Origin of the sequence: Pseudomonas sp. BCRC 81390 (assembly GCF_030341915.1) — a bacterium.
Taxonomy (GTDB): domain Bacteria; phylum Pseudomonadota; class Gammaproteobacteria; order Pseudomonadales; family Pseudomonadaceae; genus Aquipseudomonas.
On record NZ_JATAAG010000034.1, the window covers coordinates 151,429 to 208,161 of the forward strand.

Annotated in this window: 50 protein-coding genes and 1 pseudogene (2 of these 51 cut by a window edge); 26 read left to right on the forward strand and 25 right to left on the reverse strand. The window is 64.6% G+C overall.

The features are described 5' to 3' along the window. Together QSV36_RS13645 and QSV36_RS13650 are read left to right on the forward strand one after the other, a co-directional pair. Positions 1-843, forward strand: partial view of an ABC transporter substrate-binding protein gene (locus QSV36_RS13645; protein ID WP_289132334.1) — the 3' portion only. The gene continues 363 nt to the left of window position 1, outside the view; only the last 843 of its 1,206 coding nucleotides appear in the window; the start codon falls outside the window, past its left edge; it ends in the stop codon at positions 841-843. After that, complete coding sequence (locus QSV36_RS13650; protein WP_289132336.1) at positions 843-1,598, forward strand: ABC transporter permease; 756 nt, start codon at positions 843-845, stop codon at positions 1,596-1,598. Before QSV36_RS13645 ends, QSV36_RS13650 begins: the two co-directional genes overlap by 1 nt. Before the next feature lie 49 nt (positions 1,599-1,647). Here the strand turns inward: QSV36_RS13650 and QSV36_RS13655 are convergent, their stop codons facing one another. Next, positions 1,648-2,334 carry a GNAT family N-acetyltransferase gene (locus tag QSV36_RS13655; protein WP_289132338.1) on the reverse strand — a complete coding sequence of 229 codons (687 nt, stop codon included), beginning with the start codon at positions 2,332-2,334 and terminating at the stop codon, positions 1,648-1,650. Positions 2,335-2,412: 78 nt separating this feature from the next. Then, positions 2,413-3,354, reverse strand: a complete 942-nt coding sequence (gene argC, locus QSV36_RS13660) for an N-acetyl-gamma-glutamyl-phosphate reductase (protein ID WP_289132340.1) — start codon at positions 3,352-3,354, stop codon at positions 2,413-2,415. Positions 3,355-3,466: 112 nt separating this feature from the next. On the opposite strand from argC, the gene QSV36_RS13665 reads away from it, so the two are divergent. Then, positions 3,467-4,348, forward strand: a complete 882-nt coding sequence (locus tag QSV36_RS13665; protein ID WP_289132341.1) for a LysR family transcriptional regulator — start codon at positions 3,467-3,469, stop codon at positions 4,346-4,348. A 25-nt stretch (positions 4,349-4,373) separates the two neighbouring features. Here the strand turns inward: QSV36_RS13665 and QSV36_RS13670 are convergent, their stop codons facing one another. Together QSV36_RS13670 and QSV36_RS13675 are read right to left on the reverse strand one after the other, a co-directional pair. Next, a complete protein-coding gene (locus QSV36_RS13670; protein ID WP_061551649.1) occupies positions 4,374-4,580 on the reverse strand; it encodes a tautomerase family protein in 207 nt (68 codons plus the stop codon). Positions 4,581-4,598: 18 nt separating this feature from the next. Then, positions 4,599-5,333 carry an SDR family NAD(P)-dependent oxidoreductase gene (locus tag QSV36_RS13675; RefSeq protein WP_289132345.1) on the reverse strand — a complete coding sequence of 245 codons (735 nt, stop codon included), beginning with the start codon at positions 5,331-5,333 and terminating at the stop codon, positions 4,599-4,601. A gap of 124 nt (positions 5,334-5,457) precedes the next feature. Here QSV36_RS13675 and QSV36_RS13680 point away from each other — a divergent pair, with 124 nt between their 5' ends. Both QSV36_RS13680 and QSV36_RS13685 read left to right on the forward strand, forming a co-directional pair. Continuing rightward, complete coding sequence (locus QSV36_RS13680; RefSeq protein WP_289132347.1) at positions 5,458-6,378, forward strand: LysR family transcriptional regulator; 921 nt, start codon at positions 5,458-5,460, stop codon at positions 6,376-6,378. Positions 6,379-6,471: 93 nt separating this feature from the next. Further along, positions 6,472-6,744: a PA2433 domain-containing protein gene (locus QSV36_RS13685; protein ID WP_289132349.1), complete on the forward strand. Its 273-nt coding sequence runs from the start codon at positions 6,472-6,474 to the stop codon at positions 6,742-6,744. A 127-nt stretch (positions 6,745-6,871) separates the two neighbouring features. On the opposite strand, the gene QSV36_RS13690 is transcribed toward QSV36_RS13685, so the two are convergent. Continuing rightward, entirely contained in the window at positions 6,872-7,522 is a 651-nt protein-coding gene (locus QSV36_RS13690) for a TIGR04211 family SH3 domain-containing protein (protein WP_289132351.1), read from the reverse strand. A 225-nt stretch (positions 7,523-7,747) separates the two neighbouring features. Here QSV36_RS13690 and QSV36_RS13695 point away from each other — a divergent pair, with 225 nt between their 5' ends. Continuing rightward, complete coding sequence (locus tag QSV36_RS13695; RefSeq protein ID WP_289132353.1) at positions 7,748-8,227, forward strand: VOC family protein; 480 nt, start codon at positions 7,748-7,750, stop codon at positions 8,225-8,227. A gap of 109 nt (positions 8,228-8,336) precedes the next feature. Here QSV36_RS13695 and QSV36_RS13700 read toward each other — a convergent pair whose 3' ends face one another. Next, the gene (locus QSV36_RS13700) at positions 8,337-10,085 is read right to left on the reverse strand and encodes a BCCT family transporter (RefSeq protein ID WP_289132354.1); all 1,749 of its coding nucleotides are present in this window, start codon (positions 10,083-10,085) and stop codon (positions 8,337-8,339) included. A 313-nt stretch (positions 10,086-10,398) separates the two neighbouring features. Here QSV36_RS13700 and QSV36_RS13705 point away from each other — a divergent pair, with 313 nt between their 5' ends. From QSV36_RS13705 to QSV36_RS13720, 4 genes are all read left to right on the forward strand, one after another. Then, a complete protein-coding gene (locus tag QSV36_RS13705) occupies positions 10,399-10,716 on the forward strand; it encodes a hypothetical protein (RefSeq protein WP_289132357.1) in 318 nt (105 codons plus the stop codon). A gap of 7 nt (positions 10,717-10,723) precedes the next feature. Beyond that, entirely contained in the window at positions 10,724-10,924 is a 201-nt protein-coding gene (locus tag QSV36_RS13710) for a DUF1289 domain-containing protein (protein WP_289132359.1), read from the forward strand. Positions 10,925-10,977: 53 nt separating this feature from the next. Then, positions 10,978-11,619 (forward strand): LysE family translocator, encoded by a 642-nt coding sequence (locus QSV36_RS13715; RefSeq protein ID WP_289132360.1) that lies wholly within the window; start codon positions 10,978-10,980, stop codon positions 11,617-11,619. 171 nt (positions 11,620-11,790) lie between these two features. After that, a complete protein-coding gene (locus QSV36_RS13720) occupies positions 11,791-12,582 on the forward strand; it encodes a substrate-binding periplasmic protein (RefSeq protein ID WP_289132361.1) in 792 nt (263 codons plus the stop codon). A gap of 16 nt (positions 12,583-12,598) precedes the next feature. On the opposite strand, the gene QSV36_RS13725 is transcribed toward QSV36_RS13720, so the two are convergent. Genes QSV36_RS13725 through QSV36_RS13740 form a run of 4 tightly spaced genes read right to left on the reverse strand, consistent with a single transcriptional unit; the run spans position 12,599 to position 17,732 of the window. Next, a complete protein-coding gene (locus QSV36_RS13725) occupies positions 12,599-13,618 on the reverse strand; it encodes an XdhC family protein (protein WP_289132362.1) in 1,020 nt (339 codons plus the stop codon). A 45-nt stretch (positions 13,619-13,663) separates the two neighbouring features. Beyond that, a complete protein-coding gene (locus QSV36_RS13730) occupies positions 13,664-15,007 on the reverse strand; it encodes a cytochrome c (RefSeq protein ID WP_289132363.1) in 1,344 nt (447 codons plus the stop codon). 17 nt (positions 15,008-15,024) lie between these two features. Further along, on the reverse strand, positions 15,025-17,277 hold the full coding sequence (locus QSV36_RS13735; protein ID WP_289132364.1) for a xanthine dehydrogenase family protein molybdopterin-binding subunit: 2,253 nt from the start codon (positions 17,275-17,277) through the stop codon (positions 15,025-15,027). Beyond that, a complete protein-coding gene (locus tag QSV36_RS13740) occupies positions 17,277-17,732 on the reverse strand; it encodes a (2Fe-2S)-binding protein (protein ID WP_225777472.1) in 456 nt (151 codons plus the stop codon). The genes QSV36_RS13735 and QSV36_RS13740 overlap by 1 nt, the downstream gene beginning before the upstream one ends. 247 nt (positions 17,733-17,979) lie before the next feature. Between QSV36_RS13740 and QSV36_RS13745 the strand changes: the two genes are divergently transcribed. Together QSV36_RS13745 and QSV36_RS13750 are read left to right on the forward strand one after the other, a co-directional pair. Then, positions 17,980-20,166 carry an OsmC domain/YcaO domain-containing protein gene (locus tag QSV36_RS13745; protein WP_289132365.1) on the forward strand — a complete coding sequence of 729 codons (2,187 nt, stop codon included), beginning with the start codon at positions 17,980-17,982 and terminating at the stop codon, positions 20,164-20,166. Positions 20,167-20,391: 225 nt separating this feature from the next. Then, positions 20,392-21,197, forward strand: a pseudogene (locus QSV36_RS13750) (class I SAM-dependent methyltransferase). A gap of 112 nt (positions 21,198-21,309) precedes the next feature. On the opposite strand, the gene QSV36_RS13755 reads toward QSV36_RS13750, so the two are convergent. Further along, positions 21,310-21,609: a hypothetical protein gene (locus tag QSV36_RS13755; protein WP_289132368.1), complete on the reverse strand. Its 300-nt coding sequence runs from the start codon at positions 21,607-21,609 to the stop codon at positions 21,310-21,312. A 155-nt stretch (positions 21,610-21,764) separates the two neighbouring features. On the opposite strand from QSV36_RS13755, the gene QSV36_RS13760 reads away from it, so the two are divergent. Together QSV36_RS13760 and QSV36_RS13765 are read left to right on the forward strand one after the other, a co-directional pair. Then, positions 21,765-22,193 carry a DUF2231 domain-containing protein gene (locus QSV36_RS13760; protein WP_289132369.1) on the forward strand — a complete coding sequence of 143 codons (429 nt, stop codon included), beginning with the start codon at positions 21,765-21,767 and terminating at the stop codon, positions 22,191-22,193. Next, positions 22,190-23,482 carry a PQQ-dependent sugar dehydrogenase gene (locus QSV36_RS13765; RefSeq protein WP_289132371.1) on the forward strand — a complete coding sequence of 431 codons (1,293 nt, stop codon included), beginning with the start codon at positions 22,190-22,192 and terminating at the stop codon, positions 23,480-23,482. Before QSV36_RS13760 ends, QSV36_RS13765 begins: the two co-directional genes overlap by 4 nt. A 76-nt stretch (positions 23,483-23,558) precedes the next feature. Here the strand turns inward: QSV36_RS13765 and QSV36_RS13770 are convergent, their stop codons facing one another. Continuing rightward, positions 23,559-25,691, reverse strand: coding sequence for a TonB-dependent receptor (locus tag QSV36_RS13770; protein ID WP_289132373.1), 2,133 nt, complete (start codon positions 25,689-25,691; stop codon positions 23,559-23,561). 223 nt (positions 25,692-25,914) lie between these two features. Here QSV36_RS13770 and QSV36_RS13775 point away from each other — a divergent pair, with 223 nt between their 5' ends. Both QSV36_RS13775 and QSV36_RS13780 read left to right on the forward strand, forming a co-directional pair. Beyond that, positions 25,915-26,496 (forward strand): hypothetical protein, encoded by a 582-nt coding sequence (locus tag QSV36_RS13775; RefSeq protein ID WP_289132375.1) that lies wholly within the window; start codon positions 25,915-25,917, stop codon positions 26,494-26,496. Positions 26,497-26,778: 282 nt separating this feature from the next. Further along, positions 26,779-27,297 (forward strand): DMT family transporter, encoded by a 519-nt coding sequence (locus QSV36_RS13780; protein WP_289132377.1) that lies wholly within the window; start codon positions 26,779-26,781, stop codon positions 27,295-27,297. On the opposite strand, the gene QSV36_RS13785 is transcribed toward QSV36_RS13780, so the two are convergent. Beyond that, on the reverse strand, positions 27,298-28,206 hold the full coding sequence (locus tag QSV36_RS13785; protein WP_289132379.1) for a LysR family transcriptional regulator: 909 nt from the start codon (positions 28,204-28,206) through the stop codon (positions 27,298-27,300). It abuts the gene before it with no gap. A 200-nt stretch (positions 28,207-28,406) separates the two neighbouring features. Between QSV36_RS13785 and QSV36_RS13790 the strand changes: the two genes are divergently transcribed. Both QSV36_RS13790 and QSV36_RS13795 read left to right on the forward strand, forming a co-directional pair. After that, on the forward strand, positions 28,407-29,381 hold the full coding sequence (locus QSV36_RS13790) for a quinone oxidoreductase family protein (protein WP_289132381.1): 975 nt from the start codon (positions 28,407-28,409) through the stop codon (positions 29,379-29,381). Positions 29,382-29,414: 33 nt separating this feature from the next. Next, a complete protein-coding gene (locus tag QSV36_RS13795) occupies positions 29,415-30,335 on the forward strand; it encodes a LysR family transcriptional regulator (RefSeq protein ID WP_289132382.1) in 921 nt (306 codons plus the stop codon). Between the two features lie 53 nt (positions 30,336-30,388). On the opposite strand, the gene QSV36_RS13800 is transcribed toward QSV36_RS13795, so the two are convergent. After that, complete coding sequence (locus QSV36_RS13800; RefSeq protein WP_289132383.1) at positions 30,389-30,718, reverse strand: hypothetical protein; 330 nt, start codon at positions 30,716-30,718, stop codon at positions 30,389-30,391. Between the two features lie 195 nt (positions 30,719-30,913). Here QSV36_RS13800 and QSV36_RS13805 point away from each other — a divergent pair, with 195 nt between their 5' ends. Beyond that, positions 30,914-31,663 (forward strand): FadR/GntR family transcriptional regulator, encoded by a 750-nt coding sequence (locus QSV36_RS13805; protein ID WP_289132384.1) that lies wholly within the window; start codon positions 30,914-30,916, stop codon positions 31,661-31,663. A gap of 89 nt (positions 31,664-31,752) precedes the next feature. Here QSV36_RS13805 and QSV36_RS13810 read toward each other — a convergent pair whose 3' ends face one another. The 11 genes from QSV36_RS13810 to QSV36_RS13860 form a co-directional block, all read right to left on the reverse strand. Further along, on the reverse strand, positions 31,753-33,333 hold the full coding sequence (locus QSV36_RS13810) for an aldehyde dehydrogenase (NADP(+)) (RefSeq protein WP_289132385.1): 1,581 nt from the start codon (positions 33,331-33,333) through the stop codon (positions 31,753-31,755). A 181-nt stretch (positions 33,334-33,514) separates the two neighbouring features. Then, positions 33,515-35,068, reverse strand: coding sequence for a galactarate dehydratase (garD, locus tag QSV36_RS13815; RefSeq protein ID WP_289132387.1), 1,554 nt, complete (start codon positions 35,066-35,068; stop codon positions 33,515-33,517). A gap of 77 nt (positions 35,069-35,145) precedes the next feature. After that, positions 35,146-36,507, reverse strand: a complete 1,362-nt coding sequence (locus tag QSV36_RS13820; protein WP_289132389.1) for an MFS transporter — start codon at positions 36,505-36,507, stop codon at positions 35,146-35,148. Positions 36,508-36,608: 101 nt separating this feature from the next. Then, positions 36,609-37,520: a 5-dehydro-4-deoxyglucarate dehydratase gene (kdgD, locus tag QSV36_RS13825; RefSeq protein WP_289132391.1), complete on the reverse strand. Its 912-nt coding sequence runs from the start codon at positions 37,518-37,520 to the stop codon at positions 36,609-36,611. Positions 37,521-37,889: 369 nt separating this feature from the next. Further along, complete coding sequence (locus QSV36_RS13830; RefSeq protein ID WP_289132394.1) at positions 37,890-38,699, reverse strand: gamma-glutamyl-gamma-aminobutyrate hydrolase family protein; 810 nt, start codon at positions 38,697-38,699, stop codon at positions 37,890-37,892. Positions 38,700-39,119: 420 nt separating this feature from the next. After that, a complete protein-coding gene (locus tag QSV36_RS13835; RefSeq protein WP_289132396.1) occupies positions 39,120-39,902 on the reverse strand; it encodes an amino acid ABC transporter ATP-binding protein in 783 nt (260 codons plus the stop codon). 23 nt (positions 39,903-39,925) lie between these two features. Continuing rightward, positions 39,926-41,170, reverse strand: coding sequence for an NAD(P)/FAD-dependent oxidoreductase (locus tag QSV36_RS13840; protein ID WP_289132399.1), 1,245 nt, complete (start codon positions 41,168-41,170; stop codon positions 39,926-39,928). Between the two features lie 17 nt (positions 41,171-41,187). Then, positions 41,188-41,898: an ABC transporter permease gene (locus QSV36_RS13845; RefSeq protein ID WP_289132402.1), complete on the reverse strand. Its 711-nt coding sequence runs from the start codon at positions 41,896-41,898 to the stop codon at positions 41,188-41,190. Further along, positions 41,895-42,614 carry an ABC transporter permease gene (locus tag QSV36_RS13850; RefSeq protein ID WP_170030245.1) on the reverse strand — a complete coding sequence of 240 codons (720 nt, stop codon included), beginning with the start codon at positions 42,612-42,614 and terminating at the stop codon, positions 41,895-41,897. The genes QSV36_RS13845 and QSV36_RS13850 overlap by 4 nt, the downstream gene beginning before the upstream one ends. Positions 42,615-42,787: 173 nt before the next feature. Further along, positions 42,788-43,540, reverse strand: coding sequence for a transporter substrate-binding domain-containing protein (locus QSV36_RS13855; protein WP_170030244.1), 753 nt, complete (start codon positions 43,538-43,540; stop codon positions 42,788-42,790). A gap of 21 nt (positions 43,541-43,561) precedes the next feature. Then, the gene (locus QSV36_RS13860) at positions 43,562-44,434 is read right to left on the reverse strand and encodes a MurR/RpiR family transcriptional regulator (protein WP_289132409.1); all 873 of its coding nucleotides are present in this window, start codon (positions 44,432-44,434) and stop codon (positions 43,562-43,564) included. Positions 44,435-44,576: 142 nt separating this feature from the next. Between QSV36_RS13860 and QSV36_RS13865 the strand changes: the two genes are divergently transcribed. From QSV36_RS13865 to QSV36_RS13895, 7 genes are all read left to right on the forward strand, one after another. Further along, entirely contained in the window at positions 44,577-45,602 is a 1,026-nt protein-coding gene (locus QSV36_RS13865) for an Ldh family oxidoreductase (RefSeq protein WP_289132411.1), read from the forward strand. Between the two features lie 163 nt (positions 45,603-45,765). Then, the gene (locus QSV36_RS13870) at positions 45,766-46,962 is read left to right on the forward strand and encodes an amino acid aminotransferase (RefSeq protein WP_289132413.1); all 1,197 of its coding nucleotides are present in this window, start codon (positions 45,766-45,768) and stop codon (positions 46,960-46,962) included. A 523-nt stretch (positions 46,963-47,485) separates the two neighbouring features. Beyond that, positions 47,486-48,766: a serine/threonine transporter gene (locus tag QSV36_RS13875; protein ID WP_289132415.1), complete on the forward strand. Its 1,281-nt coding sequence runs from the start codon at positions 47,486-47,488 to the stop codon at positions 48,764-48,766. A 167-nt stretch (positions 48,767-48,933) separates the two neighbouring features. Continuing rightward, the gene (gene tpx, locus QSV36_RS13880) at positions 48,934-49,434 is read left to right on the forward strand and encodes a thiol peroxidase (protein ID WP_289132418.1); all 501 of its coding nucleotides are present in this window, start codon (positions 48,934-48,936) and stop codon (positions 49,432-49,434) included. Positions 49,435-49,884: 450 nt separating this feature from the next. Continuing rightward, a complete protein-coding gene (locus QSV36_RS13885; protein ID WP_289132421.1) occupies positions 49,885-51,198 on the forward strand; it encodes an MdtA/MuxA family multidrug efflux RND transporter periplasmic adaptor subunit in 1,314 nt (437 codons plus the stop codon). Then, positions 51,195-54,293: an MdtB/MuxB family multidrug efflux RND transporter permease subunit gene (locus QSV36_RS13890; protein WP_289132423.1), complete on the forward strand. Its 3,099-nt coding sequence runs from the start codon at positions 51,195-51,197 to the stop codon at positions 54,291-54,293. The genes QSV36_RS13885 and QSV36_RS13890 overlap by 4 nt, the downstream gene beginning before the upstream one ends. Continuing rightward, on the forward strand, positions 54,290-56,733 hold the 5' portion of the coding sequence (locus QSV36_RS13895) for an efflux RND transporter permease subunit (RefSeq protein WP_289132425.1). The gene runs 664 nt beyond the window's last position; the window shows 2,444 of its 3,108 coding nt (coding positions 1-2,444); the start codon lies at positions 54,290-54,292; its stop codon lies beyond the right edge, outside the window. The genes QSV36_RS13890 and QSV36_RS13895 overlap by 4 nt, the downstream gene beginning before the upstream one ends.

Consider the following 56,733-nt stretch of genomic DNA (forward strand, 5'->3'; position numbering starts at 1 on the left):
TGGAACCATGTGGGGGGCTCGGGCCTTACCGTGGCGCCGGACATCACCGACATCAAGCAACTGGGCGGCAAGACCGTAGCCATCCCGTTCTGGTATTCGATCCACAATGTGGTGCTGCAGCAGATGCTCGGCGACAACGGCCTGACACCGGTGTCGAAGCCCGCCAACAGCCAACTTGCGGCCAACGAGGTCAACCTGCTGGTGCTGCCGCCCTCGGACATGCCGCCGGCCCTGGCCAGCAAGCGCATCGCCGGCTATATCGTCGCCGAACCGTTCAACGCCCTGGCCGAGAACCTCAAGGTCGGCCGCGTGCAGCGCTTCACCGGCGATGTGTGGCGCAACCACGCCTGCTGCGTGGTGTTCATGCATGAATATGACCTGAACAGCCGCCCGGAGTGGGCGCAGAAGGTGGTCAATGCCATCGTCAAGGCCCAGCAATGGACCCGCGACCACCGCGCCGAAGCCGCGGCGCTGTTGTCCAAGGCCGGCCCGAACAAGTACACGCCGCATGAACCGGCGGTGCTGACCAAGGTGCTGGCCCCGGCTGCCGAAGACCGCGCCGGCTACATTGCCAGTGGGGCGATTCAGCATCAGCAGTGGGATGAAAAGCGCATCGACTTCCAGCCCTACCCGTACCCCAGCTATACCGAAGAGCTGGTCACACGCCTCAAGCACACCCTGATCGAGGGCGAGCACAGTTTCCTTGCCGGCCTGGACCCGGCGCAAACCGCCCGCGACCTGGTTGACGATCGCTTCGTGCGCAACGCCATCGCCGCCGTCGGTGGCCCCTCGGTGTTCGGCATTGCCGAGAACTACCAGCGTAGCGAGGAGTTCGCGGTCTGATGCGCAAGCATGTCGTACATGCCGGCCTCGGCCTGGCCGGTCTGCTGGGGTTGCTGTTGTTGTGGTGGGCGGGCGTGCAGCTATTCGGCGAGGCCGATGGCCTGTCGGCACGCTTCTCGCCCCAGGCGACCCTGGCCAGCCTGGTCGAGCTGCTGGGGCAGGGCGAGGTCTACGGGCATGTCTGGGTCAGCCTCAAGCGCATCCTGGTCGGCTTGTTGCTGGCGTTGCTGATCGGTGTGCCGCTGGGCTTGCTGGTGGGCAGCTATCGGCACCTGGAGGCCGCGACCACGCCGGCCTTCCAGTTCTTGCGCATGATCTCGCCGTTGTCGTGGATGCCGGTGGTGGTGATGCTGATGGGCGTGGGTGACCAGCCGATCTACTTCCTGCTGGCGTTTGCCGCGTTGTGGCCGATCCTGCTGAATACTGCCGCCGGGGTCCGGCAGCTGGACCCGCGCTGGTTGCAGTTGACCCGCAGTCTGAGTGCCACGCGCTGGGAAACCTTGTGCAAGGTGATCGTGCCGGGGGTGATCGGTCATGTGCTCACCGGCGTACGCCTGGCCATCGGTATTCTGTGGATCGTGCTGGTGCCGTGCGAAATGCTCGGGGTGAGCGCCGGGCTGGGCTACTTCATTCTCGATACCCGCGACCGCCTGGCGTATTCCGAGCTGATGGCGATGGTGCTGCTGATCGGCGTGCTGGGGTTCGTGCTGGATGCCCTGGCGCGTGGGCTGCATCGGCGCTGGGTGCATGGCTGAAGGGCCAACGGGGCTTCTTCGCGAGTAGACCCGCGCAGAAGCCCGTGGGTCAGTGCACGGTATTGCGCTGGCGCACACACGCCTGGGCCTGAGCGGTCAGCTCATCCAGCCGCTCATCCCGCTGCTGTTCCGCTTCGAGCATCGCTTGCTCACCGTGCTGGTTGAGCAGGTAGGTATGAATCTGCATCACTTCGGCGGTCTGGTAGATCGGCGCGATATCCAGCCGCCCGATCAATGCGCCGCTGGCCCGTCCGGTGCTGCTCATCAGCACTTGCGGGCCATTGGCGGCCACCACCTGCATGCCCATGGCCTCGAACCACGGCACCTGGCTGGCAAAGGCATTCAGCTCGACGCAGGCGTGGCGCGCCTGCAGGTCGGCCAACAAGGCGCGGGCAATGCCCTGGCGACGATGGCTGGGGCGCACGGCCAGAAACGCCAGCGCACACACCTGCTCGTCGTCCTCGGCAGGCAGCGACAGGGCAAAGCCCAGCAGCTGGTCCGGTGCTTCGGCATCCAGCGCCAGGGTCAGCGCCACGGCCAGGCCGCGGGTGCCGTCCAGCGCCTGCAGGTACTGGTGCACCTCCATGCCAACGCCGTATTGGTATAGCGGATACAGCGGGTTGTCGGCGCTGATGGCAACGCTGCTCAATTGGCCGACATGGTGGATCACCAGTTCGCGGATCTGGTTCTGGAAGGCTTCAGGCGGCACGCTGTCGAGGCGGCTCAGGATGAACATCGGGGGGCGGGCTCCGGCGGTTGGGTAGACGGCTCGCGCCATGTCGGCGCGGGCCCTTAGTCTAACCGGTTTTGCCCATCAGCCTTGTAGCTGCAAGGCACCGAGCATCAAATCGAGGTTCTGCACTGCTGCGCCAGCGGCGCCTTTGCCGAGGTTGTCGAACACGGCGGTCAACAATACCTGGCCATGTTCAGGGTTGGCGAACAGGGCCAGGCGCAGGTCATTGCTGCCGTTCAACGCCTCCGGGTCCAGGTTCGGCGCCGCGCCGTGCTGATGCAGGGGCATGACCTGGACGTGGCGGGCACCTTGGTAGTGCTGCTCCAGGCAAGCCTGCAACTGCGCGGCGCTGACCTGGCCGGGCAGCAGGCGCAACTGCAGCGGGATGCTCAGCACGATGCCCTGGCGGTAGGCCGCGTAACCGGGCAGGAACATCGGCCGTGCCGACAGCCCGGCATGCCGCTGGATCTCCGGCACGTGCTTGTGCGCCAGCTCCAGGCCATACAGTTGCAGGGTCGGGGGCTTGTCGCTGCCGGGTTGTTCATGCCGTTCGACCGCAGTGCGACCACCACCGGAATAGCCGGAAATGGCATGGATGTTCAGTGGGTAATCCGCTGGCAGCAGGCCAGCCTTGACCAGTGGCCGCAGCAAGGCGATGGCGCCGGTGGGGTAGCAGCCGGGGTTGCTGACGCGCTTGCTGTGGGCGATGCGTTCGGCTTGCTGTTCGTCGAGTTCCGGCAGGCCGTAGACCCAGCCAGGGGCCGTGCGGTGCGCCGAGCTTGCGTCGATCACCCGCACCTGCGGGTTGTCGATCGTCGCCACCGCTTCGCGCGCGGCATCGTCGGGCAGGCACAACAGGGCGATGTCGGCGCTGTTGATCGCCTCGCGGCGACGTTGCGGGTCTTTGCGTTCGGCGTCCGGCAGGGTCAGCAGGCTCAGGTCGCGGCGGCCTTGCAGGCGCGCGTGGATCTGCAGGCCGGTGGTGCCTTGGTCACCGTCAATGAAGACAACAGGTGTTTGCATGGTCAGCGTCCGGTCGGGAGGGGATGGCCTATGCTCGCTTGTGGTGTAGATAAAGGAAATTTGAATATCATGACGGCAATCTTCAGTTTTCCTGAACGTGACGGCTCTTGATATGCGCGAAATCAGCCTCGACCGCCTGCGCACGCTGGTGGTGATCGTCGACCTCGGCTCGTTTGCCGAGGCCGCCCGCCAGCTCAACCTGGCGCCGCCGACCATCAGCCTGCACGTGGCCGAGCTGGAGGCGCGCATCGGCGCGCCATTGCTCACCCGCGCCCGCGCTCAGGTACGCCCGACCGCCATCGGCGAAACCCTGCTGGCCCGCGCGCGACGCCTGCTGGCCGATGCCGACCAGGCGCTGGATGAAGTGCGCCGGCAGGTCGAAGGGCTGACCGGCAGGGTGCGCCTGGGGGCTTCGACCGGCGCCATTGCCCACCTGCTGCCGCAGGCGCTGGAGCATTTGCGTGCCGCGCACCCGGGGATCGATGTGCAAGTACAGGTGCTGACGTCCCAGGCATCGCTGGCCCGCTTGCGCGAGGGCACCCTGGATATCGGCCTAGTCGCCTTGCCGCAGGTGGCTGGCAAAGGGCTTGAGGTCACCCCTTGGCGGCGCGACCCGATCCTCGCCTATGTGCCGGCCGACTGGCAGCCGCCGGCCAAGGTCACCCCGGCCTGGCTGGCGCAGCGGGCGTTGATTCTCAACGACAGCAGTACCCAGTTGTCGCGGGTAACCGGCGAGTGGTTCGCGGCGGCAGGGTTTTACCCCGAAGCACGGATCGAGCTGAACTATAACGATGCCATCAAGAGCCTGGTCGGGGCCGGATACGGGGCGACCCTGCTGCCGCAGGAGGGGGAGGTGGCCGAACTGGATCGGCGCATCGTCCGCCGACCGCTGCGCCCGGGGCTGTGGCGGCAATTGGGCATCGCCTGCCGTGAAGGGCAGGTGGAGCAAGCCACCGGGCATGTGCTGCAGGCATTGCAGCGGTTGCGGCAGTAGCGGGCTGCACGGCAGCCCGCCGGCTTCACCCGCGTTCTCGCGCACGTACCGCGGTCACTGTCTCGCCACCGACCCCCCAGTTATCGGTCGGTACTTCCTCGATGACCACGAAAGTACTGGCCGGCGGCTTGCCCAGCACCTGCTGCAGCATGCGCGTGGTCTGTTCGATCAACTGGCGCTTGTGTTCGGCGCTCACCCCTTCATCGGTCACGCGAATATGGACATACGGCATGGTTGTTCGCGCCTCCGTTCAGTGCCAGGTGCCAGCGGTGCTACCGCCGTCCACCGGCAGGATGACACCGCTGACGAAGCGTGAATCCGCCAGGTACAGCACGGCGTCCACGACATCCTGCGGCGAGCCGGTGCGGCCACTGGGTGACAGCGCGCCCATCCCCTGCAGGTTGCCGCCATGCAGCGGCGTGTCGATGATCCCGGGCGCCACGGCATTGACCTGCACACCGCTGGCCGCCAGCTCCAGTGCCAGGCCCTTCACCGCCTGGTTCAGGCCGCCCTTGACCAGCACCGGCAACAGGGCCGGCACCCGGGTGTCCGGTTGCAGGGCGATGGAGGCGGTGATGGCGATGATCTGGCCATGCCCCTGGCGGGTCATGATGCGTGCTGCTTCCTGGGCCGGGTAGAAGAACCCCTTGAGGTTGGTGCCGACCAGCGCGTCGACATCCGCTGCGCTGTACGCCGTGGCCGGTTTGGCAATGAAGATGCCAGCGTTGTTGATCAGCAGGTCGACACCGCCGAAGGCTTGCTCGGCGCAGGCGAACAGGCGTTGTGCGGTGTCTGGCTCGGCGATGTCGCCGGCTACGCCGATGAAGCGCGAAGGATGGCCGAGACGGGCAGCAGCCTGCTCCAGGCGGGCCTGGCTGCGAGCGTTGCCGATCACGTTGTCGCCGCGTTCGAGGAAGGCCTCGGCGAGGGCGAAGCCCAGGCCGCTGGAGGCCCCGGTGATGATGACGGTGCGTGCGGTGTGCATGTTGCGGATCTCCAGTGAAGTGAGCCATGAGCTCGGTGTGGAGCCACTCTAGGTCGTTACCTCTACTTGAAAAATGAGGCGCAAGGCATTTCAATCGATACACCATGTAATCAATCGAGCCGCCATGAGCCGCCATTTCGATGACCTTCAACTGGGCAGCCTGGAGCTGTTCTGCCTGGCTGCCGACCGGGGCAGCTTCAGCGCGGCGGCCACCGAGGCTGGCGTCACGCCGGCGGCAGTCAGCCGCAGCGTGGCACGCCTGGAGGAACGCCTGGGTGTGCGCCTGTTTGTCCGCACCACCCGGCAGATGCGCCTGTCCGCTGCGGGCCAGGCCTATTACCAGCACTGTCGGCAGGCGCTGGGGCAACTGGTCGAGGCCGAGCGTCAGGCCACCGGCGGGCAGGCCGAGCCGAGCGGCCGCTTGCGCATCAGCGCGCCTACGCCTTATGCCCATCACCGCTTGCTGCCGCTGCTGCCGCGGTTCCACCTGCGCTACCCACGCGTGCAGGTGGACGTGCATGTCAGTAACCGCAACGTCGACTTTGCCGAGGAACCGTTCGACCTGGCCATTCGTGGCCGTGAGCCGGCCGATTCACGCCTGGTGGCGCGCCGCCTGGAGGACGCCGAGCTGGTGGTGGTGGGCACGCCGGGCTACCTCGCCCGTGCCGGCACGCCGCAGACGCCGCAAGACCTGCTGCAGCACGACTGCATCCAGTTCGAGATGCCCAGCAGCGGCCGTCGCCCGCCCTGGACCTTTCGCCAGGCGGGGGGCCTGGTCGAAATCGACACCCAGGGCGCGTTCACCTGCCTTGGTGACTTCCTCGCCACCGCCACGCTGGTGCGCCATGGCGGCGGGTTGATGCAGGCATACCGGTTTACCGTGCAGGATGCCCTGGCCAGTGGCGAGCTGGTGGAGGTGCTGAGCGAGTATGGCGGGACCTCCCGGCCGTTCATGTTGCTCTACCCTCAGGCCCGGTACATGCCGTTGCGGGTACGGGTGTTCATCGACTTCCTGTTCGCTGAAGCAGGCTCGCCGGCAGGCTGAAACGCTGCAGCGCCGGCGAGGGCGATCTATGCTTTTCGCTGCGTCGGGTTGAGTGAAACCCGACGGACCTATGGTTTCTCAGGAGAAAGCTCCATGAACCCCACGAAATGCATCCCTCTGCTGGTGATTGCCTCCGTCCTCAGTTTTGCCGCTCACGCAGACCCGGCGAGCAACTGCGCGGCCAAGATCAAGGAACTTGAAGACATCAACAAGTCCGATGGTCAGGCACTGCACGGAGGCATGGCGCATGACTATCACGAGTTGATGAAACAGGCCAAGGAGGGGCAGGCTGCAGGCGACATGACCAAGTGCCAGGCCTCGGCTGACCGCGCCAAGACCATCTACAACAAGGCGCGCAACAAGTAGCGGTTGCCGATGGCAGCCTGTTCGCCGGTAACCCCGCGTCCACAGGAGTGCCGCCCGATACAGGGCCGCTGCAATAGGTGTGGCAGCGGGGCTACCCGCGAAGAGGCCGGCGCAGGATGGCGCCTGCTCAGAACCAGCGGTCGTTCTTCTTGCGCCCGCGGGTCAGCGCCGGCAGGATCAGCCCCGCCAGCAGGCCCGCGCCGGCAATGCTGCCGCCATACACCATGTAGCGCATCATCACCTGCTTGTTCTCATCACCCAGGCGCGCCTTGGTATCGCGCAGGTCCGACTGGCTCTGGTCGAGCTGTTCGTTCAGCGCCTGGTTGCGCGCCTGCAATTCGTCGATCAGCTTTTTCCGCGAATCGAGCGTTTCCTGCATGCCCTGTACGCGATTCTTCCAGCTGTCGTCGATAGTTTTCAGTTGCCCGGTCAGCTCCGCGACCTGGGCGTCGAGCTGTGGCAGGCGCTCGCCCTGGCCTGGTACCGTTTGCAGGTCGCTGCTGAGAATCCACACCACGTCGCCATTCTGCCCCCGCACCTGGCTGTAGTTGCCCTGGGTGCCGATCAGGGACAGTTTCTGCCCGGACTTGAGGGTGCCGACGATGCGGTGGCCGTCGGTCGGGCCGCTGCGCACGTAGGTGCTCAGGCTGTCGCTGACCCAGCGTGCATCGCTGGCGGGCTCTTCGGCATGCACCGGTGCGGCAAGGGCCACAAGGGTGGCAATCAGGCCGCTGCGCAGGGCAGCGAGGGCGGAAGCAGTCGGGCGGGAATCGGGCATGTTGGTCTTCGCTGAAACAGGACAAAGGTAGGCCCGGTGACTGGGCCGATCAACCGGTCGGTGAGTTGACCGCCAGCGAAAGACCGCTTTTTTGTCAGCAGGTTCACCACCTGATGTCGGAAATGTCTGCAGAATATTGCAAGAGCAGCCACTTGGCCGGGCTCACGCCGGTGTTTGATGCGCCGCGCTAGACTCCAGTGTTCAACTCTTTCATGGAGCAAGACCATGACTGCCAAGAACACCATTTGCCTCTGGTACGACAACGATGCCGAGGCGGCGGCGACCTTCTACGCCAGCGTTTTCCCCGATACCCGGGTGACGGCGGTGCACAAGGCACCGGGCGACTACCCGTCGGGCAAGCAGGACGATGTGATCACTGTCGAATTCACCGTCATGGGCATACCTTGCGTGGGGCTCAATGGCGGCAAGGCCTTCAGCCATTGCGAGGCGTTTTCGTTCAAGGTCAGTACCGAGGACCAGGCCGAGACCGACCGTTATTGGAATGCCATTGTCGATAATGGTGGCGAAGCCAGCGTCTGCGGCTGGTGCAAGGACCGATGGGGGATTTCCTGGCAGATCACCCCACGCGTCCTGATCGAAGCCATCGGCCACCCGGATCGCGCGGCTGCCAAGCGCGCGTTCGAGGCCATGATGCAGATGGGCAAGATCGATGTGGCCAGGATCGAGGCCGCCCTGAAGGGCTGAGCCGAGGGGTAGGTAGCCGCGCGCGGTGGCGCATGTTTAGCCGCGAACACCGGCGAAGCCGGTGCCAGTGGTAGGATGATGCGCGGCTATCGGCCCCACAAAGGCCGCGTCAGGTTTCGGACACTTCGCTTGCCGCTGGCGTGGCTTTGCTGGATGCCTTCTTCTCCTGCACCACGATGTAGAACTCCTCGCCGTGCTTGACCGCACCATACAGCACGGCCTTTTCGATCAGTTCGTTACCGCGCAGGTGGCGCAGCATCATCGGGTCCTTGCGCAGGTCGCGGTACAGCGCCAGGCACAGCAGCACCATCACCACCACGAACGGCAGGGCCACGACAATGGTCAGGTTCTGCAGCCCAGTGAGGGCCTCGCCGGGGTCGCGTGGGTCGCCGATGGCCAGCATGATCGCCGCCACCGTGCCGGTCAGCGCGCCCCAGAAGATCACCGTGCGGCGCGATGGCGTGGTGGTGCCGTGTTCCGACAGTGTGCCCATGACCAGCGAGGCGGCGTCGGCCCCCGAGACGAAGAAGATGCCCACCAGGATCATTACCAGCACCGAAGTCGCCGAGGCCAGTGGATAGCTGTCCAGCAGCTGGTACAGCGCATGGTTACTGTTGACTGCGCCATTGGCCAGTTGGAAGGCGCCTTCGCGCAGGGCCTCGATGCTCGCGCCGCCGAAGATGGTGAACCACACCAGGCTGACCAGGCTTGGTACCAGCAGTACGCCGGTGACGAACTGGCGGATGGTGCGGCCACGGCTGATGCGGGCGATGAACATGCCCACGAATGGCGTCCAGGAGATCCACCAGGCCCAGTAGAACACGGTCCAGCCGGCCAGCCAGCTATTCATCTGCTCGCCACCGCTGGCATTGGTGCGGGCCATCATTTCCGGAAGCATCTTGATGTAGATACCGATCGAGGTCGGCAGCAGGTTGAGCATCAGCAGGGTCGGGCCCACCATGAACACGAATGCCGCCAGTACCAGGGCCAGCACCATGTTGGTGTTGGACAGCCACTGGATACCCTTGCCGATGCCGGAAACCGCCGAGGTGACAAAGGCGATGGTCAGCAGGGTGATGACCGAGATGTAGAACAGCTTGCCGGGGTTGTCGATCCAGCCGTTGTATTCCAGGCCTCCGGCGATCTGCAGGGCGCCCAGGCCAAGTGAGGCGGCCGAACCGAACAGCGTGGCGAAGATCGCCATCATGTCGATCATGCGGCCCAGTGGGCCATTGGCATGCTTGCCGATCAAGGGCCGGAAGGCGGCGGAAATCAGCTGCGAGCGGCCACGGCGGAAGGTGCCGTAGGCAATCACCAGGCCGACGATGGCGTACATCGCCCATGGGTGCAGGGTCCAGTGGAACAGCGTGGTGGCCATGGCCACCTGCATCGCTTCACTGGTCTGCCCGGTGGCCGCGCCTGGTGGAGGTGATACATAGTGCGAAAGGGGTTCGGCAACGCCGAAGAACATCAGGCCGATGCCCATGCCGGCGCTGAACATCATCGCCACCCAGGACACCGTGCGGAACTCAGGCTGTTCGCCATCCCGCCCCAGCGGTACCCGGCCGTAGCGGCTGGCGGCCAGCCACAGCACGAACACCACGAACAGGGTGGAGGTCAGTACGAAGAACCAGCCGAAGTTGAGAATGACCCAGGACTGCGCGCTGGACGCGTTGCTGGCGAGGCTGGCCTGGTTGAGGAAGCCCCAGAGGACGAAAGCGATTGCCAGGAGGCTGGTGAAGCCAAAGACGATCCAGTCGAGCTTGCCCTCGAAATGCCGGTCCTGACGCGCTTCTGCGGTTTTCGAGGGGTCCGTCACGCCAAGGTCGAGCGTTTCGGTGATGTGTTCCTTTGCCATGTATGTTGGGGCCCTTTTCTGGCTTACCTGTCGGCGCAGGCTTGTTGTGTGTGGGCTACCGAGTTGGAGCACTGCCTCGGCGGGAAACTGCTGGCGCGATTATCCTGCGCAGGAAATGCCGGCACCTGTCCCGATAGCGCCGTGGGGCGTCCATTACGCGACCTGGCAAATACTTTTAGTTCTGGGGGTGATGGCCCTTTCTGTCTCGCGTTCTGGTACCCTGAAGGGCATCACCCGGGCCCGCACATACGAGCACCGTAGAAGCGCTGCTGCTTGCGGGCCTGGCCGTACCAGGAAACGGAGATTCGTCAACATGGCCACTGACCGTGTGAGCCTGATTCATTTCGATAAATTGAGCATGAGCCCTGCCGCTGCCGATCGGTTCCAGAAAGCCCTCGACGCGCTGGAAGCGCTCAAGCTGCAGGACCGTTACGTGTACCTCATCGCTCCTTATCTGGGTGATATCGCTGACGCCTCCGACCCCGAGCAACTGGCCACCGCCCTGGAGCAGGGCTTGCGCGTAGTCGACGAGCTGCTGGCGGCCAGGTCGGTCAGCAAGGTCAAGGCCGAGGACGTACGCCAGGTATTCCAGGGCGCGGTCGAACAGGCGCGTGCAGCCATGCCTGGCTGAGTGAGGCATGGCCAAAGACATCGACAACCCTTGCGTCGCGCTGTGCCAGTTGAATGGCGAGCTGTGCGTGAGCTGTGGCCGCAGCCGCGACGAAATCCGCAAATGGCGAGGCATGAAGCGCCCCGAGAAGATGGCCACCGTGCAGCGGGCGGCAACGCGCATGAAAGCTATCGCCAAGAAGGCGGCCAAGCGGCAGAATGCCGACTGAACCTGCGTGTCCTGCGCGCGGCCTTTCCTGTTTTGTTGTCGGACGAGCCTGAAATGGATTCTCACTCGCTGTTAGGCTTTACCCTGGTCGCGGCCATCGCGATCGCCAGCCCTGGCCCTGCCACCCTGATGGCCATCAACAACAGCCTGGCCCACGGCCAGCGCAGCGCGATCTGGTCGTCGCTGGGCAATGGCTCGGGCCTGTTCTGCCTGTCGACTGCGGCCATGCTCGGGCTTGGCGCACTGCTGGCCAGTTCTGAAATGCTCTTCAATGCCGTGAAGGTCCTGGGCGCCGGCTACCTGTTCTACCTGGGGGCGCGGCAGTTGCTGAAAACCAGCCCGATGCTGGCACAGGGCGGTGCAGGCGTGGCGGCCAAGGTGCGGCCCACACCGCTGAAGTTGTACAAGTCGGCGTTCTTCACCGCAGTCACCAACCCCAAGGCGACCTTGTTCTTTACCGCGCTGTTCCCGCAGTTCATCGACCAGGGCGCCGCATTGCTGCCACAGTTCCTGATCCTGACCGGGATTTTCGTCGCGTTGTCGCTGGTTTCGCTGAGCCTGTATGCCGCACTGGCGGCACGCGCCAAGGGTGTACTCACCCGGCCGTCGCTATCGCGCTGGGTAAGCCGGGTGGTGGGCACCACCTTTATCGGCTTTGGCGCGGCGATCCTGGCGATGCGGCGGCAAGGGGCCTGAAGTAGGGGTGATGTGCGAGCAACCCCTTGGTTTCGCTACAGCTATGCTGGCCGGCAGCGTTTTACCGGCCTGTGTCGTGCTGGCCGATGGACGGCCAGCCTGTTGCCTGCCCGTGGTCCAGACTGTCCATGACGTGCACAGCGGGTTGCTGCAGCCGACCGAGGGTTGTCGATGATCGAACGTCGCTTACGCCACGCCTTGCGGCTGTTGCCGTGCCTGTTGCTGCTGCCCATGGCGGCGGTAGCAGACGAAGCGTGCCAGCGGCTGACAGCCACCGGCAATGCCGAATACCCGCCCTACCTGTGGCGTGACCCGCAGAACCCCCGGCAACTGATCGGTGCCAATGCCGACCTGCTGAAGTACCTGGGCAAGCAGCTGGGGTTGGACATCGACGTGATTTACGCTGGGCCATGGTCGCGTGCGCAGGAAGAAGTGCGTACGGGCCGCATCGACCTTATGGCCGGGTATTTCCTGACCCAGGCCCGTCAGCAGCAGATGGACTTCATCTTCCCGCCATTCCTGCATACCCCGAGCGTGGTCTGGGTGCGCCAGGACAATACCTTCACCTACCGGCAATGGGCCGACCTGAAAGGCCGTAAGGGTGGCACGCTGGTCAGCAACAGCCATGGCCAGCAGTTCGACGACTATGCCAGGGCCAACCTCACCCTCGAAGCTGTACCCGGCGCCAGGCAGGCGTTCGAGAAGCTGTTGCACAAGCGCAGCGACTACGTGGTGTACGAGCAGTACCCCGGCATGGCGCTGGTGCGCAGCTTGGGTATCGCGGGGACGGTACAGGTGCTGGAGCCGCCGATTTCCAGCGAAGGGCTGTACCTGGCGATGTCGCATCACTCGCCCTGCAACCAGCCGCGGTTGCGGGAAGCGCTGGCGCGGGAGATGGAAAAGATCGTGGCCGGGGCGCTGCCTGAACAGCTGCTGCAGCAGAACCTGGAGCGTTGGCAGTAAGCGCCTGACGCGTTGCCTACAAGGACCGCGCCAGCTGTTCGGCTTCCTTGGCCCGGGTCACGCTTAGCGCGCCGGGCAGGCTGACGGCGTTCTTCGCGGCGAGGAGCTCGGCCATCACGCTGACCGCGATCTCCGCCGGTGTCTTGCTGCCGATATAGATACCGATAGGGCCGTGCAGGCGCTGCAGCGATGCTTCGCTTTCGCCGAAGTGTTCGATCAGGCGCTCACGGCGCAGTTGGCTGTTGCGCCGCGAGCCAATGGCGCCAATGTAGAACGCCGGGCTGTGCAAGGCTTCCAGCAGCGCCAGGTCGTCCAGCTTGGGGTCGTGGCTGACGGCGACGATGGCGCTGCGCAGGTCCGGGGCGAAGGCGCGTACCACGTCGTCCGGCATACCGCTCAGGCGGGTGACGCCGGCAACATTCCAACCGGCCGTGTACTCGGGGCGTGGGTCGCACAGGGAAACGCTGAAACCGTTGAACAGCGCCATGGTCGCCAGGTATTCGGCCAGCGCACCGGCACCGATCAGCAGCAGGCGGTAGCCGGGGCCGAGGGTGTGGCACAGGCGCTGGCCATCGAAGCTGAACAGCTCGGGCGTGCGGGTGGCGGTGAGGCTGGCTTCGCCGCTGCGCAGGTCGAGGTCGCGGCGCACCAGGTTGCCGCTGTCGAGGCTGGCCAGCAGCTGTTCCAGCTGCGCCAGCGACGGGGCGAACTCCAGCACCAGTTCGAGGGTGCCGCCGCAGGGCAGGCCGAAACGGTGGGCGTCGTCGGCGCTGACGCCATAGCGCACCACCTGCGGCAGGCCTTCAGGCATACCGGGGCCGCCATGGGCGCTGGTGTAGCGGTGGATGAGGTCGTCTTCGATACAGCCGCCGGAGACACTGCCGACTACCCGGCCATCGCTGCGCAGGGCCATCATCGAGCCCACGGGGCGCGGTGACGAGCCCCAGGTGCGCGCGACCGTGGCGAGCAGGGCGTGGTGACCGGTGGCGAGCCAGTCGCGGGTGGTGCGCAGCACCAGCAGATCGATGCTTTCCATGGTTACTCCGCTAAGATTTGCTGTTCAAGGGCCGCCAGAGGCATCTCAGCGCATATGCAAGATGATTGGGCTGCTGCTGGCTGGGTCGGTATGCCCACGCAGCTTGCCTACCGCCTGTGCACTCACTGCACCGCCCTGGTTGCCCCAGGCTGTGCGCACGAAGCTCAGGACGGCGGCCATTTCCTCATCGCTCAACTGTTCGCGGAACGCCGGCATGCGATAGGCATCCGGCAAGCCTGCCGTGACCACCCGCTGCGAACCGTTGAGGGTGATGTTGATCGCCGAAGCGTCTTCCTTGGCCAGTGCCGAGGTGGCTCCAGCCAAGGGTGGCATCCACTCGGCCTGGCCCTTGCCATCCAGCCCGTGGCACGACGCGCACCGGGTCACATAGGCATGTGCCCCGGGGTTGTCGAGCCGCATCGCCGCCGATTGGGCCTGGTACTGCCACGGTGGGCCATCGCGTTGCGGATCGCCAGGCAGCGACTTCAGGTAATGCGCGATCGCTGCCAGGTCAGCGTCGCTCATGAACTGCGTGGAGTTGTTGAAGGCCTCGGTCATCGAACCGAATACCACGGCGTGGCGGTTGCGCCCGGTCTTGAGGAACTGCGCTATTTCCGCCTCGCTCCAGCGCCCCAGCCCGGTGTTGTGGTCGGCGCGCAAGCTCGGTGCGTACCAGCCATCGAGCAGGGCACCGGCGAGGAACGGTTTGCCACTGTCGTCCAGGGCCTTCTCGTTGAACGCCAGGCCGCGCGGGGTGTGGCAGCTGCCGCAGTGGCCAGGGCCCTGGACCAGGTAGGCGCCGCGGTTCCACTGTGCATCCTTGCCGGCCTGGTCGGCGTACGGTGTGCTGGTGGCGAACAGGCCGTTCCACACGGCGATGGGCCAACGCAGGTTCAGCGGCCAGGGAATGTCGCCGGGCTGGTTGGCCTGCGCTACCGGTTGCACGCCGAGCATGAAGAAGGCGTACAGCGCCTTGACATCGTCATCGCCAAGCTTGGCGTAGGACGGGTAGGGCATGGCCGGGTACAAGCGCCGGCCACCGGGCGCGACGCCGTGGCGCACGGCGCGGTCGAAGTCGGCCAGGCTGTAGCGACCGATGCCATTGTCGCGGTCGGGGGTGATGTTGGTGGCATGAATGGCGCCTAGCGGGGTGGCCATCTTCAGCCCGCCGGCGAACGGCTTGCCGTCCGGCACGCTGTGGCAGGCCACGCAGTCGCTGAGCCGGGCCACGTATTCGCCACGGCTGACCAGCGCCGGGTCGGCAGCCGTGGCCAGTTCGCCGGTAAACGGCGAAACGGGCTCGCGGGTGACATACCAGGCCAGCAGGCCTGCCGCGAGCAGGCACGGCAACGCCAGCCAGCCAGCGGTTCTTGCAAAACGATGGGTCATGGTACGTCCTTGTGCGGTCAGCTGAAGGTATGGCGGCTCAGCGGCAGGCTGCGCACGCGCTGGCCGGTCAGTTGCGCGACCGCGTTGACCACCGCCGGGGCAACGGCGGGTAGCGGTGGTTCGCCGATACCGCCCATCTTCGCCCCGCTTTCGACGATACGGACATGCACCCGGGCCATGCGCGAGGGCGGCAGGATCGGGTACAGGTCGAAGTTGCGCGCGCGTGGCTTGCCGTCGACGTATACCGCTTCTTCCAGCAGCGTCTGCGACAAGCCCAGGGCGACGGCGCCGTTGACCTGGTGCTCGATGATCGCCGGGTTGACGATGCTGCCCGGGTCGATGGCCTGCCAGATGTCGTGCACCTTGACCTGGCCGTTTTCGATCGACACCTCGGCAATGACCGCTGCCTCCGAGCCGAACGGCGAGGCCATGGCGACGCCGCGTGCGCGCTTGCTACCGTCTTCGGCGGTGAACGGCCCGCGCTTCCAGCCGCCGGACAGTTCGGCAACCGCTTGCAACAGCGTGGTCAGGCGCGGGTTGTCGTGCAACAGGTGCAGGCGCAGTTCGAACGGGTCCTTGCCGCCCTTGTCGGCCAGCTCGTCAAGGAATGACTCGTAGAAGAAATCGTTCAGCGAGTTGCCCACCGAGCGCCAGTAGCCAAGCATGGCCGGGCCTTTGACATAGACCTGGGCGATGCGTTTGTTGGCGATGGCGTAAGCCTTGCCCGACAGCCCTTCGAGCGCAGTCGGGTCGAGCTTTTCGCCCTGTTTGCCGGCGAGGGCTTCGGTCGGGCCTTCGGTGGCGCTCACGGCCTCGAGGGCCACTGGCAGCCCGTCGGCATCCAGCCCGGCGCGGAACTTGACCACCGCCACCGGGCGCAGTACGTCACGCAGGAACTCTTCTTCGCGGCTCCAGATAAGCTTCACCGGCCGACCGACCGCCTTGGCCAAGGCAATCGCCTGAGGGTAGGGGTTGGCCGAGTCGTACAGGAAGTGGCGGCCGAAGAAGCCACCCAGCAACGGCGAATGCAGGGTGATCTGCGCCGGGGCCAGGCCGGTGCGCCTGGCGATGTCGTCACGGAACATGTCCGGGGCCTGGTTGGGCAGCCACACCTCCAGCGAACCGTCGGCATTGAAGCGCGCCAGCGCCGAGGGCGGCTCAAGCTGGGCATGGTTGAGGTACTGGTTGTGATAGGTCGCCTCGACGTGGGTTTTGGCGCTGGCCAGCATGCCGGCCACATCACCCTGGTTTTCTTCGTCGCGCGCCGGCGCTTCGACCGTGGCCAGGTGGTCGCGCCAGCCATCGCTGGAGAAGTCGGCCGGCATCGGCCGTACCGGGCTGTCGGCGGCAGGCTCCTGCCAGTCGACCTGGATGGCTTCTACCGCACGTTTGGCATGCCACCAGCGCTCGGCAACCACCGCCACGGCGCCTGGCAGCTGGTGCACCGAGTGCACACCCTGCATGGCCTTGACCTGGTCTTCGTTGCGCAGGCTGCCGACAGTCATGCCCAGGCGTGGCGCGTGCTGCACGGCAGCATGGAGCATGCCGTCGACCTTGACGTCGATGCTGTACACGGCCTTGCCGGTGGATTTGTCATAGGCATCCAGGCGGCGTACCGGTTTGCCGATCCAGCGAAACTGGCTGGGGTCGCGCAGCTTGACGCTGGCAGGGTCGGGCACCGGCAGGTCCATGGCCCGCGAGGCCAATTCACCATAAGGCACGGATCGTCCACTCGTGGTATGTAACACGTTACCCGGCGTGGTGCTGAGTTGCTCTACCGGCACGCCCAGTTGCTCGGCGCCTGCCTGCAGCAGCATGGCGCGGGCGAGGGCACCCAGGCGGCGCATGGTCGGGTAGCTCATGCGTACCGACATGCTGCCGCCGGTGATGCGCATGCCGTTTTCCATCACCACATAGGCTTCCCCGGGTGGGGCACTGTCGACCACGAAATTGGCCGGGTCGACATCCAGTTCCTCACCGACGATCTGGGCCATGGCGGTGAAAGGGCCTTGCCCGCCCTCCATGAAAGGGCTGAGCAGGCGCACCGTGCCGTCCGGGCGGATCTCCAGGAATGCCGGTACCTGGGTACCGCGTTCGGCGCTGGCTGCGGCAGCTGCCTGCACGCGGGCCGAGCCCATGGGCAGGCCAAAGCCAAGCACCAGGGCCCCGACAGCCGTGCTGGCGAGGAAGCGCCGACGCGACAGGTTGAGGGTCGCGCCGTGTTGTAACTTGAGCAGTTCTTCTGCAGGTGTACCGACGGGTGTGCGCATCAGGCCTTCTCCCCTTGGGCCAGGTCATGCATGGCAGCATGGATGGCGTTGTAGGTGCCGCAGCGGCACAGGTTGACCATCGCCGCGTCGATCTGCGCGTCACTGGGCCTGGGCGTGTGCTTGAGCAGAGCAGTGGCCGCCATCACCTGGCCGGACTGGCAATAGCCGCACTGGGCGACCTGGTGCTCGACCCACGCCGCGACCACCCGCTTGCCGATGGCGTCGGCCTCGATCGCCTCGATGGTAGTCACCTCTCGCCCGACCACACCGGCCACCGGCGTGACGCAGGCGCGCACCACATTGCCGTCCACCAGCACCGAACAGGCGCCACACTGGGCCAGGCCGCAGCCATACTTGGTGCCGGTCAGCCCCAGGTCGTCGCGGATCACCCACAGCAGTGGCGTGTCGGCGTCTGCCTCGACCTGGTAGGTCTTCTGGTTGATGCGTAGTTCCATGGTTCACCTGCCCGTCAACGGTTGCTGTCGCTGTGCTTTTGCTGATCGGGGAATACGCTGTTCCCCCAGTCCGGAAACGCTAGCACAGGGGGCTGACCGCTGGTCGGCTGCAAGGGGCAGGTTCAGAGGATCAGGCAAGTAATTCGGCGGAATACGCAAGCTGGTCGCGCAAACAGGACTTCCACCGTGAAAACCCGGATAATGCCGGCCACTTTCGTTTTGCACGCTTAAATCACGGTAATCCCGCATGGAAATCAAGGTCAATTTTCTCGACAATCTCCGTCTCGAAGCCAAGTTCGACGACTTCACGGTGATCGCCGACCAACCGATCCGTTACAAGGGTGATGGCTCGGCCCCGGGGCCGTTCGACTATTTCCTGGCGTCCTCTGCCTTGTGCGCGGCTTACTTCGTCAAGCTGTACTGCCAGACCCGCAACATCCCGACCGAAAACATTCGCCTGGCGCAGAACAACATCGTCGACCCGGAAAACCGCTACAACCAGATCTTCAAGATCCAGGTCGAGCTGCCTGAGGATATTTCCGAGAAGGACCGCCAGGGCATCCTGCGTTCCATCGACCGCTGCACCGTGAAGAAGGTGGTACAGACCGGCCCCGAGTTCGTCATCGAAGTGGTCGACAACCTCGATGCCGATGCCCAGGGCCTGTTGATGCCGGTGTCGGACACCAGCACCTACATCCCCGGCAAGGACCTGCCGCTGGAACAGACCATCGCCAACATGTCGGGCATCCTGGCCGGGCTGGGGATGAAGATCGAGATCGCTTCGTGGCGCAACATCGTGCCCAACGTGTGGTCGCTGCACGTGCGCGACGCCCAGTCACCAATGTGCTTCACCAACGGCAAGGGCGCGACCAAGGAAGCCGCGCTGGCCTCGGCACTGGGCGAATTCATCGAGCGCCTGAACTGCAACTTCTTCTATAACGACCAGTACTGGGGTGAGGACCTGGCCAACGCGCCGTTCGTGCACTACCCGAACGAGCAATGGTTCAAACCAGGCCCGCGGGATGCGCTGCCGGTCGAGATCCTCGACGAACATTGCCTGGCCATCTACAACCCGGACGGTGAGCTGCGCGGCTCGCACCTGTACGACACCAACTCGGGCAACACGGCCCGTGGCATCTGCTCGCTGCCGTTCGTGCGCCAGTCCGACCAGCAGGTGGTGTACTTCCCGTCCAACCTGATCGAGAACCTGTTCCTCAGCAACGGCATGAGCGCCGGCAATACCCTGGCCGAGGCGCAGGTGCAGTGCCTGTCGGAAATCTTCGAGCGGGCGGTGAAGCGCGAGATCCTCGAAGGCGAGCTGTGCCTGCCGGATGTGCCGCAGGAGGTGCTGGCCAAGTACCCGGCCATCGTTGCCGGCATCCAGGGCCTGGAGGAGCAGGGCTTCCCGGTACTGGTCAAGGATGCTTCGCTGGGGGGCGAGTTCCCGGTCATGTGCGTGACCCTGATGAACCCGCGTACCGGCGGCGTATTCGCCTCGTTCGGTGCCCACCCGAGCCTGGAAGTGGCGCTGGAGCGCAGCCTCACGGAACTGCTGCAGGGGCGCAGTTTCGAGGGCCTGAACGACCTGCCGCAGCCGACCTTCGAAAGCCACGCGCTGACCGAACCGAACAACTTCGTCGAGCATTTCATCGACTCCAGCGGCGTGGTGTCGTGGCGCTTCTTCAGCGCCAAGGCCGACTTCGAATTCGTCGAGTGGGACTTCTCCGGCCATGGCGAGGACTCCAACGTGCAGGAGGCCGCGACCCTGTTCGGCATCCTCGAAGACCTGGGCAAGGAGGTGTACATGGCGGTGTACGACAACCTTGGCGCCACCGCCTGCCGCATCCTGGTGCCGGGTTACTCGGAAATCTACCCGGTAGAGGACCTGATCTGGGACAACACCAACCGCGCCTTGTCGTTCCGCGCCGATATCCTCAATTTGCATAGCCTCGACAACCGCGCCCTCAAGCTGTTGCTCAAGCGCCTGGACAACTGCGATGTCGATGACTACACCACCATCACCACGCTGATCGGCGTCGAGTTCGACGAAAACACGGTCTGGGGCCAGCTGACCATTCTGGAACTGAAGCTGCTCATCTGCCTGGCAGTGCAGCGCTTCGAGGATGCCAAGGAACTGGTCGAGGCGTTCCTGCAGTTCAACGACAACACCGTCGAGCGCGGGTTGTTCTACCAGGCATTGAACGTGGTGCTGGAAGTGTTGCTGGACGACGAGCTGGAAATGGACGACTACGAGGCCAACTTCCGGCGTATGTTCGGCGACTCGCGCATGGATGCGGTGTTGGGCTCGGTCGATGGCAGCGTGCGCTTCCATGGCCTGACCCCGACCAGCATGAAGCTCGAAGGCCTCGATCGCCACTTGCGCCTGATCGAGAGTTATAAAAAGCTGCATGCGGCTCGGGCCAGGCTGGCCTGATCATGCGTTACTGCTGATATAGCGGGGGCCGCTTTGCGGCCCTTTCGCGACGCAAGGCCGTTACTACAAGCGCGCTCCTATATATCGGTTTCAGATAGCCGCTATCCCCAATCTGTCTTGTCGCTTCGCCTGCCAGGCGCGTAGCGTTTTGCTGTCATTCCCCTCAACCCATGGCGCGTTGACCGCCAGAAGGATCTCGGCTGCGCGCCTCGAAAGGCGCAGACCATGAATACTTCTCTGGATACCAATGCCCTGAAAGCCAGACAGCAAGCCATATGGGCCAGTGGCGACTACGCAGTGATCGGCACCACCCTGCAGATCGTCGGCGAGCGCCTGGCCGAGGCCTGTGACTTGCGCTGGGACGAGCAGGTACTGGATGTCGCCGCCGGCAATGGCAACGCGCGGCCCGACGCGGTTGCCGCGTTACCTCCACCGACTATGTGCCGGAACTGCTCAGGCGCGGCGCAGAGCGGGCGCGGGCCGAGCGCCTCGAGGTGGTGTTCCAGACTGCCGATGCCGAAGCATTGCCGTTTGCCGATGGAGCCTTCGATGTGGTGCTGTCCACCTTCGGCGTGATGTTTGCCCCCGACCAGGCCCAGGCCGCACGCGAATTGAGACGAGTGTGCCGGCCCGGCGGCAGGATCGGCCTGGCCAACTGGACCCCGCAAGGCTTCGTCGGGCAGATGTTCAAGACCCTTGGACGTCATGTGCCGCCACCTGCCGGGGCCTTGTCACCCGCGCGCTGGGGCGATGAGGAGCAGTTGCGCGTGTTGTTCGAGGGTGCGCTTGACGGGTTGCAGGTCAGCCGCCAGCTGTTCAACTTCCGCTATCGCTCGGCGGCGCATTACCTCGAGGTGTTTCGCACCTGGTTCGGACCGATGCGTACAGCCTTTGCCTCGCTGGAGCCGGAGGCGGCTGCGGCGCTGGAGCGTGACCTGACGGAGTTGTTGAATGCCTGCAATGTCGGCGGCCCAGCGTCGTTGGTGGTACCGGGCGAATACCTGGAGGTGGTGATCACGCGCGTCCGTTAGCAAGGGCGCTTCGCGTCAGCGCGGCCCCCAGTCGGGTTCGCCGTGAGAGGGGGCTTGTCTGAGGCGTGACCCGTGAAGTGGCGCAGGGGCCTCGGTTGTGGTTCATACAAGCTCAATTCTTGCACTTGGCCATGACAACCTGGCACGTTCTCGGGGAGCCCCCCGACCGGCTGGCATAACGCACGCAGTTGTCCAGCGACTTCTTGCGGGCGATGCTCAAGGTATCGCCCCACGCCAGGCCACCTTCGCCAGTGGTGGGGACGGCTTTGGCGAAGCAGTTGGAGCCTATTGTGCGTGCCGCATGGTAGGCCTTGCCGGTTTTGCTGGAGCAACCGGCCACGAGCACCAGGCTGAGGGCCAGCAGGGTGGTCAACGCCCATGATGAATTCGGGCGAATCGGGTTGCTGCTCATCGGTTGTCTCCTTGCGCCAACGCCTCGCAGCATAGGCCATTCAAACCAAACGGTGAACTATCGCCTTGTCGGGAGGCTCCTTTGCTAGGCGCGCCCCGTGCACGCCTGGTGGCCACGCCATCAGCCCTTGGGTCACTGAATGAAAAGGAGGCACCGTGACCGTATCCGACCAAACCCTCTATCGCTGTACACCCGGCCCGCTACATGCATTGCTGTTGGCCGGCAGCGTTCCGTTGTTCCTCGCTGCGCTACTCAGCGACATCGCCTACTTCAACAGTTACCAGATCCAGTGGAGCAACTTCGCCGCCTGGTTGATCGCCGGCGCCCTGGTGTTCTGCGGGCTGGCGCTGTTGTTCGCGTTGGCCAACCTGGTCCGTGCCGAGCGCAAGCGTGGCCGGCCGACGCTGTACTTCGTGCTGCTGCTGGTGACCTGGGTACTGGGCCTAGTCAATGCGTTCGAACATGCCAAGGACGCCTGGGCGGTAATGCCGTCCGGGCTGGTGCTGTCGGTGATCGTGAGCGTGCTCGCGACGGTGGCTGCCTTCACCGGTTTGAGCGGCCTGCGCTCGGGAGGTGCAGCATGAAGCTTGTGCCTGCGTTGAGCCTGTTGAGCATGGCCTTGCTGCTGGCTGCTTGTGGGGGTGATGGCGAGCCGACCCAGGCGCTTGGGCCCGACCCGAAACTGCCAGCGCCACAACGTGGCCTGCTGCCGAGCATGAAGATCGCCCAGCCGGCAGCCTGGGGTGAGCAGAGGCCGACGGTGCCTGAAGGCTTCAGCATAACCGCCATTGCCACTGGCCTGAAGATCCCGCGGCAGACCCTGGTGTTGCCCAATGGCGATATCCTGGTTGCCGAGGGCCGCGGTGGCAGCGCGGCCAAGCTCAAGCCCAAGGATGTCATCGCCAGCCAGATCAAGGCCAAGGGCAATACCCAGGTCAAGGGTGGCAACCGCCTGACCTTGCTGCGCGATGCCGATGGCGACGGTCGCTACGAGGTGCAGACGGTGTTTGCAGAAAACCTCAATGCGCCGTACGGCCTGGCCTTTGCCGACGGCAAGCTGTACGTGGCCAACCAGGATGCCCTGGTGCGCTTCGACTACCAGGACGGCCAGACTCGGGCCGATGGTCCGCCAACCAAGGTCACCGACCTGCCGGCTGCGATCAACCACCATTGGACCAAGGCGCTGACCATCAGCCCGGATGGTCGTTACCTGTATGTGGGCATCGGTTCCAACAGCAACATTACCGAGCGTGGGCTGGAAGTGGAGATCGACCGGGCCATGGTCTGGCAGGTCGACGCTGCAACCGGTGCGCACCGGCCCTATGCCACTGGCCTGCGCAACCCGACGGCGCTGGCCATCCAGCCGCAGACCGGGCAGCTGTGGGCGGTGGTCAACGAGCGCGACGAACTCGGGCCTGACCTGGTGCCGGACTACCTGACCTCGGTGCGTGAAGGGGGGTTCTATGGCTGGCCTTACAGCTACTGGGGGCAGAACGTGGATGAGCGGGTACGGCCGCAGAACCCGGAAAAGGTAGCGGCGGCGATCAAGCCGGATTACAGCCTCGGCTCGCACGTGGCTGCATTGGGCATGGCCTTCTCCATCCCGGCCATGGGCGAGCGCTTCGCCGAGGGTGCCTTCGTGGGTGAACACGGTAGCTGGAACCGGCCCAACCCGGTGGGCTACAAGGTGATCTTCGTGCCGTTCAGCAATGGCAAGCCGGCAGGCGAGCCGATCGACTTCGCCACAGGTTTCCGGGCTGAGGATGGCAACACCCGCGGCCGGCCGGTGGGGGTGACGGTGGACCCGCGTGGTGCGTTGATCATTGCCGACGACCTCGCCAATACGGTCTGGCGGGTAACGCGCAACCGCTGATGGTGCATGCGACAGGAGCGGCCTTGTGTCACGAAAGGGCCGCTCCTGCAGAGGGCGCGAGCTGCTTGCCCCGCGATCAGAAGCGGTAGTTGAAGCTGGCTTCCAGCGTACGCGGTGCACCTGGAGTGATCAGGTCCACCGAGCCGTGCGCAGAGGCATAGTAGTCGCGGTCGAACACGTTCTTCAGGCGCAGCGCGGCATCCCACTGTGGCACGCTGTAGAGCAGCGCGGCGTCGAAGGTGGTGTAGCCCGGCATCACCACTACGTTGTCCAGCGCGGTGTAGCGCTCATCGACGTAGTTGGCACCGGCGGCCACGCGCCATTGCGGGGTCAGGGTACGCACCAGCCAGACGTTGGCGCTGTTGCGCGGCGTCAGGGTCGGGGTCTGGCCTTCGTTGGCCACGCCATTGGTCTTGCTGTTGGACTTGGTGATCTCGGCGTCCAGGTAGGCGTAGCCGGCGTAGATCTGCCACTTGTCGCTCAGCTGGCCGCTGACGGTGGCTTCGAAGCCGTCGGTGCGCTGCTCGCCAGCCAGCACGGTGAGGTTGGGGTTGGCCGGGTCGGCGGTCTTCATGTTGGTGCGCTCGAGGCGGAACAGCGCTGCTGTCAACGACAGGCGGCTGTCGAGCAGGTCCCACTTGGCGCCGATTTCGTAGTTGGTGGTTTCCTCCGGCTCCAGGTGCTGGTTGCTCGGGCTGACCGCGAACACCTCGCCCGAAGGCTGGTAACTGCGGCTGACCGAAACGTAGTAGGACTGGATGGCATCCGGCTGGTAGACCAGGCCGGCGCGCGGGCTCCAGGTCTTGTCGGTGCGGTCGAGGTCGACATTCTGCGTGCGGTCGTCGTCGTATTCCTGGCCAAAGATGTCATAACGCACACCGACCAGCGCTTTCCAGTGCTCATTCAGCTCGATCATGTCCTGAACGTACAGGCCAGTGGTCTGCTGGAAGTTGGTGCCCTTCGACGACAGGTTGGCGGCGTGTTCCGGTACCGGCACCAGGGCGTCGCGGTACACCGGCACCTGGGCCACGTTGCTCTGGCTCAGCACCCGCTGGTACTTGTCCTGGAAGCCAACCTCCACGCCATACAGCAGGTTGTGCTGCATCCCGGCCAGTTGCGCCTGTTGCTTGAGCTCGGTCTGGTTGAACATGCCGTATTCGTCACGGGCGACGTTGCCGCGGTTGAGCTTGACCAGCAACTCGCCATTCGGCGCAGTGACGAAGCGCGTCGGGCTGCTGTCGGCGAGGGTGTTGTTGCGGTCCAGGTCGTAGCGGTAGTAACGGCTGGTGTTGGTCAGGGTAAGGTCGTCATTGATGCGGTAATCCAGGCTTGCGGTCAGCGAGAACACTTCGCTGCGGGCATAGTCCTGGTCGGCATCGCCGGAACCGAAGCGCTTGTCACGGTGCACATCCACCGGGCGGTTGCCCAGGGCCGGGATGCCGAAGTCGATCAGCCGCTTGTCGTACAGGTAGGTGGCGCCCAGGTTCAGTTCCAGGTCGTCGGAGAGGCGGAAGTAGGCCGATGGCGCGATGGCCTTGCGGTCAATGTAGCCATCATCGCGAAAGGTGTCGCTGTCTTCGAAGGCGCCGGTCACGCGGTAGGCCTGATTGCCCTGCGGGTCGGCCCAGCCACTGTCGAACTGGGTGCGGCGCTTGCCCTCGCTGTCGAAGCTCATGCCGACTTCGCGCTTGGGCGTGAAGCTGGGTTTCTTGCTGATGCTGTTGATCAGCCCACCTGAAGAGCCACGGCCATACAGCACGGCGGCGGGGCCCTTGATGACCTCGACCCGCTCGATATTGGACAGGTCGCGGAAGTACAGCGCGTCGTCGCGCACACCGTCGATGTACATGTCGCCGATGGCGCTGAAGCCACGAATGGTCACCTGGTCGCGCTGGCCGTCGCCATTGGACAGACCGACGCCAGGCACATTCTTCAACACGTCTTCCATGGACTGCGCGCCCTGGTCCCTGATCACGCTTTCCGGCACGACGTTGACGGTTTGCGGGATATCGCGCAGCGGGGCGTCGATCTTCAGCGCACTGCGGCTTTCACCGGCTTTGTAGCTTTGTTGCTCGTAGGCGCTGGTGACGGCGGTAGCGGGCAGGGCCAGGGAACCCTGCGGCTCAGGTTGAACGGCCGCGTGAACAGCAGGCACAACCAGAATGCCCAGCATGGAAAGCGATGCTGGGGCAACAGACTTTTTTGCCATTACAGGTGACTCTTTGTTGTATTTGAGAGCGCGAATAGTAATGATTTGTAAACGTAAAGCAAGTGTAAAGAATTCGCATTTGCTATTGCAATGACGAGCAGGTCAACGGAGCAAGGAGTGCGCTGCAGCAGGTAGTCAGGCAGGTCGGCTGGCAGCGGCTATGCTTGTCAGCGCGTGAACAGTTTGCGCAACCATCCGGTCTTGATTACAGGGAAGCAGGCCTATGAATCCAATCCGCTCCATCGCTCGTGCTGTCGCTCTGGCCACGCTGGCCTGCGCTGCCAGTTTCACCGTGCACGCCGCTGGTATCCCCATCGGCAGCGAGGCGCTGGAAAGCCACGTCACCACGCAAGTCACGGCCATCGATCTGGCCAATCGCCAAGTCACGGTGAAAGGCCCTGATTCCAGGAAGGATGTGACCTTCCAGTTGACGGAAAAGGCCAAGGCGCTGCCCAACCTCAAGGTGGGCGATCAGGTCGATATCTATGTGACACGTGCGGTGGCCTACGTGTTGAATCCGGAAGTGGGCGGGGCGCCCAAGGCCACTGACGAGTCCGGTACCATTCGTGCCACGGCGGACAACCCCAACCCCGGTGGCGAGGCGTTCCGCCAGGTCAAGGTCACTTCGCAGATCAAGAAGATCGACCTCGAGCAGCATGAAGTCAGCTTGCTGCCACCGGAAGGCAAGCTGCAGGTGGTCAAGGTCGAGAACCCCGACCTGCAGGCACGCATGAAAAACCTCAAGGTCGGGCAGACCGTCGACGCGATCTACACCGAAGTGCTGCGCGTCGAAACCTCACGCTGATCTCACCTACCGCCGACCTCGGCTGCTGCCGGGGTCAGGCTTCGGCTGGCGCGGGCCTGTATCCGCCGCGAGGCCTTGCAGGCAGGCGGGTGTTGTTGAAACAGCCGTAGCACCCCGTCAGCGCTGGCTTTTGCCGGCATCGTTGAGCCCGTAGGCGACCGAGTCTCTGGAGCTCGTCGACCATGCATGCGACGAATAGTGCGCGTGCAGCATTTTGATTTCCATCAGTTTCACCGATTGCACATCATGGCCGCATCCATCCATACGATGAGGAAGACGGTCGTGGTCAGTAAATCGATGTTCCTGCTGGCATTCCCCGTGGCCATGGCGTTGCTTGCCGGTGCCGTGTTGCCGTTCCAGGCTGCGGGCAACGCCGCCGTCGGGCGCGCACTGGGGCACTGGTTGTGGGCGGCGTTCACCTCCTTGACAGTGAGCTCACTGGTGGTGATTGCTGCGTTGCTGTTGTTCAGGGTACCAGCGCCCGACCTCGGCAAGGCCCTGCAGGGGCCTTGGTGGCTGTGGATCGGGGGGGTACTGGGAGCCCTGTACGTGGCCGGCGCGGCAGCGCTGACACCCAGGCTGGGCGCCGCGGGATTTCTGGTGTTGGTCGTGGCGGGGCAGATCATCACGGCGGTGGTGGCCGACCACTTCGGGTTGATGGGGCTGGGCGGCAAGCCACTCAGCCTGGCCAGGGTGGCTGGCGTGGTGCTGATCCTGGCGGGCGTGCTGCTGGTGCAGGGCGATTGGGTGGCGGGCGCACCGGCCAGCACCGCGGTGGTTGCGAAGCAGCCGGAGGGCTGATCAGGGCTCTGGCTGGCTGCAGGCCCGCACGGTTTCGCGCAGCCAGCGGTGCCCCGGGTCGTTGTCCTTGCGAATGTGCCAGGCTTGCTGGTAATCGAATGGGGCGATGGTCAAGGGTGTGGCGAACTGGCGCAGCGTCGGATGCCGCTGCAGCGATCCTGCTGCCCGCCGCGCTACGGTAAGGATCAGGTCGGTACCGGCCAGCACTTCGACGGCCGCGCTCCAGTGGGGTAACGCCAGGGCAATGCGACGGCGCAGCCCCAGCGCGGCCAGGGCACGTTCGATCTCATCGAAAGCATCCGGGCGCATCGCCATCAACACATGCGGGCGGGCCAGCCAGTCCTCCAGGGCCAGGCCACCGCTGTCGGGCAGCACCTGGCAATCAGCGACGCTGATGAAGTCGTCGGCAAACAAGGCCTCGGTAGTGATTTCTTCGGGCGGGTCGGGGAACAAGCCCATTGCCAGGTCCAGTTCGCCATCGAGCAATTGCGCCAACATGGCTTCGCGGCTGGCCTGGCTGATGGCCAGGTCCACTCCCGGGGCGACTTGGCGCAAATGCCTCAGCAGGGGCGGCAGGATGATGCGAGACGCGTAGTCCGACAGCGACAGGCGGAAGCGACGCTGGGCCTTGGCCGGTTCGAATTGCGGGGTGGCCAGCAGGCCGTTGAGGTTGTTCAAGGCGTCTTGCAAAGGCCTGGCAAGCGATTGGGCGCGGCTGGTCAGGACCATGCAGCCATTCTGGCGGACCAGCAAAGGGTCGTCGAAATGCTTGCGCAACTGCGCCAGCGCATGGCTGACCGCAGGTTGGCTACGGTGCAGGCGCAGGGCAGCACGGGTGACGTGCTTTTCACATAGCAAGGCGTGCAGGGCCAAGAGCAAATTGAGGTCTATCTTGCGCAGTTCATCCATGGGGCGAATAGCCTGGGTCCGGCGTGACGGGTGCAATCAGCTTAACAAATGCAAATGCTGATGCGGGGCCGCGCCGTACTCGGCAGTAGGGATACTGTCATTACTGCAAACGGTGCAGGAATGATCTGCTTCCGGGCGGATTGTTCAATCATCCTTGCCTGATTAGCCTGACCCGAACACCTACCCGACAGGATTCGATCATGCCTACCCGCATCGTTCTCAACAGCACTGGCACTGCCGATGTGCTGCAGCTTGAACACCTTCCAGTACAAGCTCCAGGGCCCGGACAGGTCTGGCTGGAACAGACAGCCATCGGCGTGAACCCGCTGGACGTGCTGCAACGCAAGGGCGGTTCCCCGCTGGCCTTGCCGTCCGGGCTGGGGCTGGAAGGTGCCGGGCGGGTCGCTGCCATCGGGGAGGGGGTGGACAACGTGCAGGTGGGCGACCGGGTTGCCTATGCGATGGGCCCGGTTGGTGGCTACGCCAGCGCTCGCCTGTACCCGGCCGAACGGTTGGTAACACTGCCTCCGTCTGTTGACGACCAGGCTGCTGCGGCGGTCTTGTTCAAGGGCATCACCGCGCAATACCTGCTGAAAACCACCTATGCCGTGGGCCCGGGTACGCAGCTGCTGTTGTACGGTGCTGCTGGTGCACTGGGCCAGCTGATGGTGCCGTGGGCACGTCACCTGGGCGCGACCGTGATTGGCGTGGTGTCACGCCCGCAAAGCGTGGCACGGGCACAAGCGGCGGGCTGCCACCACGTGCTGGTGTTCGATGCGTCCACCTTGGCCAGCCGGGTGCGCGAACTGACTCACGGGCAAGGGGTGGACGTGGTGTACGACTGCGTTGGCAAGGCATCGCTGGACGCCTCGCTGGACAGTCTGCGGGTGCGTGGTTTGCTGGTGTCGTTTGGCGGTACCTCTGGTGCGCCGTCAGCCATCGAGGTTGCCACGCTCAATGCCAAAGGGTCGTTATACCTGACCAGGCCTTCGCTGGCGGCGCATACCCGTACGGTCGATGAGTATCAGCAGCGCGCCGCCGATGTGCTGGCGGCGCTCGCCGAGGGTATCATCCAGCCTCGGGTCTGGCGTCGCTACCCGCTGGCTGAAGCGGCAAGGGCCCATGAGGACCTGGAGCAAGGCTTGTCGGAAGGCGCGCTGGTGCTCACCACCTGAAAACCGCTACCTGATTCCACTCCGAGCCTTGTCATGGATGCCTTCGATAGCCGCCGCGCCGATGAACTCGCCACCTTGCTGGCCCTGCATGAGCAGGGGTCGTTTGCCGCTGCCGGGCGGCAGCTGGCACGCCACCCCACGGTGTTGTCGAAGCGCCTGACTGCCCTGGAAGCGCGCCTGGGGATCCGCCTGGTGGAACGCAGTACGCGGCAGCTGCGCTTCACCGATGAAGGCGAACGGCTGGTGAGCAAGGTACGGGAGGCCAACCGGCTGATTGCCGAGGCAGAGCAGGAAGCGGCCGAAGGCGCGGCTACGGTCCGTGGGCGCCTGCGCCTGGCATTGCCGGCCGCCATGGGGCGGCGCTGGCTGAGCGGGATGCTGGCCGACTTCGTGCTGGCCTACCCGCAGGTGATGGTGGATGCCGAGTACGCAGACCGTTTCGTCGACCTGATCGGTGAGGGTTTCGACGCCGCCATCCGCATTGGCGAACTGGCTGACAACCGCCTGGTGGCGACGAAGCTGTGTGATCACCGGCGCATCCTGTGCGCATCGCCCGACTACATGGCCCGGCATGGCGCACCTGTACAGCCTGAGGATTTGTCCAAGCATAATTGCTTGTGTTTCAGTGGGTTGCGCAGCTTTCCTGATTGGCGAATGATGAATGGCGGGCAGCAGGTGAGTGTCAGGGTTGCAGGTAGCCTGCGCAGCAATGACAACGAAGCCTTGCTGGCAGCGGCGCGGCGTGGCGTGGGTATTCTGGCGGGAGGAGACTGGTTGATGGGCGAGGACCTGGCCAGCGGGCGTCTGGTGCGGGTGCTGCCAGAATGGCAACTGGATGTGGCGGCAGGCATCTACCTGGTGCGGCCTACCGCGCGCCTCAACACTGCCGCCTTGGGGGCTTTCAAAGCCTGGCTGGAAGCTTGCTTCGAGGCTGGCGCTCCCTGGCGTCCCTGACACCCTCCTGTAAAACATCAAGTTTTCACAATAACTTATTGATTTTTATCAACTTAACGTCTTGCTACGGCATGCTGCACACACTGCTCGTAGTAGGTCTGCCTGATCGCCGCCGGCTTGAGCCGCGAGCGGCTGTTGTAGGTCTGCTCGGTAATCCCGAAGGCGGTCATGCGCATCCACGGTTTGGCGAACTTGCGTACCTGCAGCTTCTTGCGGGTGGCATACAGCGTTACCCCGGAAAGCTTGGCCTGCTGGGCCTCGGCGGCGATCTGCGCGCCCCAGTCGCAAGTGTGGCGATCGTTCTGGCTCAATGCCCGTGCCTGGGCGCCGAAAGCGAGCGTAGCCAGCAGGCAGCCGGCCATCGTTGCTAGAATTACGCGCATGTTGCTGTCCTAAACGTCTGACGGAACAGGGAGTTTGCCTTCGCTTCGGGAAGCCGGGGGCCAGCAATTTGCCGTCAGTGGCAAACGCCGTGTCGCGACCGACGACGAGATCGAGAAATACCGCACCGTATGTATGTGATCGTACAACTGCTTGCGCTATGATGACGGCTGTCTTTCTAGGTGAAATACAGCGTAATGACAGAGCAGCAGGTACAGCCAAGGACCCGGCGCAAGCCGCGCAGCCTGGCGCAGGAACTGGTCACGGTGCTGACCGAGCGCATTCGCAGCGGCCAGCTCAAGCGCGGCGACAAGCTGCCGACCGAATCGCAGATCATGGCCGAAGAAGGCGTCAGCCGCACGGTAGTGCGGGAGGCCATCTCGCGGCTGCAGGCTGCCGGGCAGGTCGAGACCCGCCATGGTATCGGCACCTTTGTCCTGGACGCGCCGGCCACGGGTGGCTTCCGCATTGACCCGGCGACCGTCGTCACGCTGCGCGAAGTGCTGGCGGTGCTGGAGTTGCGCATTGCCCTGGAGATCGAGTCGGCAGGCCTGGCAGCACAGCGTCGCAGCGATGAACAGCTGGCCGGCATGCGTGCGGCGCTGGATGAAATCAACGAAGGGGCAGCCCACGCCAGCGATGCGGTGTCGGCCGACTTCCAGTTCCACCTGCGCATCGCCCAGGCCAGCGGCAACCACTACTTCGCCGACATCATCAACCACCTGGGCACCAGCATCATCCCGCGTACCCGGCTGAATTCGGCGCGGCTGGCGCATGATGACCAGGCCCACTACATGGGCCGGCTGATGCACGAGCACGAGGCGATCTACGAAGCCATCGCCCGCGGTGACAGCGAAGGGGCCAAGATGGCCATGCGCATGCACCTGAGCAATAGCCGTGAGCGTTTACGACAGGCCCATGCCGAAGCCGAGGCGCAGGGGGCCTGAACCCCTTGGCTGGCAGCGCCGGCCTGTTCGCCGGCACGCCGAAAGAAAAGCCCCGCCATGCGCGGGGCTTTGTTGTTTCGGGCAACCGGTCAGATCGGCCCTTCACGCCATTGGCCATTCACCAGCCGACGCAGCCCCAGCGGGTTGTCATCGCGCAGTGCCGCGGGCAACAGGGCCTGCGGGTAGTTCTGGTAGCACACCGGGCGCAGGAAGCGGTCGATGGCCAGGGTGCCGACCGACGTGCCGCGCGCATCCGAGGTTGCCGGGTAGGGCCCGCCGTGCACCATCGCCTCACATACCTCGACACCGGTCGGGTAGCCGTTGACCAGAATCCGCCCGACCTTTTCTTCCAGCAGTGGCACCAGCCAGGCGAAGGCCTCGAAGTCCTCAGGCTCGCCGATCAGCGTCGCGGTCAGTTGCCCACGCAGGCCGAGCAAGGCGCTGCGCAATTGCGCGTTGTCCTGCACTTCGACGGCCACGGTGGTGGGGCCGAACACTTCTTCCTGCAGCAATGGGTCGGATTCGATCAGCAAGCGGGCATCGGCCTTGAACAGCTGCGCACGGGCCTGGCTGCCTGCCTGAGCCTGGCCAGCCAAGTGCTGGATACCGGCGTGGGCCTGCAAATGCTCCAGGCCAGCAACGTAGCTGCGCAAGCCTGCGGCGTTGAGCATGGTCTGGCCGGCTTGTTGAGCCAGATGGTGGCCAAGATCGGCCAGCAACTGGCTGTACTGCGGCGACTGCAGGCCGATCACCAGGCCCGGGTTGGTGCAGAACTGGCCAGCGCCGAGGCAGACCGAACCCGCCAGTTCGCGGGCAATCGAATCACCACGCTTGGCCAGGGCGCCCGGCAGGATGATCACCGGGTTGATGCTGGACATCTCGGCGAACACCGGAATTGGCTGCGGGCGTTCGGCGGCCATGCGGCACAGCGCGTCACCGCCTTTCAGCGAACCGGTAAAGCCAACCGCCTGGATTGCCGGGTGCTTGACCAGCCACTCGCCGACGCCGCCACCGAAGACCATGTTGAATACCCCCTTGGGCATCCCGGTGCGCTCGGCGGCGCGCTGGATGGCGCAGGCCACCAGGTCGGCCGTGGCCATGTGGCCGCTGTGGGCCTTGAACACCACCGGGCAACCGGCGGCCAGGGCGGCGGCGGTGTCGCCCCCGGCGGTGGAGAAGGCCAGCGGGAAGTTGCTGGCGCCGAACACGGCAACCGGGCCGACGCCGATGCGCATCTGGCGCAGGTCGACGCGTGGCAACGGCTGGCGATCGGGCAGGGCGAGGTCGATGCGCGCACCAAGGAAATCACCGCGGCGCAACACCTGGGCGAACAGGCGCATCTGGCCGCTGGTACGCCCGCGCTCGCCTTGGATACGCGCTGTGGGCAGGGCGGTTTCGCGGCAGACGATGGCGACGAAGGCGTCGTCCAGCTCATCCAGTTCGGCGGCAATGGCGTCGAGGAATTCGGCGCGCCGCGCCGGGGCCAACTGGCGGAATTCGGCAAAGGCTGCAGCAGCGGCCTTGGCCGCCTGGTCCACTTCGCCTTCGGTAGCCTGGAAGAAACTGTATGGCAGCGCCTCGCCAGTGCTGGCGTCCAGGCTCTGCAGACGCTGTTGGCCTGCGGCGCTACGCTGGCCGGCGATGAAGTTGTGGCCGAGGATTTCAGGCATGGAGTGCTCCTGTGGGCTTAAGGGTGAAATGGGCGGAGTGCAATCGGTAGGTTGGCGCGGCCCCCTGTGGGAGCGGGCGCGCCTGTGAAGCAGGCGACCCGGTGTCTGGCACCTGCTGCGCCGGTGTTTGCGGGCACGCACGCTCCCACAGAGATCGCGACACCGTTGAGAGGACTGGGCATCAGGTAATCGGCGCCGGGTTGAACAAGGTGATGTCGTTATGCAGGCGGTGCTGCTCGGCCCAGGTCCGCTTGCGGCCGCTGGCCACGTCCAGGTAGTAGTGGAACAGCTCCCAGCCCAGCTCTTCGATGGTCGCGCGACCGCTGGCGATGCGCCCGGCATCGATATCGATCAGGTCGGGCCAGCGTTGGGCCAGTTCGCTGCGGGTGCAGACTTTGACCACCGGCGCCATGGCCAGGCCATAAGGCGTGCCGCGGCCGGTGGTGAATACATGCAGGTTCATCCCGGCGGCCAGTTGCAACGTGCCGCAGACAAAGTCGCTGGCCGGGGTGGCGCAGAAGATCAGGCCTTTGCGGTTGGCCCGCTCGCCCGGGCCGAGCACGCCCTGGATGGCGCCGCTACCGGACTTGACGATCGAGCCCAGGGACTTCTCGACGATATTCGACAGGCCGCCTTTCTTGTTGCCCGGCGTGGTGTTGGCGCTGCGGTCGGCGGCGCCTTGCTGCAGGTAGCGGTCGTACCAGTCCATTTCGCGTACCAGGGCGTCTGCGACCTCCTGGTTTTCCGCCCGCGAGGTGAGCATGTAGATGGCGTCGCGCACTTCGGTCACTTCCGAGAACAGCACGGTGGCGCCGGCGCGTACCAGCAGGTCGGCGGCGTAGCCCAGCGCCGGGTTGGCGGTGATGCCCGAGAAGGCGTCGCTGCCCCCACACTGCATACCCAGGATCAGTTCGCTGGCCGGCACGCTTTCGCGGCGGCGCTGGTCGAGTTTCTTCAGGCGGGTCTCGGCCAGTTCCATGATCTGTTCGATCATTTCCACAAAGCCCAGGCTGGCGTCCTGCAGGCGGTACAGCCACGGGTCGCTGAGGTCCACCGACGGGTCGTTGTCGTGCATCACCTGGCCGGCCTGCAGCTTTTCGCAGCCCAGGCTGATGACCAGGGCTTCGCCGCCCAGGTTGGGGTTGCGCGCCAGGTTGCGCACGGTGCGGATCGGGATGTAGGCATCGCGCGCGTTGATCGCCACGCCGCAGCCATAGCTGTGGGTGATAGCCACCACGTCATCGACGTTGGGGTACTTGGGCAGCAACTCGCTGCGAATGCGCTTGACCGCATGCTCCAGCACGCCGGCCACGCACTGCACGGTGGTGGTGATGCCGAGGATGTTGCGGGTGCCGACGGTGCCGTCGGCGTTGCGGTAGCCTTCGAAGGTGAAGCCTTCGAGCGGCGGCAGCGGCTGCGGGACGGCGTCGCAGCGTGGCAGGCTGTCCAGCTCCGGGGCGGCCGGCATGGCCAGTTGGCTCTCCTGCACCCAGCTGCCTTGACGCAGGTCTTCCAGCGCGTAACCGATGATCTGCCCGTAGCGGCGTACCGGTTCGCCCTTGGCGATGGCCACGGTGGCCACCTTGTGGCTCTGTGGCACGCCCTCGACCAGGGTCAGGCCGTCGGCGAAGCGGGCGCCTTCGCCCAGGCCGCCATCATTGACCACCACCACGACATTGTCGTCGTCGTGCAGGCGGACGTAGCGGGGCGAGTCGGAATGTTCGATCAACTGCATGTTCGGGCCCTACTTGTCAGGTTCTCAGGCTTTTGTACATCCGCCCGCGCGGGGGTGGCCGACGCGGGCATGTTCACTCAGTGGCGCGAGCCGGCCAGTTCGCTGCCGACCGCTGGCTCGGCGTCAGGCTTTGCGCTTTCACGCAGCTCGATGCGCTTGATCGGGCCGACGATCACCAGGTAGCTGAACACCGCTACCAGTGCGTTGGCGCCGACATAGACCAGGGCCCATTTGAACGAGCCAGTGGCGCTGATGATGTAGCCGATCACGATCGGCGTGGTGATCGAGGCGATGTTGCCGAAGGTGTTGAACAGCCCGCCCGACAGCCCGGCGATCTGTTTCGGCGAGGTGTCGGCGACCACCGCCCAGCCCAGCGCGCCGATGCCTTTGCCGAAGAACGCCAGGGTCATGAAACCGACCACCATCCACTCGGCATCGACATAGTTGCAGAACACCATGCTGGTCGACAGCAGCAGGCCGCAGACGATGGGCAGCTTGCGCGAGAAGGTCAGCGAGTTGCCGCGGCGCAGCAGCCAGTCGGAGATCACCCCGCCCAGCACACCGCCGATGAAGCCGCAGATCGCTGGCAGCGAGGCAATGAAGCCGGCCTTGAGGATGGTCATGCCGCGCTCCTGCACCAGGTATACCGGGAACCAGGTGAGGAAGAAGTAGGTGATGGCGTTGATGCAGTACTGGCCCAGGTACACGCCCAGCAGCATGCGGCTGGTCAGCAGTTGCCTGATGTAGCCCCATTTCGGGCCGTCGTTGCCGCGTTTCTGGTCCATGTCCACCAGGCCGCCATTCTGCTCGATATGTTCGAGCTCGGCAGGGCTGATACGCGGGTGTTGACGCGGGTTGTAGATGGTCTTCAGCCAGACCATGGAGAACACGATACCCAGTGCGCCCATGACGATGAACACGTGCTCCCAGCCGAAGCTGAACACGATCCAGCCCATCAGCGGTGCGAACAGGGCCGTGGCGAAGTATTGCGCCGAGTTGAAGATGGCCGAGGCAGTGCCGCGTTCCTGGGTCGGGAACCAGGCCGCGACGATGCGGGCATTCCCCGGGAACGACGGGGCCTCGGCAAAACCAACCAGGAAGCGCAGGGTGAACAGTGTCACCACTGCCCAGGCCACCGCCAGGCCACCGACAAAGCCTTGCAACAAGGTGAACAACGACCAGGTGAAGATACTGAAGGCGTAGACGTTCTTCGAGCCGAAACGATCGAGCAGCCAGCCGCCGGGAATCTGACCCGCCACGTAGGCCCAGCCGAAGGCGGAGAAGATATAACCCAGGGTGACGGCATCGATGCCGAGGTCTTTCTGCAGGCTGGAGCCTGCAATGGCGATGGTGGCGCGGTCGGCATAGTTGATCGTGGTCACCAGGAACAGCATGAACAGGATCAGGTAGCGCACATGCGTCTTTTTGCTCGCTTGCATGCTGGCAATACTCCCACTAGTTATTTTTGTGCGGGCTCACGAATGGTAACCGGAGTGGCTGGCCACTCCGGGGGCGGCATCTGGCAGGCCGCTGGCTGCCCTTATTGCGGGCCCATCTTGTCCATCAGCGCGGCGAGCTGGTCGTACTCATCGGCAGTAAGGTCGGTCAGCGGGGTACGCACCGGGCCTGCGTCGTAACCGGCAATCCTGGCGCCGGCCTTGACGATACTGACGGCGTAACCGGCCTTGCGGTTGCGGATGTCCAGGTAGGGCAGGAAGAAGTCGTCGATCAGCTTGGCTACGGTGGCGTGGTCGTCACGGGCAATGGCGTTGTAGAAGGCCATGGCGGTCTTCGGCACGAAGTTGAACACGGCGGAGGAATACACCGGCACACCCAGGGCCTTGTAGGCAGCAGCATACACCTCGGCGGTCGGCAGGCCACCCAGGTAGCTGAAGCGCTCGCCCATGCGGCGACGGATCGACACCATCAGTTCGATGTCGCCCAGGCCGTCCTTGTAGCCGATCAGGTTCGGGCAGCGCTCGGCGAGCTTTTCCAGCAGGTCGGCGTTCAGCCGGCAGACGTTACGGTTGTATACCACTACACCAATGTTCACCGATTTGCACACGGCTTCGACGTGCGCTGCAACGCCTTCCTGGCTGGCTTCAGTCAGGTAGTGCGGCAGCAGCAGCAGGCCTTTGGCTCCCAGGCGCTCGGCTTCCTGCGCGTACTCGATGGCCTGGCGGGTGGCACCGCCGACGCCGGCGAGGATCGGTACCGAGGTGGCACAGGTGTCGACCGCGGTCTCGATCACCTGGCTGTACTCGCTGGCGGCCAGGGAGAAGAACTCACCGGTGCCGCCGGCGGCGAACAGGGCGCTGGCGCCATAGGGGGCGAGCCATTCCAGGCGCTTGACGTAGCCCGCCGGGTTGAAGTCGCCCTGGGCGGTGAAGTCGGTGACAGGGAAGGACAGCAGGCCGTGGGAGAGGATGGATTTCAGTTCTTGTGGCGTCATTGTTGTAGGCATCCTGTGGCGCTTGGGGTGAAGGGTGTTGTTCTGCGTTTGAGGTAAGTTATCGTACAACTTGTGCGATGACTAGTACCTCTTGGGAATTTTTTGCGCGGAGGCCAGGGGATTGGTTTTAGATGTGTGTGGTTGCGTAAATCGAGCGCCGCGCGGGCGGTGCTCGATCTCACAGGCGCAGGAGATCTAACGACAACCATTCGGCAGTCATCATATCTCTTAAAGGGAAAAAAGATCGCGGAGACAGGCACAAGCCCGCCGCCCGCATCCACGGGAAGTGTTCTGGGACCAGCAGAGGGTGACCGGGGAAGCGGGGGCGGCCTTGCGCCGCCCCGCGATCAAAGCGCAGTAAAGCGAAGGTCAGGCAGCCTGCTGGCGCTTGATCTGCGCCTTGCGTACCTGGGCCCGGCACGCATCGCCGAAGGCCTGGAAGATCTTGATCGAGTCCGGGTTGCTCGCCGCTTGCCACTCCGGGTGCCATTGCACGGCGAACAGGAACGGCGAGAGGCTTGGGGCGTGAATCGCCTCGACCAGGCCGTCTTCGGCGTGGGCGATGGCCTCGATGCCGGCGCCGAGCTTGCGCAGGCCCTGGCCATGCAGCGAGTTGACGCGAATTTCGTCGGTACCCAAGGTGTCACGCAGCCAACTGCCAGGCGCGATCTTCACGCCGTGCACCTGGGCGTATTGCACCTCGACCGGGTCTTCGGGGTTTTCCCGGTGGTCGTTGAAACCGGGCTCGGCGTAGACCTTCTGGTAGATGTCGCCACCCAGGGCCACGTTGATTTCCTGCATGCCACGGCAGATGCCGAAGATCGGCAGGCCACGCTTGAGCGCTGCCTTGACCAGCGGGATGTCGAACAGGTCGCGGTTCTTGTCCTGGGCCTTGCCGGGGGTTTGGTTTTCCTGGCCATACAGGGCCGGGTCAATGTTGCTGCCAGCGCCGGTCAGGTACACGCCGTCGGCCATGTCCAGGTAGGTTTCGAGGTCATCGATGCCGCAGCAGGTGGGGACCAGCACCGGTACGCAATCAGCGAATTCGACCAGCGGAGTGATGTATTTGTGGGTCATGACCTGGTAGTCATGGCCTTTGCGCTCCTGGCTGCCCATGGTCATCAGGACGACGGGTTTGCGCAGGGAAGGTTGCTTGTTGCCAATGTTGCTGTTGGACATATGTCACCTTGGGACAGGTTCGGCCTGTCGTTGTTGTGCAGGTGCACGGCGCTTGGCCTTGGGTGCAGCCTGTAGCCCCGAGCACTGCCGGCTCGTCAGAGGCGACGATTCCGGTCGGGGCTTGTAGATAGCTTGCCAGAGCCGTTCGATATGTCAAACGACTGGAGGGGGCTTGAATGCGTGGAATGCACCGGTTTTTGCGGGCTGAAACCGATGCAGGCCTGTGGCGGCGTGGGTTTGCTGGGTGCTGTGGTCAATAATATTTAACGATGCAGTCGGGTCTTTGCAGCGGTGCAATGAAGGTGTTGCCTGTGCCGGCCTCTTCGCGGGTAAAGCCGCTCCCACAGGATTAGCTTGGCCTTCACGGCCAATGATGAACCTGTGGGAGCGGGTTTACCCGTGAAGCGGCCGGTACAGGTCTCAGTGCAGTATCTGCGCCAGGAACCCCTTGGCCCGCTCGGTACGCGGCTGGTTGAAGAATACCTGCGGCGGGCTGTCCTCGATGATCTGCCCGCCCTCGAGGAACAGCACCCGCTCGGCGACCTGCCGGGCGAAGCCCATTTCATGGGTCACGCAGAGCATGGTCATACCCGTGCCAGCCAGTTGCACGAGGACATCCAGGACCTCGGCGACCATCTCCGGGTCCAGCGCCGAGGTGGGCTCGTCGAACAGCATGATGCGTGGCTTCATGCACAGCGCCCGGGCAATCGCCACCCGCTGCTGCTGGCCACCGGACAGCTGGCTGGGGTACTTGTGCGCCTGGCTTTCGATGCCGACCTTGCTCAGGTACATGCGCGCCCGCTCTTCGGCGTCCTTGCGCGACAACCCGCGCACGCTGGTGGGGGCCAATAGGCAGTTGTCCAGCACGCTCATGTGCGGGAACAGGTTGAAGTGCTGGAACACCATGCCGATATCGCTGCGCACCCGCGCCGCTTCGCGGCTGGTGGCTGCCAGGTCGATGCCGTCCACCATGATGCTGCCCTGTTGGGCCACTTCCAGGCGGTTGATGCAACGGATCAGCGTCGACTTGCCCGAGCCGGAAGGCCCGCAAAGTACGATGCGTTCGCCTTCGCGCACCTGCAGGTCAATGTCGCGCAGCACATGGAATGCGCCGTAGTGCTTGTTGAGGCCCTCGATGCGGATCAGCACCGGGCGTGGGTCGGGTTCGGGGGCGAGGCTGGCAAGGCTCAGTGGTGCGGTCATGTTTGTTGTTCTCCCGCGTGGGTTCAGTCGAAACGGGTCGCGCTATAGGGCGCGGGGTCGGTGAAGGGGCGTTCGCCGGTGACCAGTTCGGCCACCAGGCGGCCGCTGACCGGGCCCAGGGTGAGGCCGTGGTGGGCATGGCCGAAGTTGAACCACAACCCTGGGTGGCGCGGAGCCGGGCCGATCACCGGGCGCATGTCCGGCAGGCAGGGGCGGCGGCCCAGCCAGGGGGTGTCGTCCAGGCGCTCGCCCAGCGCCGGGAACAGCTTGCGTGCCAGGGCTTCGCAGCGGCCTAGCTGAATCTGGTTGCCGGGTGCGCTGCTGGCCGCGAACTCGATGCCGGTGGTCAGACGCACGCCGCGGGCCATGGGCGCCAGCACGTAGCCGCCCTGGGTATCGCAGATGGAATGCTCCAGCTGCGCGCCGTCGCGGGTGCTGTAGTGCATGTGGTAGCCACGCTTGATCGCCAGCGGGATCTCATAGCCCAGGCCGCTGAACAGGTCGGCGGACTGTGGGCCGAGGCAAGCCACCACTTCATCGGCGGTGATCGGGCCGCGGCGGCTGTCGACCTGCCATTGGCCGCCGACCTGGCGCAGGCTGCGGGCATCGCCATGCAGGAACTGCCCGCCGCGCTGCAGAAACAGGCTGGCGTAGCCGCGGGTGAGGGCGCCAGGGTTGTTCACGGTCTTGGGGTCGAGCCAGTGAATGCCACCGACCACGGTGGCGTCCAGCTGCTGCTCGCGGGCTTGCAGTTGCCCGCATTCAAGAATTTCGAACTGCAGGCCATAGCGGCTCAGGCCTTTGGCGTCGGCCTTGGCCTGCGCGAACAGCGCCGGGTCGCGGAACACTTCGATCCAGCCTTTGGCCTGCACCAGGCCTTCCAGGCCGGCGGCAGCGATCAGTGCATCGTGTTCCTCGACGCAGCGTTGCACCAGCGGCAGCATGTCGGCGGCAGCCCCGGCCAGGCGCCCTGGGGCCGACTGGCGCCAGTAACGCCACAGCCACGGTGCCGCCTTGGGCAGGTGCAGCAGACTGTAGCGCACATCGGGCTGGCGGTTCAGGCCATAGCGCAGCAGCGCGCCCAACTGCCGGGGGAAGGCGTAGGGGATGACGCTGGAGCGCTCAATCAGCCCGGCATTGCCGTGGCTGGTGCCGCTGCCCGGTTCGTCGCGGTCGATCAGGATCACCTGGCGCCCGCGGGCCTGCAGGTGCAGCGCGGTGCTGACGCCGACGATGCCGGCGCCAAGGACAAGGGTCTGGCAATGCATTGGAACGTATCCTTCGGTCAATTCAGGTGGCGGCCCAGGCGGGCTTCCAGGTGTTTCAACAGACGTCGTACCAGTTCGACGATCAGCAGGTAGAGCACGGCGGCCCACAGGTAGATCTGGAAGTCGAAACTGCGCGAGAAGGCCAGTTTGGTCACACCCATCAGGTCGTAGATGGTCACCAGCGAGGCGATCGCGCTGGCCTTGATCATCAGGATCAGTTCATTGCCCAGCGGGCCGATGGCCACCAGCAGCGACTGCGGCAGGATCACCTTGAAGAAGGTGGTGGAGCGCTTCAGGTTCAGTGCCCGCGCTGCTTCATGCTGGCCAGGAGCCACGGCCATGAGGCTGCCGCGGAAGATCTCGGCCTGGTAGGCGGCAGTGTTCAGGGTGAATGCCAGCAGGGTGCAGAACCACGCCTCGCGGAAGAACCACCACAGACCGACGTCCTGCCAGAAGCCTTTGAGCGAGCCCAGGCCGTAGTACAGCAGGAACAGCTGGGCCAGCAGTGGCGAGCCGCGGAAGAAATATACGTAGCCGGCCGCCATGCGTTGCAGCAGCAGGCTGCGCGACATGCGCGCCAGGGCCAGCAGCAGGCCCAGTACGGCACCCAGGCTGAAGGAAATCGCCACCAGCTTGGCGGTCACCAGCAGGCCGTCGAGGAAGCGCGGGCCGTAGCGCTCCAGCAGGTTGGGGTCGACAACCAGCGCCAGCAGTTGTTCGAGGCTCATGCGCGTGCTCCTTGCAGGTGGCGGTTGCTGCGCCGTTCGATGAAGGCGAACACGCGCCCGGAGAGGGCGGCGAACAGCAGGTAGCCCAGGCAGGCGACGCCATAGAAGAACATCGGTTCCTTGGTCACGCTGACGGCCAGGTTGGTCTGGCGCATCAGGTCGACCAGCGAGATAGTGGACACCAGGGAGGTATCCTTGAGCAGCGACAGCCAGTTATTGGACAGGCCGGGCAGGGCGATGCGGGTCAGTTGCGGCAGCAGCACCTTGAAGAAACCGGTGCGTTTGCTCAGGCCCAGCGCCGAGCACGCTTCCAGTTGGCCCTTGGGCAAGGTCTTGAAGGCTGCCAGCCAGATCTCGCTGGAGAAAGCGGCGAACACCAGGCTGAAGGCAATCATCGCGGCGAGGAATGTATTGATCAGGAACTCGCCCGGATAGCCCATCGCCGCGAGGATCTTCTGCGCGGCGATCTGGCAGCCGTAATAGATGATCAGCAGCGTCAGCAGTTCGGGCAGGCCACGGAACACGGTGGAGAAGGTGGTGGCCCAGAGCCTTGGCAGGCGCTTGCGCGAGCGTGCCGCGAGGGCGACCAGCAGGCCCAGCGGCAGGCCGACGGGCAGGCAGGCCAAGGCCAGGGACAGGGTGACCAGGGCGCCGGCCAGCAGCGCCTGGCCCCAGCCTCCGCTGGCGAAGGACAGCAAGGACAATTGATCGAGCATGACAAACCCCTTGGGCGGGTAGGTGCGATCTCTGTGGGAGCGGCCTTGCGTCGCGAGAGGGCTGCGAAGCGGCCCCAGGATTCATGCAACGGCACAGATTGCCGGGTGCCGCTGAGCGGCCCTTTCGCGACGCAAGACCGCTCCCACAGGGGTTGCGCAAACCTTCCTGAAGATCAGTTGTAGATATCGAAAGCGAAGTACTTGCTGGCGATCTTCTGGTAGGTGCCGTTGGCCACGATCTGTTGCAGCGCGGTGTTCAGGCGCTGGCGCAGGGCTTCGTCGTCCTTGCGCACGGCGATCGCGGCGTCGGCCTTGGTGTTGGCCACGTCACCGAGGATCTTGCAGCAGTCCCCGCCGTTCTTGGTCATCCACTCCTGCAACGGGAACTTGTCGGCAATCACGCCGTCCAGGCGGCCAGCGGCGAGGTCGGCGTTGGCTTCGTCCATGGTCGGGTACAGCTTCACATCGGCGCCCGCCTTGGCATAGACGTCTTCGGCATAGATGGCCTGGGTCGACGACGACTGGGCGCCCACGGTATAGCCATCGAAGTTGGTCTGGGCGTCGCTGATCTTGCTGTCCTTGGCCACGGCGACGGTCAGCGGTGTGCGGTAGTAGTGGTCGGTGAAGGCGATCTTCTTGCGCCGCTCCTCGGTGTTGATCATCGAGGCCACCACCGCGTCGTACTTGCGTGCCATCAGGGCAGGGATGATGCCTTCCCAGTCCTGGGCCACCAGCGTGCATTCGACTTTCATCTGCTCGCACAGGGCGTGGGTGATGTCGACATCGAAGCCATGCAACTGGTTATTGGCGTCGACATAATTGAAGGGCGGGTAGGCGCCCTCGGTGGCGAAGCGCAGGGTTTCGGCACTGGCGGCGCCCGACAGCAGCAGGGCGCACGCACCCACCAAGGCCATGGTCTTGTTCATCTCGCACCTCTTGCACTCTTGCTATTGTTGTTTTCCCGTCGACCACGAGGTGTAGCCGACGAATTCGTTATGTAGAGCGGCAGTTGCTTCCAAGCGTTTTTCAACATCCGGTCCGAGCTTCTTGCAGACCTCGTTGACCATCAGGTGCACCCACGACAGCATGGCCGAGGTGGATTCCCAGAACAGGTTGAACTCGGTGGGGATGCGGAACACCTCGTCGGCGTTGGCATCGGCCCAGTCACAAAAGGTATCGGTCACCAGGGTGACCGCTATGCCGGCCTCGCGCGCCCTCTGGCACAACAGCAGGGCGTGGCGCGAATAGCGGCGTGCCTCGAACACCAGCAGCGCGCTGTCCTCGGCGCGGCCGAGCAACACGTCGCCGAAGTGCCCGGCGCTGAGATCGACCAATTGCACCCCATCGCGCAGGTACTGCAGCAGATGGCTCATGCACATGGCGATGCCGCGTTCGGTCTGGAAACCGGCGATGAACACCCGCTGCTTGCTTGCCAGGCGTTGCGCGACCGCGTGCCAGGCGTTGCCTTGGCGATACTCGTGCACACGTACCAGGGCGGCGATCTCCAGCTCCAGGCTACCGACATTGGCGGTGGCGTCCTGATTCTGGCGGTAATCTTGCAGGCGGTCGCCCACCAGCCATGGGCCATCACCCAAGTCGTTCTGCAGGTCTTGCTTCAGCGCCTTGAGATGGGCATAACCCAGTGAACGGCAGAAACGGCCAACGCTGGATTCGCTGACGCCCAGTTTGGCGGCGATACTGGCCGAGGTCTGGAACGGCAGTTCATGCAGGTTGGCGAGCATGTAGGTGGCGATCTTGCGGCCCGAAGCAGCGGCCCCTTCGAGGCTGTGTTCCAGGCGTTGCTTGATCATTTGGCTCATGCTGCGGCTCCAGGGTAAGGCTTGCCGAAGAAAATGAATGTTTTCTGTCATCAAGTCAACAATTGACAGATAGCTGTCACATGCAGGAAAGTTTTTGTCGTTGCACGCTGTAGCCATTCCAATTCCAATAAAGGAGCTTCAGATGTCCGCACCTTCCACCAGCCCCGTTGTGCGCGTGCCTTTCACCGAGCTCCAAGCCTTGTTGCAGGCTATTTTCCAGCACCATGGCTGCAGCGACGGCGTGGCCCGTGTGTTGGCTCATAATTGCGCCAGCGCCCAGCGCGACGGTGCCCACAGCCACGGAGTGTTCCGAATGCCCGGCTATGTCTCGACGCTGGCCAGTGGCTGGGTCGACGGCCAGGCCACGCCGCAGGTCAGCGACCTGGCGGCTGGCTATGTGCGTGTCGATGCCGCAGGCGGCTTTGCCCAGCCGGCGCTGGCAGCAGCCCGTAGCTTGCTGGTGGCCAAGGCGCGCAACGCCGGCATCGCGGTACTGGCGATTTACAACTCGCACCACTTCGCCGCGCTGTGGCCAGATGTGGAGCCTTTCGCTGAGGAAGGCCTGGTGGCCCTGAGTGTGGTCAACAGCATGACCTGCGTGGTGCCGCATGGTGCGCGCAAGCCGCTGTTTGGCACCAACCCCATCGCCTTTGCCGCGCCCTGCGCCGAACACGACCCGATCGTCTTCGACATGGCCACCAGTGCCATGGCCCACGGCGACGTGCAGATTGCCGCGCGCGCCGGCCAGCAGCTGCCTGAAGGCATGGGTGTGGATGCTAATGGCGAGCCGACCACCGACCCCAAGGCCATCCTGGAAGGTGGCGCCTTGCTGCCGTTTGGCGGGCACAAGGGCTCGGCGCTGTCGATGATGGTCGAGTTGCTGGCGGCGGCGCTGACCGGCGGGCACTTCTCCTGGGAGTTCGACTGGTCGGGGCACCCAGGCGCGAAAACGCCCTGGACTGGGCAGCTGATCATCGTCATCGACCCGAGCAAGGCCGAGGGCGAGCGTTTTGCCCAGCGCAGCCGCGAACTGGTGGAGCAGATGCAGGCGGTAGGGCTGAGCCGTATGCCCGGTGAACGGCGTTACCGTGAGCGAGAAGTGGCTGAGGAGGAGGGTGTGGCGCTTACCGAGCAAGAGTGGCAGGGCTTGCAAGCGCTGCTTGGCTGACCCGGCCTCTTCGCGGGCATGCTCGCGAAGAACGCTGCCTGATTTCCCAGCCATGCATTGTTGCATGGACAACCTTGCACAATAGTTGATGTTCCTGGCCACGCTCTCCGGGTATGCTCAGGGCTGACTTTTCGTACTGTCCTGATCCAAGGAGCTGCACGCTGTGTTCAAACATGTCGATGCCTATGCCGGCGACCCGATCCTCTCGCTGATGGAAACCTTCAAGGCCGACCCGCGCGCCGACAAGGTCAATCTGAGTATCGGCCTGTACTACGATGAGGCCGGCGTGGTGCCGCAACTGGCGGCTGTGGATGCGGTGGAAAAACGCATCGCCGGCCAGGACCATGAAGCTTCGCTGTACCTGCCGATGGAAGGCCTGGCCAGCTACCGTCAGGCAATCCAGGCGCTGCTGTTCGGGGCCGATCACCCGGCCGTGACCGCCGGCCGCGTAGCTACCGTGCAGACCGTGGGCGGTTCCGGCGCGCTGAAAGTCGGTGCCGACTTCCTCAAGCGTTACTTCCCACAATCGGAAGTCTGGGTCAGCAACCCGACCTGGGACAACCACCGCGCCATCTTCGAAGGCGCCGGTTTCAAGGTGCACACCTACCCGTATTTCGACCAGGCCACTCGTGGCGTGGACTTCGACAGCATGCTGGCTACCTTGCAAACCCTGGCGGCCAACAGCGTAGTGCTGCTGCACCCGTGCTGCCACAACCCGACCGGGGCCGACCTTGACCAGCAGCAGTGGCAGCAAGTGGTCGAAGTGGTCAAGGCGCGCCAGCTGATCCCGTTCCTCGACATTGCCTACCAAGGCTTTGCCGAAGGCCTGGTGGAAGATGCCTATGCCATTCGCGAAATGGCCCGCGCCGGCGTGCCGTGCCTGGTCAGCAACTCGTTCTCGAAAATCTTCTCGCTGTATGGCGAGCGCGTCGGTGGCCTGTCGGTGGTCTGCGACGACGAGGCCACCGCCCAGAGCGTGCTGGGCCAGCTCAAGGCCACCGTGCGCCGCAACTACTCCAGCCCGCCCAACTTCGGTGCCCAGCTGGTCGCGGGTGTGCTCGGCGATGCCGGCCTGAATGCCCAGTGGGCGGCGGAAGTCGAAGTGATGCGCAAGCGTATCCTCGACATGCGTCAGGCGCTGGTCGATGCCCTCGCCGTGTTGTTGCCAGGCCAGGATTTCCAGTTCTTCCTGCGTCAGCGCGGCATGTTCAGCTACACCGGTTTCAGCGTCGAGCAGGTACGCCGCCTGCGCGACGAGTTCGGCGTGTACCTGATCGACAGCGGTCGCGTGTGCATGTCCGGCCTGCGCCCGGCCAACCTGCAACGGGTTGCCGAAGCGTTCGCTGCGGTCCAGAAGTAAGACCGGCAGGGGCCTGAGCGGCCCCTCCTGTGGAGCTGGCCCTTGTGGGAGCACTGTCTTGCTCAAATGTCCAAAGCTGGCGTTATGCCTGTGGGAGCGGGCTTGCCCCGCGAACACGGGCGAAGCCTGTGCCATCCACCGCGTCGCCTGCTTCGCGGGTAAACCCGCTCCCACATTGATCACGCGGAACTCTGCATCTGCGTTGAGTCCTCGGGTCTTGGCAGGTCATCCCGCCACGGTGTGCCCGTTCTGAGCCTTATTTGACGGCGAAGCTGCATTCGTGGGGGCGCTGCGCGCCCCTTCCGCGACGCACGGCCGCTCCCACAGGACGCTCCTTCACCTTTGCTTCAGCCTGCAGGCACAACCCGCTTGTAAAGACAAGTGCAACCGTCCCTCGGATAGGGCTTCGCAAGTGCAACCTTTCCGTGCACAATCGCGCCCCTCTTTCCCGGTTGAGTTGGGCGGAACGTCTATTTCGCCATTCTCAGCCTGTTGCAGTCTTGCGAGTGGAGCTTCACCCGGAATGAATGAGCAGGCCCCAAGCGTTGAACAACGCTTTGCAGAATCGACCCCCGCCACCCTCGGCAGCTGGTCGCGTCACGACACCACCTGGATGCTGGGCCTGTTTGGCACAGCCATCGGCGCCGGAACCCTGTTCCTGCCGATCAACGCGGGCCTCGGCGGCTTCTGGCCGCTGCTGATCCTGGCTGCGCTGGCCTTCCCGATGACCTATTTTGCCCATCGCGGGCTGACCCGCTTCGTCCTCTCGGGGCGCGATGACGGCGACATCACCGAGGTGGTGAAGGAGCATTTCGGTGCTTCCGCCGGCGCTGCGATCACCGTGCTGTACTTCTTCGCGATCTTCCCGATCCTGCTGATCTACAGCGTGGCGCTGACCAACACCGTGTCCAGCTTCCTCGAGCACCAGCTGCACATCGAGCCGCCGCCGCGGGCCATCCTGTCGTTCGTGCTGATCCTCGGCCTGCTGGCCATCGTGCGCTGCGGCGAGCAGGCCACCGTCAAGGTCATGAGCCTGCTGGTCTACCCGTTCATCGTCGCCCTGGCGCTGCTGGGCCTGTACCTGGTCCCGCACTGGACCGGCGGCATCCTCGACAGCGCCCATCAGGTGCCGCAGGCGTCGGCGTTCCTGCATACCCTGTGGCTGGCGATCCCGGTGATGGTGTTCTCCTTCAACCACTCGCCGATCATTTCGGCCTTTGCCGTGGACCAGAAGCGCCGCTACGGCGCGCACGCCGATGAACGCAGCGGCCAGATCCTGCGTCGTGCTCATCTGCTGATGGTGCTGATGGTGCTGTTCTTCGTGTTCAGCTGCGTGCTCACCCTGAGCAGTGCCCAGCTTGCCGAAGCCAAGGCCCAGAACCTGTCGATCCTGTCGTACCTGGCCAACCACTTCAGCAACCCGACCATTGCCTTTGCCGCGCCGCTGATCGCCTTCGTGGCCATCGCCAAGTCGTTCCTCGGCCATTACATCGGCGCCAGCGAAGGCCTCAAGGGCATCATCGCCAAGACCGGTGCGCGCCCCGGTGCCAAGGCCCTGGACCGCATGGTTGCTGCGCTGATGCTGGTGGTGTGCTGGATCGTTGCCACCCTCAACCCGAGCATCCTCGGCATGATCGAGTCGCTGGGCGGGCCAATCCTCGCAGTGCTGCTGTTCCTGATGCCGATGTACGCCATCCGCCGGGTACCGTCGATGCGCAAGTACAGCGGTGCGGCGTCCAACCTGTTCGTCGTGGTGATCGGCCTGGTTGCGCTGAGCTCGGTGGTGTACAGCCTGATCGGCTGATGCCCACCCTGCGCTGAAGCATGCCCGGGTCGCTTGTCGCTACCCGGGCATTTTTTTGTCCCCAAGATTTGTCTGGCAATAGAACAATTTCACCTGCCCCATAGGCACTCGATCGCCTTCATGCTTAACTCAGTGTCCTTTTCAAACCCCCGCATAAGGAATTCGTCATGGCTCAAGTGACTCTCAAAGGCAACCCGGTCCAGGTCAACGGCAACCTGCCACAGGCTGGCGCCCAGGCTCCGGCTTTCTCCCTGGTCGGTGAAGGCCTGGCCGACAAGTCGCTGCAGGACTACGCCGGCAAGCGCAAGGTGCTGAACATTTTCCCTAGCGTCGACACCCCGACCTGCGCCACTTCCGTGCGCAAGTTCAACGCCCAGGCCAACAAACTGGATAACACCGTGGTGCTGTGCATTTCCGCCGACCTGCCATTCGCCCAGGCACGCTTCTGCGGTGCCGAGGGCCTGGACAACGTGAAGAACCTGTCGACCCTGCGTGGCCGCGAGTTCCTCGAGAACTACGGCGTCGCCATCGCCGACGGCCCGCTGGCCGGCCTGGCTGCCCGCGCGGTAGTGGTGCTGGACGAGAACGACAAGGTGTTGCACAGCGAGCTGGTTGGCGAAATCGCTGACGAGCCGAACTACGATGCGGCGCTGGCTGTACTGAAGTAAGGTTGTGGGGTAGGTCGGCTGAGTCCTGTACCGGCCGCTTCGCGGGTAAACCCGCTCCCACAGGTACTGCGCAATGCTTCGGGACTGCGCGGTACCTGTGTGAGCAGCCTTGTGATGCGAAGTGGCCATTACTGCCACAGAGTCTCTTTGCCGTGCCGGCCCCTTCGCAGCACAAGGCTGCTCCTACAGGTACTGCACTGCACCTGTGGGAGCGGGTTTACCCGCGAAGAGACCGGTGCAGGCAACCGAAACCTTTCAGCCCGCCACCGCTCCAAGCAACACCCTGTAAACGGCCCGGAACGCGTTCCGGGCCGTTTTCATTTAAAGTTCAGGGTTTTGGTAACGTCAGGCAAAGGTAAACCTCTGGTAAAGGGCCTTTGCTAAAGCGATGCCAGTGCTTATCGTTTCATCCTCCCCAAGTCGTCATTCCGAACAAGGCTCGTTCAACCCATGCAAGCGCCCAATTCCCGTTCCCCCCGTCGCTGGCTCGTCGGCCTGCTGATCCTCCTGCTGGTGGCTGCACTGGCTTGGTGGCTGTGGCCTGCCGCGACGCCTGCGCACAAGGAAAGCAGTGGCGGGCGCGCGGGCAAGGGCGCAGGCATGGGCATGATGGGTGGCCGCCCGGGCTTCGGCGGCTCCAGCGACCCGGTACCGGTGCGCGTCGAGCCGGTACGGGTGGGTGACTTCCCGCTGTATTACAAGGCCCTGGGTACGGTCACTGCGACCAACACTGTAAACGTGCGCAGCCGCGTGGCTGGCGAGCTGGTGAAGATCCACTTCAAGGAGGGCCAGCAGGTCAAGGCCGGCGACCTGCTCGCCGAGATCGACCCGCGCCCTTATCGCATCGCCCTGCAAGAGGCCGAAGGCACCCTGGCGCAGAACCAGGCCCAGCTGAAAAACGCCCAGGTCGACCTGGCCCGTTACAAAGGCCTGTACGCCGAGGACAGCATCGCCAAGCAAACCCTCGACACCGCCGAGGCGCAGGTGGCGCAATTCCATGGGCTGGTCAAGACCAACCAGGCGCAGGTCAACGACGCCCGGCTGAACCTCGAATTCACCCAGATCCGTGCGCCGATCAACGGCCGTGTGGGCTTGCGCCAGCTCGACCTGGGCAACCTGGTCGCGGCCAACGACACCACCGCGCTGGTGGTAATTACCCAGACCGAACCGATCAGCGTCGCCTTCACCCTGCCGGAAACCGAGCTGAGCACGGTGCTGGAGCGCTACCGCAGCGGCGCCAGCCTGCCGGTCGAGGCCTGGGACCGCAGCGACAGCAAACTGCAGTCCACCGGCGTGCTCGGCAGCATCGACAACCAGATCGACACCACCACCGGTACCCTCAAGTTCAAGGGCCGCTTCGAGAACAAGGACCTCGCCCTGTTCCCCAACCAGTTCGTCAACGTGCGCCTGCTCGCCGACACCCTCAGGCAGGTGACCATGGCCCCGGCAGCGGCGATCCAGTTCGGCAACGATGGCACCTTCGCCTACGTGGTCAACGAGCAGAACACGGTGAACGTGCGCAAGCTCAAGGTGGGCGCCAGCGACGGCGAGCACAGCGTCATTCTCGACGGCCTCAAGGCCGGCGAGCGCCTGGTGCTGGAAGGCACCGACCGCCTGCGCGAGGGCACCAAGGTGGAAGTGGTCGAAGACAGCTCGCAAGTGCCGACCACGCCCGGCCAGCACCTGCAGGGGCAGGAGGCCAAGGGTTCGGCGCAGGCTGGTGAAGCACAGGCCGGCAAGGCAGCAGGCAAGGCGGGCGCATGAACCTCTCCCGCCTGTTCATCCTGCGGCCGGTCGCCACCACGCTGAGCATGCTGGCTATCGTCCTGGCCGGCCTGATCGCCTACAAGCTGCTGCCGGTTTCCGCCTTGCCGCAGGTCGATTACCCGACCATCCGGGTCATGACCCTGTATCCCGGCGCCAGCCCGCAGGTGATGACCAGCGCTGTTACCGCACCCCTGGAGCGCCAGTTCGGGCAGATGCCGGGCCTGGAGCAGATGGCTTCGACCAGCTCCGGTGGCGCCTCGGTGCTGACCCTGCGCTTCAACCTCGACATGAACATGGACGTTGCCGAGCAGCAGGTGCAGGCCGCGATCAATGCCGCCAGCAACCTGTTGCCCAGCGACCTGCCGGCGCCGCCGGTGTACAACAAGGTCAACCCGGCCGACACCCCGGTGCTGACCCTGGCCATATCCAGCAAGACCATGCCGCTGCCCAAGCTCAACGACCTGGTCGACACCCGTGTGGCGCAGAAGCTCGCGCAAATCAGTGGCGTGGGCATGGTCAGCATCGCCGGCGGCCAGCGCCAGGCAGTGCGGATCAAGGTCAACGTCGAGGCGCTGGCCGCCAACGGCCTGAACCTGGAGGACGTGCGCACCCTGATCGGCGCCTCCAACGTCAACCAGCCCAAGGGCAACTTCGACGGGCCGACCCGCGTCTCGATGCTCGACGCCAACGACCAGCTGCGCTCTCCCGAGGAATACGCCAACCTGATCCTGGCCTACAACAACGGGGCACCGCTGCGCCTGAAGGACGTCGCCGAAATCGTCGATGGCGCGGAAAACGAGCGCCTGGCCGCCTGGGCCAACGACAACCATGCGGTGCTGCTGAACATCCAGCGCCAACCGGGCGCCAACGTCATCGAGGTGGTCGATCGCATCAAGGACCTGTTGCCGTCGATTACCGACAACCTGCCGGCCGGCCTCGATGTCTCGGTGCTGACCGACCGCACCCAGACCATTCGTGCCGCGGTCAAGGACGTGCAGCACGAACTGCTGATCGCCATCGCCCTGGTGGTGATGGTCACCTTCGTCTTCCTGCGCCGCTTCAGTGCCACCATCATTCCGTCGATTGCCGTACCGTTGTCGCTGATCGGCACCTTCGGCGTCATGTACCTGGCCGGTTTCTCGGTCAACAACCTGACGCTGATGGCCCTGACCATCGCCACCGGCTTCGTGGTCGACGATGCTATCGTCATGCTGGAGAACATCTCCCGGCACATCGAGGAGGGCGAGACGCCCCTGCAGGCGGCGCTCAAGGGCGCGCGGCAGATCGGCTTCACCCTGGTTTCGCTGACCTTCTCGCTGATTGCGGTACTGATTCCGCTGCTGTTCATGGCCGATGTGGTCGGCCGCCTGTTCCGTGAGTTCGCCATCACCCTGGCAGTGGCCATCCTGATTTCCCTGGTGGTATCGCTGACCCTCACGCCGATGATGTGCGCGCGCCTGCTCAAGCGTGAGCCCGCGCCTGAAGCGCAGGGCCGTTTCTACCGCGCCAGTGGCGCCTGGATCGACTGGTTGATCAGGCACTACGGCAATGCCTTGCAATGGGTACTCAGGCACCAGCCGTTGACCTTGCTGGTGGCCGTGGCCAGCCTGGCGCTCACCGTGTTCCTGTACTTGGTGGTGCCCAAGGGCTTCTTCCCGGTGCAGGACACCGGGGTGATCCAGGGCATTTCCGAAGCGCCGCAAGCCACCTCGTTTGCCGCCATGAGCGAGCGCCAGCAGGCGCTGAGCAAGGTGATCCTGCAGGATCCGGCGGTGCAGAGCCTGTCGTCCTACATCGGCGTCGATGGCGACAACGCCACGCTCAACAGCGGCCGCCTGCTGATCAACCTCAAGCCACATGGCGAACGTGATGTCAGCGCCAGCGAAGTGATCAGCCGCCTGCAGCCGCAACTCGACCGCCTGGTGGGCATCCGCCTGTTCATGCAGCCGGTGCAGGACCTGAGCATCGAAGACCGGGTCAGCCGCACCCAGTACCAGTTCAGCCTGTCCTCGCCGGATGCCGACCTGCTGGCGCAGTGGAGCGGCAAGCTGGTGCAGGCGCTGCAGCAGCGCCCGGAGCTGGCCGATGTGGCCAGCGACCTGCAGGACAAGGGCCTGCAGGTGTACCTGGTGATTGACCGCGACATGGCCAGCCGACTGGGCATCAGCGTGTCGCAGATCACCAACGCCCTGTACGACGCGTTCGGCCAACGGCAGATCTCCACCATCTACACCCAGGCCAGCCAGTACCGCGTGGTGCTGCAGTCGAAAGACGCGGCGGTCATTGGCCCGCAGGCGCTGGAGTCGGTCCATGTCAAGGCCAGCGATGGCGGCCAGGTGCGGCTGTCGGCCCTGGCGCGCATCGAGCAGCGCCAGGCGCAGCTGGCGATTTCCCACATCGGCCAGTTCCCGGCGGTGACCCTGTCGTTCAACCTGGCCCACGGCGCATCGCTGGGCAAGGCGGTGCAGGTGATCGAGCAGGTGCAACAGGACATCGGCATGCCGCTGGGCGTGCAGACCCGTTTCCAGGGCGCCGCCGAGGCGTTCCAGGCGTCGCTGTCGAGCACCTTGCTGCTGATCCTGGCGGCGGTGGTGACCATGTACATCGTGCTCGGCGTGCTGTACGAAAGCTACATCCACCCGGTGACCATCCTGTCCACCCTGCCTTCGGCAGCGGTTGGGGCCTTGCTGGCCTTGCTCATCAGCGGCAATGACCTGGGCATGATCGCCATCATCGGCATCATCCTGCTGATCGGTATCGTCAAGAAAAACGCGATCATGATGATCGACTTTGCCCTCGAGGCCGAGCGCCACCAGGGCATGAGCCCGCGCGATGCCATCTACCAGGCGGCACTGCTGCGCTTCCGGCCGATCCTGATGACCACCCTGGCTGCGCTGTTCGGCGCCGTGCCGCTGATGCTCGCTACCGGTTCTGGCGCCGAGCTGCGCCAGCCGCTGGGCCTGGTGATGGTCGGCGGGTTGCTGGTCAGTCAGGTGCTGACGCTGTTCACCACGCCGGTAATCTACCTGTACTTTGACCGCCTGGCCCGGCGCTGGCGCCCGGCCACTGACACCAGGCAGGCCGAGGCATGAACCTGTCCGGCCCGTTCATCCGTCGCCCGGTGGCGACCATGCTGCTGAGCCTGGCGATCATGCTTCTGGGTGGGGTCAGCTTCGGCCTGCTGCCGGTGGCACCGCTGCCGCAGATGGACTTTCCGGTGATCGTGGTGACGGCCAACCTGCCCGGCGCCAGCCCCGAGGTGATGGCCTCCACCGTGGCCACGCCGCTGGAACGCAAGCTGGGCAGCATCGCTGGCGTGACCACCTTGACCAGCAGCTCCAACCAGGGCTCCACCCGGGTGATCATCGGCTTCGAGATCGGCCGTGACATCGACGGGGCGGCGCGCGAGGTGCAGGCCGCGATCAACGCTACCCGCAACCTGTTGCCCAGCGGCATGCGCAGCATGCCCACCTACAAGAAGGTCAACCCCTCCCAGGCGCCGATCATGGTGCTGTCGCTGACTTCCGAGGTGCTGCAGAAAGGCCAGCTGTATGACCTGGCCGACACCATCCTGGCACAAAGCCTGGCCCAGGTGCCGGGGGTAGGGGAGGTGCAGATCGGCGGCAGCTCGCTGCCGGCGGTGCGTATCGCCGTCGAGCCGCAATTGCTCAACCAGTATGGCCTGTCGCTGGACGAGGTGCGCACGGCGGTGGCCAATGCCAACCAGCGCCGGCCCATGGGCTTTGTCGAGGATGCCGGGCGTAACTGGCAGGTGCGGGCCAACGACCAGCTGGAAAGCGCCAGTGACTACGAGCCGGTGGTGATCCGCCAGCAGAACGGTACCATCCTGCGCCTGTCCGACGTGGCGACCATTACCGATGGTGTCGAGAACCGCTACAACAGCGGTTTCTTCAATGACCAGAGTGCCGTCCTGCTGGTGGTCAACCGCCAGAGCGGCGCCAACATCATCGAGACGGTGGACCAGATCAAGGCGCAACTGCCGGCCTTGCAGTCGTTGTTGCCGGCCAGCGTGCAACTGAACGTGGCCATGGACCGCTCGCCGGTGATCAAGGCCACCCTGAAGGAGGCCGAGCACACCCTGCTGATCGCGGTGGTGCTGGTGATCCTGGTGGTCTACCTGTTCCTCGGTAGCCTGCGCGCCTCGCTGATCCCCAGCCTGGCAGTGCCGGTGTCGCTGGTGGGCACCTTCGCGGTCATGTACCTGTGTGGCTTCTCGCTCAACAACCTGTCGCTGATGGCGCTGATCCTGGCTACCGGCCTGGTGGTGGATGATGCCATCGTGGTGCTGGAAAACATTTCCCGGCATATCGAGGATGGCCAGCCGCCACTGAAGGCGGCCTATCTCGGTGCCAGGGAAGTGGGCTTCACCTTGCTGTCGATGAACGTGTCGCTGGTGGCGGTGTTCGTGTCCATCCTGTTCATGGGCGGCATCGTGCGCAACCTGTTCCAGGAGTTCTCGGTCACCCTGGCGGCGGCGATCATCGTGTCGCTGGTGGTTTCGCTGACCCTCACGCCGATGCTGTGCGCCCGCTGGCTGAAACCGCACCGGGCCGAGCAGACCCGCCTGCAGCGCTGGAGCGACAAGCTCCACCAGAACATGGTCGATGCCTATGACCGCAGTCTGGGCTGGGCCTTGCGGCACAAGCGCCTGACCCTGGTCAGCCTGCTGGCGACCATCGGCATCAACATTGCCCTGTACGTGGTGGTCCCGAAGACACTGATGCCGCAGCAGGATACCGGCCAGCTGATGGGCTTCATCCGTGGCGACGACGGTTTGTCGTTCAGCGTGATGCAACCGAAGATGGAAACCTACCGCCGCGCCCTGTTGGCCGACCCGGCGGTGCAGAGCGTTGCCGGATTCATCGGCGGCAACAGCGGCACGAACAACGCCTTCGTGCTGGTGCGCCTGAAACCGATCCACGAGCGCAAGCTCGATGCGCAGAAGGTGATCGAACGCCTGCGCAAAGAGATGCCCAAGGTGCCAGGCGGGCGTCTGTTCCTGATGGCCGACCAGGACCTGCAACTGGGCGGCGGCGGCCGTGACCAGACCTCGTCGCAGTACCTGTACACCCTGCAGAGTGGTGACCTGGCGGCGTTGCGCGAGTGGTTCCCGAAAGTGGTCGCTGCCCTGCGACAGCTGCCGCAGCTGACTGCCATCGACGCCCGTGACGGCGCCGGGACCCAGCAGGTGACCCTGGTGGTCGACCGCGACCAGGCCAAGCGCCTGGGGATCGACATGGACATGGTCACCACGGTGCTGAACAACGCCTACAGCCAACGGCAGATCTCCACCATCTACGACAGCCTCAACCAGTACCAGGTGGTGCTGGAGATCAACCCGAAATACGCCTGGGACCCAAGCACGCTGGAACAGGTGCAGGTAATCACCGCTGATGGTGCCCGCGTGCCGCTGTCGACCATCGCCCATTACCAGAACAGCCTGGCCAACGACCGGGTCAGCCATGAAGGGCAATTCGCGGCCGAAAGCATCGCCTTCGACATCGCCGAAGG

Coding starts and splice junctions, on each gene's coding strand:
- QSV36_RS13705 (WP_289132357.1), top strand. CDS start 10,399: ATGGCCACTGACCGTGTGAGCCTGATTCATTTCGATAAATTGAGCATG.
- QSV36_RS13700 (WP_289132354.1), bottom strand. CDS start 10,085: ATGGCAAAGGAACACATCACCGAAACGCTCGACCTTGGCGTGACGGAC.
- QSV36_RS13775 (WP_289132375.1), top strand. CDS start 25,915: ATGAATCCAATCCGCTCCATCGCTCGTGCTGTCGCTCTGGCCACGCTG.
- QSV36_RS13680 (WP_289132347.1), top strand. CDS start 5,458: ATGAGCCGCCATTTCGATGACCTTCAACTGGGCAGCCTGGAGCTGTTC.
- QSV36_RS13730 (WP_289132363.1), bottom strand. CDS start 15,007: ATGACCCATCGTTTTGCAAGAACCGCTGGCTGGCTGGCGTTGCCGTGC.
- QSV36_RS13740 (WP_225777472.1), bottom strand. CDS start 17,732: ATGGAACTACGCATCAACCAGAAGACCTACCAGGTCGAGGCAGACGCC.
- QSV36_RS13655 (WP_289132338.1), bottom strand. CDS start 2,334: ATGTTCATCCTGAGCCGCCTCGACAGCGTGCCGCCTGAAGCCTTCCAG.
- QSV36_RS13685 (WP_289132349.1), top strand. CDS start 6,472: ATGAACCCCACGAAATGCATCCCTCTGCTGGTGATTGCCTCCGTCCTC.
- QSV36_RS13810 (WP_289132385.1), bottom strand. CDS start 33,333: ATGCCTGAAATCCTCGGCCACAACTTCATCGCCGGCCAGCGTAGCGCC.
- QSV36_RS13850 (WP_170030245.1), bottom strand. CDS start 42,614: ATGCTCGATCAATTGTCCTTGCTGTCCTTCGCCAGCGGAGGCTGGGGC.
- QSV36_RS13670 (WP_061551649.1), bottom strand. CDS start 4,580: ATGCCGTATGTCCATATTCGCGTGACCGATGAAGGGGTGAGCGCCGAA.
- QSV36_RS13745 (WP_289132365.1), top strand. CDS start 17,980: ATGGAAATCAAGGTCAATTTTCTCGACAATCTCCGTCTCGAAGCCAAG.
- QSV36_RS13805 (WP_289132384.1), top strand. CDS start 30,914: ATGACAGAGCAGCAGGTACAGCCAAGGACCCGGCGCAAGCCGCGCAGC.
- QSV36_RS13725 (WP_289132362.1), bottom strand. CDS start 13,618: ATGGAAAGCATCGATCTGCTGGTGCTGCGCACCACCCGCGACTGGCTC.
- QSV36_RS13845 (WP_289132402.1), bottom strand. CDS start 41,898: ATGAGCCTCGAACAACTGCTGGCGCTGGTTGTCGACCCCAACCTGCTG.
- QSV36_RS13860 (WP_289132409.1), bottom strand. CDS start 44,434: ATGAGCCAAATGATCAAGCAACGCCTGGAACACAGCCTCGAAGGGGCC.
- QSV36_RS13865 (WP_289132411.1), top strand. CDS start 44,577: ATGTCCGCACCTTCCACCAGCCCCGTTGTGCGCGTGCCTTTCACCGAG.
- QSV36_RS13830 (WP_289132394.1), bottom strand. CDS start 38,699: ATGTCCAACAGCAACATTGGCAACAAGCAACCTTCCCTGCGCAAACCC.
- QSV36_RS13820 (WP_289132389.1), bottom strand. CDS start 36,507: ATGCAAGCGAGCAAAAAGACGCATGTGCGCTACCTGATCCTGTTCATG.
- QSV36_RS13720 (WP_289132361.1), top strand. CDS start 11,791: ATGATCGAACGTCGCTTACGCCACGCCTTGCGGCTGTTGCCGTGCCTG.
- QSV36_RS13755 (WP_289132368.1), bottom strand. CDS start 21,609: ATGAGCAGCAACCCGATTCGCCCGAATTCATCATGGGCGTTGACCACC.
- QSV36_RS13795 (WP_289132382.1), top strand. CDS start 29,415: ATGGATGCCTTCGATAGCCGCCGCGCCGATGAACTCGCCACCTTGCTG.
- QSV36_RS13835 (WP_289132396.1), bottom strand. CDS start 39,902: ATGACCGCACCACTGAGCCTTGCCAGCCTCGCCCCCGAACCCGACCCA.
- QSV36_RS13875 (WP_289132415.1), top strand. CDS start 47,486: ATGAATGAGCAGGCCCCAAGCGTTGAACAACGCTTTGCAGAATCGACC.
- QSV36_RS13770 (WP_289132373.1), bottom strand. CDS start 25,691: ATGGCAAAAAAGTCTGTTGCCCCAGCATCGCTTTCCATGCTGGGCATT.
- QSV36_RS13840 (WP_289132399.1), bottom strand. CDS start 41,170: ATGCATTGCCAGACCCTTGTCCTTGGCGCCGGCATCGTCGGCGTCAGC.
- QSV36_RS13665 (WP_289132341.1), top strand. CDS start 3,467: ATGCGCGAAATCAGCCTCGACCGCCTGCGCACGCTGGTGGTGATCGTC.
- argC (WP_289132340.1), bottom strand. CDS start 3,354: ATGCAAACACCTGTTGTCTTCATTGACGGTGACCAAGGCACCACCGGC.
- QSV36_RS13735 (WP_289132364.1), bottom strand. CDS start 17,277: ATGCGCACACCCGTCGGTACACCTGCAGAAGAACTGCTCAAGTTACAA.
- garD (WP_289132387.1), bottom strand. CDS start 35,068: ATGCAGTTGATCGAACATTCCGACTCGCCCCGCTACGTCCGCCTGCAC.
- QSV36_RS13800 (WP_289132383.1), bottom strand. CDS start 30,718: ATGCGCGTAATTCTAGCAACGATGGCCGGCTGCCTGCTGGCTACGCTC.
- tpx (WP_289132418.1), top strand. CDS start 48,934: ATGGCTCAAGTGACTCTCAAAGGCAACCCGGTCCAGGTCAACGGCAAC.
- QSV36_RS13885 (WP_289132421.1), top strand. CDS start 49,885: ATGCAAGCGCCCAATTCCCGTTCCCCCCGTCGCTGGCTCGTCGGCCTG.
- QSV36_RS13715 (WP_289132360.1), top strand. CDS start 10,978: ATGGATTCTCACTCGCTGTTAGGCTTTACCCTGGTCGCGGCCATCGCG.
- QSV36_RS13710 (WP_289132359.1), top strand. CDS start 10,724: ATGGCCAAAGACATCGACAACCCTTGCGTCGCGCTGTGCCAGTTGAAT.
- QSV36_RS13695 (WP_289132353.1), top strand. CDS start 7,748: ATGACTGCCAAGAACACCATTTGCCTCTGGTACGACAACGATGCCGAG.
- QSV36_RS13890 (WP_289132423.1), top strand. CDS start 51,195: ATGAACCTCTCCCGCCTGTTCATCCTGCGGCCGGTCGCCACCACGCTG.
- QSV36_RS13675 (WP_289132345.1), bottom strand. CDS start 5,333: ATGCACACCGCACGCACCGTCATCATCACCGGGGCCTCCAGCGGCCTG.
- kdgD (WP_289132391.1), bottom strand. CDS start 37,520: ATGACGCCACAAGAACTGAAATCCATCCTCTCCCACGGCCTGCTGTCC.
- QSV36_RS13765 (WP_289132371.1), top strand. CDS start 22,190: ATGAAGCTTGTGCCTGCGTTGAGCCTGTTGAGCATGGCCTTGCTGCTG.
- QSV36_RS13690 (WP_289132351.1), bottom strand. CDS start 7,522: ATGCCCGATTCCCGCCCGACTGCTTCCGCCCTCGCTGCCCTGCGCAGC.
- QSV36_RS13855 (WP_170030244.1), bottom strand. CDS start 43,540: ATGAACAAGACCATGGCCTTGGTGGGTGCGTGCGCCCTGCTGCTGTCG.
- QSV36_RS13790 (WP_289132381.1), top strand. CDS start 28,407: ATGCCTACCCGCATCGTTCTCAACAGCACTGGCACTGCCGATGTGCTG.
- QSV36_RS13785 (WP_289132379.1), bottom strand. CDS start 28,206: ATGGATGAACTGCGCAAGATAGACCTCAATTTGCTCTTGGCCCTGCAC.
- QSV36_RS13650 (WP_289132336.1), top strand. CDS start 843: ATGCGCAAGCATGTCGTACATGCCGGCCTCGGCCTGGCCGGTCTGCTG.